This window comes from Halococcus hamelinensis 100A6 (genome assembly GCF_000336675.1).
In the GTDB taxonomy this organism is placed as follows: domain Archaea; phylum Halobacteriota; class Halobacteria; order Halobacteriales; family Halococcaceae; genus Halococcus; species Halococcus hamelinensis.
On the sequence record NZ_AOMB01000040.1, the window covers coordinates 1 to 57,671 of the forward strand.

Annotated in this window: 52 protein-coding genes (1 of these 52 running past the window's edge); 21 read left to right on the forward strand and 31 right to left on the reverse strand. The window is 65.5% G+C overall.

Translation table 11 applies throughout. The features are described from left to right. Both C447_RS13555 and C447_RS13560 read right to left on the reverse strand, forming a co-directional pair. Nucleotides 1-830, reverse strand: an 830-nt coding sequence (locus C447_RS13555; RefSeq protein WP_449404676.1) for an ABC transporter substrate-binding protein, incomplete at its 3' end; no start/stop codon positions are given. A gap of 369 nt (nucleotides 831-1,199) precedes the next feature. Beyond that, entirely contained in the window at nucleotides 1,200-2,165 is a 966-nt protein-coding gene (locus C447_RS13560) for a succinylglutamate desuccinylase/aspartoacylase family protein (protein ID WP_007694874.1), read from the reverse strand. A gap of 1,805 nt (nucleotides 2,166-3,970) precedes the next feature. Between C447_RS13560 and C447_RS13570 the strand changes: the two genes are divergently transcribed. After that, complete coding sequence (locus tag C447_RS13570) at nucleotides 3,971-4,441, forward strand: hypothetical protein (protein WP_237713484.1); 471 nt, start codon at nucleotides 3,971-3,973, stop codon at nucleotides 4,439-4,441. Nucleotides 4,442-4,710: 269 nt separating this feature from the next. Further along, nucleotides 4,711-6,831, forward strand: a complete 2,121-nt coding sequence (locus tag C447_RS13575) for a hypothetical protein (protein WP_007694878.1) — start codon at nucleotides 4,711-4,713, stop codon at nucleotides 6,829-6,831. Between the two features lie 2 nt (nucleotides 6,832-6,833). Here C447_RS13575 and C447_RS18255 read toward each other — a convergent pair whose 3' ends face one another. Continuing rightward, nucleotides 6,834-6,971, reverse strand: a complete 138-nt coding sequence (locus tag C447_RS18255) for a DUF7503 family protein (RefSeq protein ID WP_007694880.1) — start codon at nucleotides 6,969-6,971, stop codon at nucleotides 6,834-6,836. A 210-nt stretch (nucleotides 6,972-7,181) separates the two neighbouring features. Here C447_RS18255 and C447_RS13580 point away from each other — a divergent pair, with 210 nt between their 5' ends. Beyond that, nucleotides 7,182-8,276 (forward strand): alkaline phosphatase family protein, encoded by a 1,095-nt coding sequence (locus tag C447_RS13580; RefSeq protein WP_239639187.1) that lies wholly within the window; start codon nucleotides 7,182-7,184, stop codon nucleotides 8,274-8,276. A gap of 186 nt (nucleotides 8,277-8,462) precedes the next feature. Here C447_RS13580 and C447_RS13585 read toward each other — a convergent pair whose 3' ends face one another. The 7 genes from C447_RS13585 to C447_RS13615 form a co-directional block, all read right to left on the reverse strand. Beyond that, on the reverse strand, nucleotides 8,463-8,723 hold the full coding sequence (locus C447_RS13585; protein ID WP_007694884.1) for a hypothetical protein: 261 nt from the start codon (nucleotides 8,721-8,723) through the stop codon (nucleotides 8,463-8,465). Nucleotides 8,724-9,038: 315 nt separating this feature from the next. Continuing rightward, the gene (locus C447_RS13590; protein ID WP_007694886.1) at nucleotides 9,039-9,380 is read right to left on the reverse strand and encodes a 2Fe-2S iron-sulfur cluster binding domain-containing protein; all 342 of its coding nucleotides are present in this window, start codon (nucleotides 9,378-9,380) and stop codon (nucleotides 9,039-9,041) included. 205 nt (nucleotides 9,381-9,585) lie between these two features. Continuing rightward, nucleotides 9,586-10,176 (reverse strand): hypothetical protein, encoded by a 591-nt coding sequence (locus tag C447_RS13595; RefSeq protein WP_007694888.1) that lies wholly within the window; start codon nucleotides 10,174-10,176, stop codon nucleotides 9,586-9,588. Between the two features lie 67 nt (nucleotides 10,177-10,243). Continuing rightward, nucleotides 10,244-10,504, reverse strand: a complete 261-nt coding sequence (locus C447_RS13600; protein ID WP_007694890.1) for a hypothetical protein — start codon at nucleotides 10,502-10,504, stop codon at nucleotides 10,244-10,246. 112 nt (nucleotides 10,505-10,616) lie between these two features. After that, nucleotides 10,617-11,588 (reverse strand): aldo/keto reductase, encoded by a 972-nt coding sequence (locus tag C447_RS13605; RefSeq protein WP_007694893.1) that lies wholly within the window; start codon nucleotides 11,586-11,588, stop codon nucleotides 10,617-10,619. A 533-nt stretch (nucleotides 11,589-12,121) separates the two neighbouring features. Next, a complete protein-coding gene (locus C447_RS13610; protein ID WP_007694895.1) occupies nucleotides 12,122-12,640 on the reverse strand; it encodes a hypothetical protein in 519 nt (172 codons plus the stop codon). 156 nt (nucleotides 12,641-12,796) lie between these two features. Continuing rightward, the gene (locus C447_RS13615) at nucleotides 12,797-13,465 is read right to left on the reverse strand and encodes a helix-turn-helix domain-containing protein (RefSeq protein ID WP_007694896.1); all 669 of its coding nucleotides are present in this window, start codon (nucleotides 13,463-13,465) and stop codon (nucleotides 12,797-12,799) included. A gap of 301 nt (nucleotides 13,466-13,766) precedes the next feature. Here C447_RS13615 and C447_RS13620 point away from each other — a divergent pair, with 301 nt between their 5' ends. The 6 genes from C447_RS13620 to C447_RS13645 all read left to right on the forward strand — a co-directional run bounded on the left by C447_RS13620 (nucleotide 13,767) and on the right by C447_RS13645 (nucleotide 21,641). After that, nucleotides 13,767-14,378, forward strand: a complete 612-nt coding sequence (locus C447_RS13620) for a cyclodeaminase/cyclohydrolase family protein (protein ID WP_007694898.1) — start codon at nucleotides 13,767-13,769, stop codon at nucleotides 14,376-14,378. A gap of 134 nt (nucleotides 14,379-14,512) precedes the next feature. Beyond that, nucleotides 14,513-15,802, forward strand: coding sequence for a glutamate dehydrogenase GdhB (gene gdhB, locus C447_RS13625; RefSeq protein WP_007694900.1), 1,290 nt, complete (start codon nucleotides 14,513-14,515; stop codon nucleotides 15,800-15,802). 850 nt (nucleotides 15,803-16,652) lie between these two features. After that, nucleotides 16,653-17,129 carry a DUF7344 domain-containing protein gene (locus tag C447_RS13630; RefSeq protein ID WP_239639188.1) on the forward strand — a complete coding sequence of 159 codons (477 nt, stop codon included), beginning with the start codon at nucleotides 16,653-16,655 and terminating at the stop codon, nucleotides 17,127-17,129. A gap of 253 nt (nucleotides 17,130-17,382) precedes the next feature. Then, complete coding sequence (locus C447_RS13635) at nucleotides 17,383-19,071, forward strand: radical SAM protein (RefSeq protein ID WP_007694904.1); 1,689 nt, start codon at nucleotides 17,383-17,385, stop codon at nucleotides 19,069-19,071. Between the two features lie 45 nt (nucleotides 19,072-19,116). Next, entirely contained in the window at nucleotides 19,117-20,919 is a 1,803-nt protein-coding gene (locus tag C447_RS13640) for a flippase-like domain-containing protein (RefSeq protein WP_007694906.1), read from the forward strand. Nucleotides 20,920-21,350: 431 nt separating this feature from the next. Next, nucleotides 21,351-21,641, forward strand: coding sequence for a transcriptional regulator (locus C447_RS13645; RefSeq protein WP_007694908.1), 291 nt, complete (start codon nucleotides 21,351-21,353; stop codon nucleotides 21,639-21,641). 5 nt (nucleotides 21,642-21,646) lie between these two features. On the opposite strand, the gene C447_RS13650 is transcribed toward C447_RS13645, so the two are convergent. The 4 genes from C447_RS13650 to C447_RS13665 all read right to left on the reverse strand — a co-directional run bounded on the left by C447_RS13650 (nucleotide 21,647) and on the right by C447_RS13665 (nucleotide 27,052). Then, nucleotides 21,647-22,435 (reverse strand): helix-turn-helix transcriptional regulator, encoded by a 789-nt coding sequence (locus C447_RS13650; protein WP_007694910.1) that lies wholly within the window; start codon nucleotides 22,433-22,435, stop codon nucleotides 21,647-21,649. Between the two features lie 59 nt (nucleotides 22,436-22,494). After that, on the reverse strand, nucleotides 22,495-23,385 hold the full coding sequence (locus C447_RS13655; protein WP_007694912.1) for an SDR family oxidoreductase: 891 nt from the start codon (nucleotides 23,383-23,385) through the stop codon (nucleotides 22,495-22,497). Then, nucleotides 23,382-24,266 carry a DUF5791 family protein gene (locus C447_RS18365; protein ID WP_239639189.1) on the reverse strand — a complete coding sequence of 295 codons (885 nt, stop codon included), beginning with the start codon at nucleotides 24,264-24,266 and terminating at the stop codon, nucleotides 23,382-23,384. Before C447_RS18365 ends, C447_RS13655 begins: the two co-directional genes overlap by 4 nt. A 62-nt stretch (nucleotides 24,267-24,328) precedes the next feature. Beyond that, a complete protein-coding gene (locus C447_RS13665; protein WP_007694925.1) occupies nucleotides 24,329-27,052 on the reverse strand; it encodes a DNA-directed DNA polymerase in 2,724 nt (907 codons plus the stop codon). Between the two features lie 96 nt (nucleotides 27,053-27,148). On the opposite strand from C447_RS13665, the gene C447_RS13670 reads away from it, so the two are divergent. The 7 genes from C447_RS13670 (at nucleotide 27,149) to pan1 (ending at nucleotide 37,032) form a co-directional block, all read left to right on the forward strand. Next, on the forward strand, nucleotides 27,149-27,466 hold the full coding sequence (locus tag C447_RS13670) for a DUF7322 domain-containing protein (RefSeq protein ID WP_007694927.1): 318 nt from the start codon (nucleotides 27,149-27,151) through the stop codon (nucleotides 27,464-27,466). A 7-nt stretch (nucleotides 27,467-27,473) separates the two neighbouring features. Continuing rightward, on the forward strand, nucleotides 27,474-27,824 hold the full coding sequence (locus C447_RS13675; RefSeq protein ID WP_007694928.1) for a DUF7346 family protein: 351 nt from the start codon (nucleotides 27,474-27,476) through the stop codon (nucleotides 27,822-27,824). Nucleotides 27,825-27,920: 96 nt separating this feature from the next. Beyond that, nucleotides 27,921-29,195, forward strand: a complete 1,275-nt coding sequence (locus C447_RS13680) for a DNA repair exonuclease (RefSeq protein WP_007694930.1) — start codon at nucleotides 27,921-27,923, stop codon at nucleotides 29,193-29,195. Further along, complete coding sequence (locus tag C447_RS13685) at nucleotides 29,192-32,524, forward strand: AAA family ATPase (protein ID WP_007694931.1); 3,333 nt, start codon at nucleotides 29,192-29,194, stop codon at nucleotides 32,522-32,524. The genes C447_RS13680 and C447_RS13685 overlap by 4 nt, the downstream gene beginning before the upstream one ends. Beyond that, nucleotides 32,525-33,814 carry a DNA double-strand break repair nuclease NurA gene (locus tag C447_RS13690; protein WP_007694938.1) on the forward strand — a complete coding sequence of 430 codons (1,290 nt, stop codon included), beginning with the start codon at nucleotides 32,525-32,527 and terminating at the stop codon, nucleotides 33,812-33,814. Further along, nucleotides 33,811-35,715 carry an ATP-binding protein gene (locus C447_RS13695; RefSeq protein WP_007694947.1) on the forward strand — a complete coding sequence of 635 codons (1,905 nt, stop codon included), beginning with the start codon at nucleotides 33,811-33,813 and terminating at the stop codon, nucleotides 35,713-35,715. The genes C447_RS13690 and C447_RS13695 overlap by 4 nt, the downstream gene beginning before the upstream one ends. 96 nt (nucleotides 35,716-35,811) lie before the next feature. Further along, nucleotides 35,812-37,032, forward strand: coding sequence for a proteasome-activating nucleotidase Pan1 (pan1, locus tag C447_RS13700; RefSeq protein WP_007694949.1), 1,221 nt, complete (start codon nucleotides 35,812-35,814; stop codon nucleotides 37,030-37,032). A 324-nt stretch (nucleotides 37,033-37,356) separates the two neighbouring features. Here the strand turns inward: pan1 and C447_RS13705 are convergent, their stop codons facing one another. Further along, entirely contained in the window at nucleotides 37,357-37,842 is a 486-nt protein-coding gene (locus tag C447_RS13705; RefSeq protein WP_007694956.1) for an acyltransferase, read from the reverse strand. A gap of 1 nt (nucleotide 37,843) precedes the next feature. Continuing rightward, entirely contained in the window at nucleotides 37,844-39,205 is a 1,362-nt protein-coding gene (purD, locus tag C447_RS13710; RefSeq protein ID WP_007694965.1) for a phosphoribosylamine--glycine ligase, read from the reverse strand. A 210-nt stretch (nucleotides 39,206-39,415) separates the two neighbouring features. On the opposite strand from purD, the gene C447_RS13715 reads away from it, so the two are divergent. Then, entirely contained in the window at nucleotides 39,416-40,225 is an 810-nt protein-coding gene (locus tag C447_RS13715) for a manganese catalase family protein (RefSeq protein ID WP_007694968.1), read from the forward strand. 188 nt (nucleotides 40,226-40,413) lie between these two features. After that, a complete protein-coding gene (locus C447_RS13720; RefSeq protein ID WP_237713416.1) occupies nucleotides 40,414-42,024 on the forward strand; it encodes a DUF7096 domain-containing protein in 1,611 nt (536 codons plus the stop codon). A 75-nt stretch (nucleotides 42,025-42,099) separates the two neighbouring features. On the opposite strand, the gene C447_RS13725 is transcribed toward C447_RS13720, so the two are convergent. Beyond that, complete coding sequence (locus C447_RS13725) at nucleotides 42,100-42,768, reverse strand: plastocyanin/azurin family copper-binding protein (RefSeq protein ID WP_007694972.1); 669 nt, start codon at nucleotides 42,766-42,768, stop codon at nucleotides 42,100-42,102. 103 nt (nucleotides 42,769-42,871) lie between these two features. Further along, nucleotides 42,872-43,162: a glutaredoxin family protein gene (locus tag C447_RS13730; RefSeq protein WP_007694974.1), complete on the reverse strand. Its 291-nt coding sequence runs from the start codon at nucleotides 43,160-43,162 to the stop codon at nucleotides 42,872-42,874. Between the two features lie 125 nt (nucleotides 43,163-43,287). Here C447_RS13730 and C447_RS13735 point away from each other — a divergent pair, with 125 nt between their 5' ends. Continuing rightward, nucleotides 43,288-43,548 (forward strand): hypothetical protein, encoded by a 261-nt coding sequence (locus tag C447_RS13735; RefSeq protein WP_007694977.1) that lies wholly within the window; start codon nucleotides 43,288-43,290, stop codon nucleotides 43,546-43,548. Between the two features lie 12 nt (nucleotides 43,549-43,560). On the opposite strand, the gene C447_RS13740 is transcribed toward C447_RS13735, so the two are convergent. The 5 genes from C447_RS13740 to C447_RS13760 all read right to left on the reverse strand — a co-directional run bounded on the left by C447_RS13740 (nucleotide 43,561) and on the right by C447_RS13760 (nucleotide 47,090). Further along, nucleotides 43,561-43,755, reverse strand: a complete 195-nt coding sequence (locus C447_RS13740) for a hypothetical protein (protein WP_007694979.1) — start codon at nucleotides 43,753-43,755, stop codon at nucleotides 43,561-43,563. A gap of 3 nt (nucleotides 43,756-43,758) precedes the next feature. Then, nucleotides 43,759-45,168 carry a cytochrome b gene (locus C447_RS13745; protein WP_007694981.1) on the reverse strand — a complete coding sequence of 470 codons (1,410 nt, stop codon included), beginning with the start codon at nucleotides 45,166-45,168 and terminating at the stop codon, nucleotides 43,759-43,761. Between the two features lie 3 nt (nucleotides 45,169-45,171). Beyond that, the gene (locus C447_RS13750; RefSeq protein WP_007694983.1) at nucleotides 45,172-45,843 is read right to left on the reverse strand and encodes a QcrA and Rieske domain-containing protein; all 672 of its coding nucleotides are present in this window, start codon (nucleotides 45,841-45,843) and stop codon (nucleotides 45,172-45,174) included. Beyond that, entirely contained in the window at nucleotides 45,840-46,490 is a 651-nt protein-coding gene (locus C447_RS13755) for a hypothetical protein (protein WP_007694987.1), read from the reverse strand. Before C447_RS13755 ends, C447_RS13750 begins: the two co-directional genes overlap by 4 nt. Before the next feature lie 186 nt (nucleotides 46,491-46,676). Then, entirely contained in the window at nucleotides 46,677-47,090 is a 414-nt protein-coding gene (locus tag C447_RS13760; RefSeq protein ID WP_007694991.1) for an Lrp/AsnC family transcriptional regulator, read from the reverse strand. A gap of 97 nt (nucleotides 47,091-47,187) precedes the next feature. On the opposite strand from C447_RS13760, the gene carA reads away from it, so the two are divergent. Then, on the forward strand, nucleotides 47,188-48,252 hold the full coding sequence (gene carA, locus C447_RS13765) for a glutamine-hydrolyzing carbamoyl-phosphate synthase small subunit (protein WP_007694992.1): 1,065 nt from the start codon (nucleotides 47,188-47,190) through the stop codon (nucleotides 48,250-48,252). A 5-nt stretch (nucleotides 48,253-48,257) separates the two neighbouring features. Here carA and C447_RS13770 read toward each other — a convergent pair whose 3' ends face one another. The 8 genes from C447_RS13770 to C447_RS13805 all read right to left on the reverse strand — a co-directional run bounded on the left by C447_RS13770 (nucleotide 48,258) and on the right by C447_RS13805 (nucleotide 57,214). After that, the gene (locus C447_RS13770; RefSeq protein ID WP_007694993.1) at nucleotides 48,258-49,649 is read right to left on the reverse strand and encodes an RDD family protein; all 1,392 of its coding nucleotides are present in this window, start codon (nucleotides 49,647-49,649) and stop codon (nucleotides 48,258-48,260) included. A 63-nt stretch (nucleotides 49,650-49,712) separates the two neighbouring features. Further along, nucleotides 49,713-50,264 carry an HD domain-containing protein gene (locus C447_RS13775; RefSeq protein ID WP_007694994.1) on the reverse strand — a complete coding sequence of 184 codons (552 nt, stop codon included), beginning with the start codon at nucleotides 50,262-50,264 and terminating at the stop codon, nucleotides 49,713-49,715. Nucleotides 50,265-50,309: 45 nt separating this feature from the next. Next, nucleotides 50,310-53,495, reverse strand: coding sequence for a carbamoyl-phosphate synthase large subunit (carB, locus tag C447_RS13780; protein ID WP_007694995.1), 3,186 nt, complete (start codon nucleotides 53,493-53,495; stop codon nucleotides 50,310-50,312). Between the two features lie 225 nt (nucleotides 53,496-53,720). Further along, on the reverse strand, nucleotides 53,721-53,951 hold the full coding sequence (locus tag C447_RS13785) for a hypothetical protein (protein ID WP_007694996.1): 231 nt from the start codon (nucleotides 53,949-53,951) through the stop codon (nucleotides 53,721-53,723). Between the two features lie 104 nt (nucleotides 53,952-54,055). Further along, a complete protein-coding gene (locus tag C447_RS13790) occupies nucleotides 54,056-54,586 on the reverse strand; it encodes a DUF5815 family protein (RefSeq protein WP_007694997.1) in 531 nt (176 codons plus the stop codon). A gap of 37 nt (nucleotides 54,587-54,623) precedes the next feature. Beyond that, nucleotides 54,624-55,457 carry a hypothetical protein gene (locus tag C447_RS13795; RefSeq protein WP_007694998.1) on the reverse strand — a complete coding sequence of 278 codons (834 nt, stop codon included), beginning with the start codon at nucleotides 55,455-55,457 and terminating at the stop codon, nucleotides 54,624-54,626. Between the two features lie 55 nt (nucleotides 55,458-55,512). Then, nucleotides 55,513-55,923, reverse strand: coding sequence for a DUF7124 domain-containing protein (locus tag C447_RS13800; protein WP_007694999.1), 411 nt, complete (start codon nucleotides 55,921-55,923; stop codon nucleotides 55,513-55,515). 49 nt (nucleotides 55,924-55,972) lie between these two features. Beyond that, the gene (locus C447_RS13805) at nucleotides 55,973-57,214 is read right to left on the reverse strand and encodes an NAD(P)/FAD-dependent oxidoreductase (protein WP_007695002.1); all 1,242 of its coding nucleotides are present in this window, start codon (nucleotides 57,212-57,214) and stop codon (nucleotides 55,973-55,975) included. Between the two features lie 95 nt (nucleotides 57,215-57,309). On the opposite strand from C447_RS13805, the gene C447_RS13810 reads away from it, so the two are divergent. Continuing rightward, nucleotides 57,310-57,671: the 5' portion of a DUF6149 family protein gene (locus C447_RS13810; RefSeq protein WP_007695003.1), read on the forward strand. Its footprint extends 232 nt past the window's final position; only the first 362 of its 594 coding nucleotides appear in the window; it begins with the start codon at nucleotides 57,310-57,312; its stop codon lies off the right edge, out of view.

Here is a 57,671-nt window from a genome sequence, read left to right on the forward strand (position 1 = left end):
TCCTGGAAGACCGACTTCGCGACCGAGGGCTCCCAGCCCAGCCCCGCCGCGATCCGTCCCTCCCGGAGGTTCGCGAGGATCGTGGAGATATCTGTATCCTCAATTGTCACATTGATCCCCTCGGCGTCGAGCACCTGGAGGAGATACCGGTGGGTACACGACCCGGTCGTGACGCCGACGGACTTGCCCGCGATGTCGGCCGTCTGCTCGATCGGCGAGTCCCGCGGGACGATCAGAAGGTTACACTGCTGGCCGTGCGACCAGTTGGCGAGCCCGACGAGGCTCGCAGGGGTCTCGGTCTGGGCGATCGTCACCAGTGCGGGCATNAGGTTACACTGCTGGCCGTGCGACCAGTTGGCGAGCCCGACGAGGCTCGCAGGGGTCTCGGTCTGGGCGATCGTCACCAGTGCGGGCATATCGCCCATCCACCCGACCTGGTTCTTCCCGACGCTGATCCGGTTCGCGATCACCGACCCCTGGAGTGCCGACTGCCACTCCAGCGAGTAGTCGTCGGGGAGGTGGCGGTCCACGAGGTCGTCGTCGTGCTTCATCACCAACGCCTCCCACGCGTGGGCCGAGAAGGGCTGATAACCCATCGTTAGCGTCGTTCCGGTTCCGCTCGCGACACCCAGACAGCCGGTCGCGAGACCCGTTCCCGCGACGGTCGCTGNGGGCTGATAACCCATCGTTAGCGTCGTTCCGGTTCCGCTCGCGACACCCAGACAGCCGGTCGCGAGACCCGTTCCCGCGACGGTCGCTGCCTGGAGGAATCGCCGCCGAGTACTTCTCGAAATCCCCTCTTTCAGGGGACTGTGATCATTTCGGTACATGTTTTGTTCCTAGTTCCCTATGTGGTGCATCTGTCCCGGAGCGAGAGATGATTAGGCCAAAGATTGGTGAGCGAAAAGAACACTCCTCACCTTTGGTGAACTATCCTGGCAGAGCGATTATCGGCTATACGAATAACCATCTAGCTTGGAAGTACAGGCATATCGCTGCGTTCGGTTAATAATACTCCATCAATCCGCACTCCTGCCAGTAGCCTCAAGCCTGTTGATGAGGCTCGGATCAGGATGCACTCTCTTTGAGGGGTTTTCATGGATTTGAACTATATGTGGTCACTGACAGCCTGCCAGCAATCATGTGGCTACTAACAGGCTAGACTTGTTTCGAACTACTGAAACCCACACCTCGCTGCCTCACCTACGTTTGACGGCCACACTCGCTAGTGTGTCGCCTTCGATGACAGTCGCCTCCTGGGTAAGAGAGTAGAGTACTCCATTTCGATCTGCTTCGACAGTCTGCAGTTTCTCATAGGTGGTTGGGGCATAGAGTGTCCCCAATCGGTTGCCGGTTGAAATTTCCTGTCCGAGTTCGATGGCAGGGTCCGTTTGAAACAACCCTGAGTCAGCAGCGACGATACGACTGAGGTGGTTTCGGGCAAGAATGGGATTGCCATTCGACTCCGGCTCACCCTTGAGCATAGTGAGGTAGCGAAGGACGTTCAGTATCCCAGCTACCCCCGTTTTGATGGCAGGCTCAATGAGCTGTTTGCTCTGAGCGAGTTCGGGTGTAATGGAGGGTGTTTCGCTTTTGGCGGCAGTAACTCGAAACTTGCCGCTGAAGCCACGAACAGCCCATTCCTCGCCAGTGTCGTTCTCAACCGGCTCGCCCAAGAGGAGATCGGTACCGAACACGGTCGCGAGGTCACGAGAGGCATGGTCGCCCTCTTCGAAGACGACGTGCGTTAGCGTGCTTGGACTGCCTGTATGAAGGTCGATGACAACATCCGCTCCGCTCGCGAATTCCCAAAGACGGGCGACCATACGTTCATGGAGCGAGCCATTGGAATTGCCCGGCCAGACCCGGTTCATGTTCGCGTTCACCGAGTCGAGCGATTCGGACGTCGTGTAGGAGACCCGGTCAAACGTAAGTGGGTTTGCGACTGGAATCGCGATGAGGGTTCCGGAAAGCGTGGCGGGCTTGAGACGGTCATGCAGGCGACGGAGGACCTCCGTGCCATTGACCTCACGACCATGCTGGGCAGCCTGAACGTACAGAGTCGGCCCCGAGTTACTCCCAGTATAGGTGTGAACGGTCGTCGCCACTTCAATGCCTGAAGGGAGGCGGGCGAGAACGATCCGTTCGCTAGTGTGTTCAGACATGAGTATACTCTCTTCGCAGGGTCATATGTTGAAAGCCTGAATTAACTGCTAATTGAGCTAGCAGATTCTCATCGTGGGAATCAACTCTCGGCATACTTACCATAGCCCTAACCGCTCAGTTGCTGCTTGTAGGCCGTTTGTCAGGATGCTTGATGGGGATTGTTGTCGTGTTTCGGTACCCATCGATAATGTTGCGACATCACGTTCGAGTCGGTCGGCGTATTTGAGTCGAATACGTCGTGCCTCGGTAACGGAAATGGGAGACTGACAGTCGATTTCGTCGGCAATCGGTTGGTAGTCGCGTGGATTGATGGACATCGCTTCGAGATAGTCCCATACTGCTGGAGAGTCAAGACCCTCTTCCATCGCGGCTGCTGTGAGCTGCAGAAGCTCCTCGAAAGTAGGAATCCGAATTCGGTCTGCGTCGATACCCGGCTCGCCGACTTCGACGGTCTTTGAGGCCGTTTGCTCGACGATTCGGGACATATCCATGGCCAGCCTCACTATCTGGGAGGGCAGAGCTGTATCGGGTGCCCGCCACTCAATGGTTGGGAATCGTTGTCGAACGCGGACCGGCATCGGCATCGTGTTCTCGGGCTGGAAATGGGCCCTGAATTCTGTCTCTGAAACACCTCGGTCGGCCGCGAGCGTACGGAACGCCTCGTATTCACTGGCAAGTTGCTCATCCCAGGCAGCGGTATCGGTCGTATATTCCCAGAGGTCGCGGAATCGAATGAACTCATCACCACACAGCGAGCGATATGCGTACGGACGTGCGCTGTACATCACGTGTTCGCTTGCGTAACACGGAGAGGAACTCACGAGTGCAAGCGCCGGATCGAGTGCGGTGAGGAGGTTCACCTGCCGCGGGATGTCCACGGCGTCGAAGTGGATATGGGTTCCAGCACACTGTGTCGCGGGTTTGATCCCATCGCCATAAATTCGTTCGAGGAGTCGGCCTCGCTCGCTCACGATCGGTGANATATGGGTTCCAGCACACTGTGTCGCGGGTTTGATCCCATCGCCATAAATTCGTTCGAGGAGTCGGCCTCGCTCGCTCACGATCGGTGAGGAGCTATCCGAGAGGGGTGTTCCGAGCGGAACGAGATGCTTCCCATTTGCAGTCGCCGCCGTCAGTACTGCTTGGAGCGTCGATTGCAAGGCCTCTCGTAGCTCGAACTCACTCTCGACCGGTGGCGTCTTGACCTCGATGAGTGACGAGACGAACTCCGGATCGACGTACTCGTGCGCGTCGAGGAGTTCTCGCCCATCGCAGAGCGCGCCCGTTTCGTCGATGACCCAGTATTCGGCCTCTAGTCCTATCTTCATNTACTCGTGCGCGTCGAGGAGTTCTCGCCCATCGCAGAGCGCGCCCGTTTCGTCGATGACCCAGTATTCGGCCTCTAGTCCTATCTTCATGCATTTCCTCCAACCCCCACAAAACTGAGTTGTATACGTCTTATGTCCGTTAGTAATATATACGTATCGCCCCCCTCCGTATCTCGATCGTCCAGAAAGAGAACCGATTAATGCCCAACTAACGTACTAGAGGGGGCTGAATGAAATGAGCAGTCGTTTCGTAGACGATCACGGTAACTACTCGGATCCGTTCCGGGCGATCGATGATGTGCAACTGCCAACATGCTCATACTGCTACGGGTGCAATACTCGTTGAAAGTGGTAGCAAACGTGACCTTTGTCGGTCGTGAGGTGTCCGTGAACTGATGCGGAGACGACGCTATCTGCGGATGCTCGGGGGCCTTCCGGTCGTCGCTGCCGGTGTTTCGGGATGTCTCTCCGGGAGCATGAGCGGACCAGCGGACCGAGCGCTCACGGCCGAAGCGATCGGTGAAACGTGGACGTACTCGGAGGGGGGTTCCCCGGTCGTCACCGAGAGCGGGACGGTAACCGCGAGCTATCGCGCCGACGAACCGTACCCGCAGACCGTTAGACTCCGGCTGTGGCCCTGTGAGGGTGAGACGCTCGAAGCACTCGGCGGGACCTGCTCACTGGGAAACCTCCCGGACCAGATGCGGGCGAACGAGAGCGTCTCGACCGCGAATCGCTCGGTCGGCGAGACCGCCTTTCTCTGGTGGACCGACGTCGTCACCGATATCGAGGTAGTCACCGCGAACCACGTGTTCCGACTCACGCATACCCTTCTCAGTGAGACGGATTCGGATACTGGTCGGGAGACACCGTCCCGCGACGACCGAATCGAGACGGTGACCAGGATCGCACGGTTACAGACGGACAAGATCGATCGTGTGACGTGAGCGCAAGGCGAGAGGTACGGTCTCCTTGAACGCGGATCAACAAATGAGGGGTGCGCTTCTTTCGCCTGTGAACGGATGAGGGAGCTATCTATCCGTCTCACCTGAGAAACCGACTGATGAGGTTCCGTGGTTATCGATAGCGGTACTCGTACGTATACTTACAGATATTCTGCGTGCCAGGGAATAGGACGGACGGTACTCCAAGAGCCGAATGTCGGTCTGACCACCGCTACGCTTTTACTTCAGCGAGCGCACCGGACGGATAGAGGATGAGCGAGTTGGATGGACGACCCAGGGGAGCTGACAAGGAGCCGTTCTTCGAGGCTCCGGAGGGCGGTGGGCTGGTCGCGGTCGACCCTATCGAGCGCCATCGCTACATGCTGTCGACACCGAAACCGGTGCAGCCCGAGCCCGCTCCGACGGACGACTTCCGGTTTCCGGTCGATACCGCCGTTTCGATCCGTACCGAAGCCATCTCGCTGCCGAGTGTCGTCTCCGTGCACGTTCGCGACGGGGACGGAACACCGCTGTGTGAAGCCGAGCATTTCGCCTTCGAGGAGCTACCCGCGGGCCGGTATACGATCGAGCTGAGCGCGCCGATCAAGCTCTATCTCCTGGTCGAGAGCCCTATCACGCTGCGCGCCACCGCCGAAACCATGCGCATCGAGTTCGGCGGTTCGACGGCGGTGGTGGTGGGAGCGCGCTCACACCACGACCAGCCGGCGGCGACGGTGACGACGACGTCGGACCCCGAGGACCTGATGCGGGCGGTCTCGACGTTCGGTTCGGCCCTCAAGACGACGAGTCCGGAGCGCTCGTTTCCGACCCTCAGGGGTCATCCACCACTGGTCGAACTCGGCGAGGAACTCGACCTCGCAGGGCTCGAACCGCCCGATTCGGGTGTCGTTATCGAACTTCCGACCGACCGCCGCATGATATTCGTCGCTGCGCCGCTGGCGTACTACCTCGGCGCGCGGCTGGTGCCCGGCGATGAACCGCTCCTGCAAGCCGACACTGGGTTCGAATACGATCTGGATGGACCGCTGGGGTTCGAACGGACCGTCGAACGCACCCTGAAACAGGTGTTCTTCCTCGACTGTCTCACACGTACCGAAGGGCTCACTCCTGTGAGGGTTCACGAGCGGGAGGCGCTCGAAGGCGACCTCGAACTCGACTTCGCCGGTCTGTATGATGATTCGTTGGCCGATCAACTCGAAGCCTATCTCGCGATTCCGTTCGAGACGCTCGAAGCCCACGTCCCGAAATGGAAGCTCACCACTCACGTGGAGCCCACGGCGTCCAGCGTCGAGATGCTCCCGTTCGCCGTCAACGACCTCGCCATCGTCCGGTGTAGCGATCCGACGAGCGCACCGAATCCCGCCACGTCGGGAGCCGTAGAGACCGGTGGAGCTGCAGTGGCTGAATCGGCTCGACGCGATGGTTTCACGCGGAGTGCGAGTTCGGGGAGCGTCGCCCGGTCCGGGGATACGTTCGTGGAGCCGGAGCTGGACGGGTCGCTGGAACAGATGTGGGTGGGCGAGGGGACCCCCGTGAACGCGAGCAAGGCGTCGATCGAAGCCTACCGGCATCGGCTCGATCGGACGCCCACTGCCGGTGACATCGAGATCACGGTCGTCTGTAACGACGCGACGATGGACGAGGAGCGTGATTTCATCAACGAGGTCTACGGCGAGCGCGACGAGTTGCCCTTCGAGGTCTCCGTCGAGCGCGAACTCACGACCACGGAGCTGAAGGAGGTGCTCTCGTCCCGGACCGATTTCCTCCACTACATCGGCCACGTCGACCCGGAGGGCTTCGAGTGCGCGGACGGCAAACTCGACGCGACGACGTTGGAATCCGTCGGTGTGGACGCGTTCCTGCTCAACGCGTGTCGATCCTACCGCCAGGGCATGGCCCTCATCGAGCACGGGGCCATCGGTGGTATCGTTACACTCAGCGACGTCCTGAACTGTGAAGCGGTCAGGATCGGACGGACGCTTGCACGCCTGCTCAACTGCGGGTTTCCGCTCCGTCCAGCGCTCGATATCGCGCGTGACGAGAGCATCATGGGCGAGGAGTACCTCGTCGTGGGCGACGGAACCCTCTCGATCGCACAGGCCGAAAGTCTGACCGCGAATCTACTGCACGTGGAACGCAACGACGGACTGTTCGATTTGACGTTCAGTGCGTATCACACGTCGAGAACCGGAATGGGAACGTTGGTGGTGCCCCATCTCGACGACAGCGAGTACCACATCTCTACCGAGAACATTCGAGAGAACGGTCTCACGCAGAACGAGCTTATGGATTTTCTCCCACTATCGGACGCACCGACTAAGATCGATGGGAAATTGCGGTGGAGTTCTGAGATCGACGCTAACGAGCTATAGAATTACGGGCCAGCGTAGGCACTAGAGTGAGCCGCTGCTGCGCTGCCCACCTGTGACAGGAGGGTCATCAGGCCGAACAGCGCGGCGAGGGTTTTCGGGTGGTTCTGTAGGTACGTCCGGAGTTCGTTGGTATCGGACATTGCGTTTTACCGGAGACGCGCCCTCGATATGAATATTTTCGAATAGTTATGATATGAACTGAATTGGTTTTTCTCGTAACATCATAGAGAATTCCGAATGAGACCTGTGACTCGCCCGGCACATCACGATAGTGTCCGTTGTAGCCGTGCGCCTCCGGACTATCGACCGAATTGAAGCGTGAAGCAGCCTACAGTTGGCAACCGCTATACGTGGGGAGAGGGAGTAGGGGCGGCGTCTGCAAGCCCCTATTTCATACGAAATACGACACTACTCGTCTCATGAGTGGAATGACAGTTGTACTGGGGTGGGACGCTCTCGATCACGAACTGGTGAGGGAGTATCACCTGGAGGGTTCGTTCGGGCCCGCTCACACCGGTTTGGAGACCTTCGACAATCCGTACCTGGGTGAACCCCACACCTACGAAGTCTGGCCGTCGATAATCACCGGTCGTCCACCGGAAGCACACGGCATTCGAGTGGAGTCCGAGGCGGGGGTCGACTGGAGGAATCCAGTGCTCTCTACGATCAGTCAGTATGCGTCGAGGTGGGTGCCACGCGACGTCCGGACCGGCTTCGGTCTGCGACTCCAGAACCGAGGCGTCGAGCTCGACTTCAAGTCCGCGGGGTACTTCCACGACCAAGGGATCGAGACGGTGTTCGACGGCCGGACGGCGCGTCCCGTCGCCGTCCCGAATTATCGAGTCCCTGCCGACGACGAGCTCGATATCCTCTTCGACCGGGGGGCACAGCTCAAGGAATTCCTTCGGTCTGAGAAGACGAGTGACGGGAACAAACGGTCCACCCCGACCGCGTCCCTCTCACGACTCGAGGAGCGACTCGCCGCCGAAGCCGCGGGGAAGTTGGGCGTCGTTCGTTCCGCCGTCCAACGCGAGTACGACCTCGTGTTCGTTTGGCTGGGCTTCCTCGATACGATCGGCCACGTAGCGCCCGTCGCAGCCGAGACGGATCCTGGCTGGCAGGAGCGTGCCTATCGGATGGCCGCGCGATGGACCGAGGACGTCAAACGAATGCTACAGCCCGAAGACCGGGTGTTCTGCGTCTCCGACCACGGGCTTCAGGACGGCGACCATACACACAATGCGTTCCTCGGTGCCCCCAGCGAAGAACTCCTCGATGGTGCCGAATCGGTGCTCGATGTTCGTGACGTGCTCGAGAACGCGACGGAGTCGCACCGTATCATCGCTGAACCGCCGGTCAGAGCAGCCTACTCGGGGAGATCGAGTACGCACGCTCGGACGCCTGAAGACGTAGAGAACCGGCTCTCGAACCTGGGCTACCTGTGAGAAGGGTCGATCAGGCGAGTTCCCGCTCGTTTTGCACCGCGATCGGTGGTTCCCGCCTGCGTAGTCGGGTGGTAATGACTGAGCAATCGAATCCCCCCTCCAGCTGCAGTTTTCAGGATGATCTTGTCGTCGCCAACCGCGTCGATCCGGTCCTCGTCGATCGGGTTCGTGTTCTCTCCCGACGTGTCACCGCCCGTCCGCACCGGAGATGTCCGTGACCCGGAGTTCGTCGTCGGTACTCGCACTCACATCGCCCGGGTTGAGGGGGAACGTCTGATCGGAGACGTCGTTCAACCCGAGTTTGGCCTTCACCGTATCGGTGATGTTCGGGTCGACGTCGACGTGAGCGACCCCGTCCTCGACGCTCACGACGATACCGACCGTCGCGCCGTTCGTGTTCACGACGTCCTTTCCGACGTCGTCCTCCGTGAGTTTCTCTGTGCTCATGGAGCACCTCGTAGGTACCGAGGAGGCATGCCGTTTACGGCCCCTTCAGAAGCGGTCTATAGTTCGCTCGTCGCCCCCTCCTCTCACCCACCGTACCTTGCGTGCGCAGGCAAGGACTGTTTACTCGTGTATAGCATAATCGATCGGTATGGAAGTCGTCGTCTGTCCGGAGTGTGGTGCCGAGACGGATTACGGGGAGCCGGAGCGCCCGAGGTCGGACCAAAACACAATTCCGTGTGCGAACTGCGGGGAAGTGCTGGTTTTGGGATGAATCAGTGACCGGCTCGTCGGGACCCAGCGGACGATCGGTAGTCCCTACGGAACGTCCAGGCGACGAGGAAGCACCTGTCCCCAGACGTACTTATCGAGAAGCCGGACCGTGAGCGGGTGCTCGACCTCGATACAGCACGAGAGGCGGGGATAGCCGAACCGAACGGCTGCAACATCGTGCCAGTGGGTCGGCTCCGGACCCGGATCAACCTCGACGGTACAGGTCGCGCACAGACCTCGTCCGCCACAGTTGGCGTGGGTCGAGATCGTTCCGTAGACGGGGAATCCATGTTCCAACAACGCATCCCGAAGGTTGTCGCCACGTCCGACCTCGATGGTCGTCTCGTCGTCCTGGGTGACGACCGTTACGGGGATTCGCTCGTCCATGACCTCGATACGAGTTCGAGCAACGTCAACACCACCGTAGACGGAGAGCCCTCGATCAGAACGACCTGTCCTGTCGCCGCTCTTTATCGGCACCTCGGATCCCGGGCGGTGTGAAGAACGCCGCACCCCGCTTTTCGAGCTGAAAAGTGATGTAATCGCCCCATAACAGATCAGAAAAAGAACATTCCCTGGAAGCCCCGACCGGTCACTTGTCGAGCGTCGGGTCCTGAACCTCGTCGGCGTCCTCCGCGAGCCGAACGCGTGCGTCCGGATGCTGGTCGGGGCCTTCGACGATCGCACCGCCGTCCCTGAGGTCCTCGATACGCGCTTTGACCGCGTCGGGGTCGGTCCGACCGACGACGGCGACGATGTCGATGAGGTCGCTTTCCGGTATCCCGTACCCGGTTCCCTGGGAGCTGAAGGATTCGAACTCGTCCGCCTCGTCGCGGAGGTATCGGATGTACTCGCGGACGTCGGTCGACCGACCGATATCGTCGTGCCAAGAGCCGGGGTAGATGCTTATTCGGTCCGTCCCCAGTGCGTAGAAGCTATCGGCATCGGCCCACGTTTCGGCATCGGTAAGCCGTGCGTTCACCGTCTCGTCGAACGTGCCACGGTCGAAGCTTCCCTGCGCACCGCCGGTCAGCGCCTCCGAGTACGCCGCGACCGTCTCCCTGCTCACGCCCGGCTCCTCGTGCGGGTGATATATTTCGATCAGCTTGAGGAGTTCGTCGGCGAGCAGGTTCCGATTGCGTTCTTCGGCCTCCGAGATGATGTTCTCGTTGATACTCGTCATCGTACAGGAACACGGGTACAAGAGGAAATAAGGGGCCGGATAGCGGTCCACACGACCGATAGTGACGTCAGGTTTCGTTTCCCGACTTCGTCGGCGAAAACATGGTGATGCAAGCGTACAGAACGAAGAAACTGCACAGCGCGAAGACGACACCGAACCCGGCCATGCTGTATGGCGTTTGAGGAAAGGTGAAACCCAGGAGCGTCGCCGTTTTCGACGGATCCAGGGTTCCGAGAAAGTAGCCGACACCTGCCACTACGAGGACCGTGAGTGCGGCGATCGCACCGAGGATACGCCGTCCGGAGACGGTCCCCGCCGTCTCGACCATGGACGTCCCGTCGGGCCGGACGGCAATACCCTTTACTCTCGTCTCCCGAGCCGAACACCCGCTCATCGAGGCGGGGTACGGAGTGAGAGGCGAAATCGGCCCCGGGGTCGGCTCAGTCGTGCCCGTAGATCGCCACTGGATGATACGGCTCTTCGAGGTACTCGACGTCCGAATCCGAGAGACCGATGTCGAGGGCGGCCACCGCGGCGTCGAGGTGTTCGATGCTCGACGTGCCGACGATCGGCGCATCGACGTTCTCGTTCTGGAACTGCCACGCGAGGGCGATCTGTGCCATCGTCGCGTCGTACTCGTCGGCCAACTCCTTCACACGGTCGTTGATCGCCTCGCTTCCCGGTCCCTCGTGATACGGCACCCCCTCGTCGAGTTCGTGTTCGCTCCGGGTTGTCGTCGCGAACGCCGCGTGCGGGCGCGTGAGATAGCCCGCACCGAGTGGGCTCCACGGCATGACCCCGACGTTCTCGCGCCGACAGACGGGAAGCATCTCGCGTTCCTCCTCGCGGTAGGCCAGGTGATAGAGGTCCTGCATCGTCTCGAACCGTGCGAGGCCATGGTCGTCCGCGACGTCCAGTGCGTGTTCGAACTGGTGGGCCCACATCGAGGACGCGCCGAGATGACGGACCTTGCCACGATGGACCGCGTCGTCGAGGGCGTGAAGCGTCGTCTCGATCGGCGTCGAGTAATCCCACCGATGGATCTGATAGAGGTCGACCGTGTCCATCCCCAGTCGGTCTAAGGAGTGTTCCAGCTCCTGTTCGATGGTCTTTCGGGAGAGCCCGGCGGCGTTTCGGTGGTCGGTCGCTCCGCTGAACCGGACCTTGGTGGCGACGACCTGCTGGTCGCGGTCGTACTCGGAGAGCACGTTCCCGAGGATCTGCTCGCTCTCGCCCGCGGAGTAGGTGTTCGCCGTATCGAAGAAGTTGATGCCGTGGTCGATGGCGCGTTCGACGAGTTCGCGTCCCTCGTCCTCGTCGAGCATCCAGTCGTGACCGCTCCCGAAGCTCATGCAACCGAGGCAGATCTTCGAGACCTCCATCCCCGTGGAGCCGAGTGTCGTGTATTCCACGCCTATCCGACCACGTGAACCAGCATAGTGCTGTCGGACGTCCCGGTGAGCCGTCGTTGCTTTCGGGAAGGGGTGATGGCCCGCGACCTCATTTTGCGCGCCATCCGTCGACCCCGAACACCATGTCGACCATCGAAACGCCCGTGCCGAGCAGCCTGCTGGCGAAGACGATCCCGATCACCGACGAGTGCGGTCGACCCGAGATCCCTCCGGAGACGTCGTATTCGAGGACAAGAACGTGGGCAAGTCCGGAGAGCGGATGCCAATGGGGAAGAGCCCTCCGAGCTTCCCCGTCGGTAGCCAGTTCCCTCGGTCGGTAAACACCTGAGCTTTCACCTGCCACCCGCACCGTCGACCGGCGGCGCGACCGGCTGATGGGCTTTCCCAACGGCTAGGTCGGGATCGGAATTCGGTGGCACGAGGATCGAGGATTCTCGAACGGTGTCATGGCTGCCGACCCCATGCACTGCCGACCGGTTGCTGCTCGCCAAAGCTAGTCCCTCACACGAGGGAGTCGGTATCGTCGCGTTCGTTCACGTGAGGTCCCCGCTGACGTACGTTCCGTTCTTGAACTGTGAGTTGTACTCCTGCTGGACGAACCGACCGTTGTGGAGCAATAGCACCGAGTAGGGATCGGTCCCAGCATAGGGGACGGTGAACTCCAAGCGGTAAAACGCGGCGCAACTCGTGTTCTGGGGGTTGTACGCAGCCTGAGGACTCGTGATATTGACGAGGAACTGCGTCGGCCCGTTCTTCACCCGTGGCTCGTCGAGTACCGCGGTCGGGCCGCGAACCGGGAGCGCTCCCGCGATCGTGTAGTTCGAGCGATGCTGTGTCGGCGCGTTCATCCGCAGCATTCGGATCCCGGGCTGGACACCAGGACCGCAGTGTACTTCACTAGGGGTGAAATCCGTGACGACGACCGTCTCGGACGACCGGTCGGAGGAAGGAGTTCCCGATTCGTCGACGAAGGGGAATCCAGCGATACTGCCGCCGAGCATAAAAACGGTGATCCCGACAGCGACGAGCCAGACCACACCTCTCGACTTCATATCACTACCCTTATTGATTCGTTTATATACCTACCGAACCGAAGCTGTGTATAGTAAGGTCCATCGTCATCATATCGTGTGGGTCGATTCACGGTTCCGGAGTGATTCCCGATAGAGTCGTGGTCGACACGCGATCCTTCCCCTGTCCCCGCAGTCTCAACCCCCCTCGTCTTCGCGCTCCTCGTCGACGAGGAGTGCGTTTGTGACGAGGTTCTTGGTCGCCCGTCGGAACCGCTCGGAGAGGGCCTGGTGGGAGATGCCGAGTTCGTCGGCGAGTTCCTGGGCGTTGATCTCGCGTGGGATGTCGTAGTAGCCTCGTTCGACGCCAGCGGTGAGGGCTTCGTACTGGCCCTCGGAGAGGTTGTGTCGAGCCTCTTCGAGTTCGTCGACCCCGTAGATACGGGTCACGTCCAGGGTGAATTCGTTTTCGCGGGCGTACTCGTTGGCTGCCGACAGCCCGCGTCGCTCGGGGAAGAACACGCGGAGATGCCATTCGTCGTCGCTTGCGGTGGCCTCCTGGATGGTCGCTCCCAGTTCGGCGACCATGTAGCCGATGATCTGTGCGTGGTCGCTCCACACCATCCGGTAGAACCGCTCGCCCTCGACGTCGGCGAGCAGTTCGACCTCCGCGACGCTCGTATCGTCTTCGAGTATCCCGGTCAACCCCTCGAACTCCCCGTACGTCGCCCGCACGAACGGCACCACCCGGGTGGTCTCGTGGGCCACCACACGGTCGACCTCGAACACCATATCCGGACGGCGTTCGAGCGTATCGTGGAGCGCGAACTCCGCCACCGGGATGCTGAACTCCGCTATCGTCGACACAGATATGAGACCGCACGCTTGCATATGAAGGTTTTGTGCGACAGATCGGTGTCGTGTCCATGCAGAAGTGGAGTTCGGGTGCCCGGTGCGCGTCACTGGTGAAACCCCGCTATCGAGAGGAACGGCGACCACCGTCTGTACCCCGCGGCCCGTTCGATGCTCCGTTCCCACATCCGTCGGTTGACGGTGAGAGCCGCGTCGAGACGACTAGCAGAACACGACCCGAGATCGATTCGTCACTACGTGAATAGTGCCAGTACGCTCTTGACGACGCTGGTCGTCTCTCACCGAGAGAACAGCGATGACCTTCGCAAACCAACCACTCGATGAGTTCCTCGCGAGCGTCGCAGCACCCACCGTCACACCGAGCGGCGGTGCGGTCGCCGCCGTCGGTGGTGCGTTCGGGGCCGCGCTCTGTGAGATGGCCTGCATCCACACCGTCGAGAAGGAGGGCTACGCCAACGTCCACGCCGAGTTCGGGGACCGTCGCGACGAACTCGCGGAACACCGGGCCCGGCTGCTGGAACTCGCCGACGAGGACGCACGAGCGGTCGAGGAGCTGCAGGCGGCTTTCGAGACGTCGGACGACGACGGTCGCGCCGAGCTGGTTCACGAGAAGGCGCTCCGTGCCGTCGACGTTCCCGTTGCGGTTGCCGAGTCCTGTCTCGATATCCTCGAACACGCGACGGCAGCGACGGCGAACGGCAACACGAACGCCATCGCCGATGCCGGGACTGGGGCATTGCTCACCCGTTCAGTCCTTCGGTCGTCGGTCCTCACGGCACGAACGAACCTGGAACTACTGGAGGACACGGCCACGGTTTCGGAGATCGACGACCGGTTGGACACCATCAGCAACGAAAGCGACGAAGCCCTCTCGCGAATAACGTCGAATCTCGAACGAACGGGGTGACCCGATCTCGGTCGGTTCCCGCGTGTTCGTCGTGCCTCCCACACGAACGCGACGATGATCATCGATAGAAGGAGAAGGTTGCAAGCCACACTTCTTTCCGGGAGGGTCACCGATTGCCGTTCTACTTTCAGAAAATGAGCGAAGACACATCCACACCGTCGGACGAGTCATCGGGCCCCGAGACGGAACACTCGATCGGTGAAACGGCGCAACAGCAACTCACGCAGGCCGCCGCCTACGTCGACGTCAGTCCGGACATCATCGAGCAGCTACACCACCCCAGTAAGATACAGGAGGTCACCATCCCGGTCAGGCGGGACGACGGGACCGTCGACGTCTTCACCGGCTATCGGGCCCAGCACGACAGCGTTCGCGGGCCCTACAAGGGTGGGCTACGCTACAGTCCGGAGGTCGACAGGGACGAGTGTGTCGGCCTGGCGATGCTGATGACGTGGAAGTGTGCGGTGATGGACCTCCCGTTCGGCGGCGCGAAAGGCGGTGTACGAGTGAATCCGAAGGAGCTGAGCGAGCTCGAAACGGAACGACTCACACGTCGGTTGACCCACGAGTTCAGTTCGTTCATCGGTCCGACGAAGGACATCCCCGCCCCGGATATCGGGACCGACGCCCAGGTCATGGGATGGATAATGGACGCGTACAGTATGCGAAACGGCGAAACGACGTCGGGGGTCGTGACCGGGAAGCGTCCGGCCATCGGCGGCAGTTACGGGCGCTCCGAGGCACCGGGACGGAGCGTCGCGATCGTCACCCGGGAAGCCTGTGGGCAGTACGACCGGCCGCTCGACGAGACGACGGTCGCAGTACAGGGGTTCGGGAGCGTCGGGGCGACCGCAGCACGGATACTGGACGACTGGGGGGCGACGGTCACGGCGGTCAGCGACGTCGACGGAGGGATCCGCGACCCGACGGGGCTCGACGTCGCGAACATCGACGCCGAGGGGCCACTGACGGATGCCGCGACCGGTGGAGGCATCGAGACGATCTCGAACGAGACGCTGCTCGAACTCGACGTCGACGTTCTCATCCCGGCCGCGATAGGGAACGTGATTACGGACGAGAACGTCGACGAGATCGAAGCCGGCCTCGTCGTCGAGGGCGCGAACGGACCGACGACGCCTGCGGCCGACGAGGCCCTCGAAGACCGCGACGTCCCGGTCATTCCCGACATCCTCGCGAACGCCGGCGGCGTGACGGTAAGCTACTTCGAGTGGCTGCAGGATATCAACCGACGGGCCTGGTCGAAAGAGCGAGTGAACGAGGAGCTCGAGGACGAAATGCTGACGGCCTGGGAGGGCGTTCGGGACGAGTTCGAGGCGCGCTCGGTCTCGTGGCGCGATGCCGCGTACATCGTTGCGCTCTCACGGATCGCCGAGGCCTACGACGAGCGTGGGCTCTGGCCGTAGCGCCGTTCAGGCGGTCCTCGGCCGTTCCGTACGGAACGGCGAGACGTCGACCCGAACCGTCGATCGGAAATACAAGGTGAATCGGGGGTGAATTTATGTAGCAGCGGCGTTATCTTGGTGGAAATGGATACGTGCCCGATCTGCGAAGGGTCCCTCTCCTCGGAGCGGCCACGGCACCGAGTGATCCTCGAAGTAGCGGACAGAACGCGCTCGGTGACCCAGACCACGACCGACGGAACCCCCATTAGACGGTTGTGCGTCAACCGACGGATCTGCATCGAGTGTTGGACGGACATCCAAGAGCGCCTCTCGTAGCATCGCTGGGGAAGCTCGGGGCCAGTGTACGGACTCTGTCAGTCCGCAAGTCGGGCGGCGGACGCACTCTCGGACATCGACCCGAGACCGGAAGTCGTCCGCCCAAACCGGTTCAGGCTGGGGTATCTCCGGTGTCGACAGCGTGTATCGATGGCGCTCTCCGAGGTCGACCGCCGCCAGCTCACCGCCGTCTATCCCCTCGAAGGGGAGCGCCACTCGGACCGCGTTCGCCGGTTCGTTCGACGGACGATTGGCGAATTCGTTCCCTGTTCATCGAAAGCACTCCCCGGGCCAGGAGCGCACTGGCGATTGCACCGGCCTGCGAACCCGTTCGCTCACCGACTCATCACGCTGGAGCGCCCCACGAAAGTACGACCGTGTATTATCGTGTATATCGATTGGATTTTTCCAACCTACGAATAACTGATCGAGGTTATGTAATTTAAATAACTAGACGTCCGCCTTACTGCCGAAGGGCGACGAGTAAGACGTGGACATGACACCGAAACAACTGAGCGAACACGAGATACACGACGTGCTCCGGAACGAACGACGTACTCGGCTGCTGGAACACCTTCACCGGGAGCGCGACACCGTCTCGCTACGGGAGTTGTCCGAGCACATCGCGATGCTCGAAACCGGGGAAACGCCGCCACCACGTCGGGTGAGGGAGAGCGTCTACAACTCCTGTCACCAGTCACACCTCCCGAAGCTCCACCGGATGGGTATCGTCGATTACGAACCTAACCGCAAACTCGTCAGACTAGGTGATACCTGGACCCAGGTAAGCCCGTACATGAACCCCAGCACCGAAAGCGCCATCATGTGGCCGGTCTACAGTTTGCTGATCGGGTCGGTCGGGATGGTAGTCATCGCACTTTCCAGTCTCGGTGTGGCGTTCTTCGCCACAGTCCCGATACTGGGCTGGGTCGGGCTCTTCCTCGTGGTCAGCATCGCGTCCGCCCTCTATCAGGAATACGCCCCGAAATGGGGGGAGACGGTCGGGTCGTGATTCGGGGGCCGAGGGGGACCTTAGCCGCAACGACGAATCGACGCCATTGCTCCGCGAAGCCGTGACCTCCGGGATCGAAGTCGGATAGACGTGCGGTACGAACACCGTGGTTTCGAGAACGGATGTCGGCGGTCGTCGCCGGGGACCGCGACCAGAACGATGGAGGCGTTCGCTCGGGCCGAATCTGGTGCCGGTCCCGTGAATCGCTCGGCCGGTAATCGGGTTTTTACGCCCGGAGACCGCACCAGCGGACATGACCGACCCCACAACCCTCGACGTGACCCTCGTGGACGGCTACGTCGACGAGCCCGCCCACTTCGGGGTCCCACCGTACGTCTCGACCTACCCGCGGTTCACCGCCGGCGCGTTGGTGGACGCCGGCGTTCCCGAAGAGCGGATCACCTACCACACCATCGACGAACTCCGCGACGAGAAGAAGAACTGGCGCGACGTGGCCGATGCCGACCTCACGGTCTACCTCGGGGGAATGACGGTCCCCGGGAAGTACGTCGGCGGGACGCCCGCCGAGCCCGACGAGGTGAAGGAGGTCGCGTGGGTCGCCGAAGGAACCACACTCCTCGGCGGCCCCGTCAGGTTCGGCGTCGGCGAGGAGAACGCGGGCGGGCAGGAGATGGAGCGCAAGGACCTCGACTTCGAGTTCGTGGCGAAGGGCGACGTCGAGGCGGCGGCCCACGACCTCGTCGAGAGTGGCTTGGAGGGGTTCGGCGACCGGATGCGCGACGTCGAGGAGGTCACGCGGTGGGCGCGCGAGGGCGCGTTCGTGGTCGAGAGCCACCCGAACCACCCCGACTACCTGATCTGTGAGATCGAGACCTCGCGCGGCTGTGCCTACCGGTGTTCGTTCTGTACCGAACCGCTCTACGGCAACCCGTCCTTCCGCCCGCCGGAGTCGATCGTCGCCGAGGTCGAAGCGCTCTACGAGGCGGGGGTTCGACACTTCCGGCTCGGCCGGCAGGCCGACCTGCTGGCCTACGGCGGCGACGGCGAGGCTCCGAACCCCGAGGCGCTCCGCGACCTCTACGGCGGTATCCGCGAGGTAGCCCCCGACCTGGACACCCTCCACCTCGACAACATCAACCCGATCACCATCGTGGGCTGGCCAGAAGCCTCACGCGAGGGTCTGGAAATCATCGCCGAGCACAATACTCCAGGAGATACCGCCGCGTTCGGCCTCGAAAGCGCCGACCCCGTGGTGCAGGAGCAGAACGACCTCAACGTCACCGCCGACGAGTGCTTTCGTGCGGTCGAGATCGTCAACGAGTCCGCGGGTTGGCGACCCGACGAGGACCGTCTGCCGAAGCTCCTCCCCGGGATCAACCTCCTGCACGGCCTCGCTGGCGAGCGCGAGGAGACCTACGAACTCAACAAGCAGTTCCTCCACCGCGTCTACGACGCCGGCCTCTCGCTCCGACGGGTCAACATCCGCCAGGTGATGGCCTTCGCGGGCACGAAGATGAACGAGACCGGCACGGCGATCGCCGACGACCACAAGAAACTGTTCAAGCGCTACAAACGGGAAGTCCGCGAGGAGATCGACAACCCGATGCTCCAACGTGTCGCGCCCGTCGGGACGCTACTCCCCGACGTCCACCTCGAATACCACCAGGACGGCACGACCTTCGGCCGACAGCTCGGCACCTACCCGCTGCTCGTGGGGATCCCGGGCGAACAGCCGCTCGGGGAGACGGTTGACATCGCGGTCACGGACCACGGCTACCGGTCGGTATCGGGCGTCCCCGCCCCGCTCGACCTCAACGCCGCCTCGATGAACGAGCTCGCGGCGCTGCCCGGGCTCGGCAAACGACGCGCCGGTACCCTCGTGGTGAACCGGCCCTACGGCTCGCCCGACGAGGCCAGCGACACGCTCGGGGTCGACCTCCCGAGCTTCGCCACCGCACGAACGCCCGAGGGCGCGGACTGACCCCGACCCAGAAGGGCTTTGTCGATGGCTTTCCCAGACCGGGCAATGAATCAGGAGGTCGCCGTGAGCGTCGTCCTTCCCGCCTACAACGAGGCGGCCACGCTCGCGGGGACCGTCGAGACCACCCTCTCGACCCTCGATGCGTTTCTCCCCGCTGGCTCCTTCGAGGTCCTGGTCGCCGAGGACGGCTGCGACGACGATACTCCCGAGATCGCCACCCGCCTCGCAGGCGATGACGACCGGGTCCGTCACATCCACAGCGACGAGCGGCTCGGCCGTGGCGGGGCGCTCGTTCGGGCCTTCGAGGCCGCCGACGGGGAGACGCTCGCGTATCTCGACACCGACCTCGCGACGGACATGACCCACCTCGAAACGCTAATCGAGAGCGTGCGTACGGGCGAGTACGACGTCGCCACCGGGTCGCGACTTCTCGGGGCGAGCGACGCCGACCGCCCCGCAAATCGCGACGTCCCGAGCAAGGTCTTCAACCGGCTCGTCAGGCTGTTCCTGCGCTCGTCGGTTCACGACCACCAGTGCGGGTTCAAGGCCTTCTCCCGCGAGGTGTTCGAGGACGTCGTCCCGACGATCGACGACGACCACTGGTTCTGGGACACCGAACTCCTCGTTCGCGCCCAGCGGGCGGGCTACCGGGTCAACGAGTTCCCGGTCGCCTGGACGCCGAAGGGCGACACGAAGGTCGACTTCGTTCGGGACGTGCTCGGGATGGGGGGCGGCATCCTCCGAACGTGGTGGCAGGTCATCGTCGCGCCGCGGATCACCCGGCGGGTCACGCTCGCCGCCGGCACGCTCCTCACGGTCCTCGCGGTCGTCCTGATGACCCAGTACCTCGAGGTGTCGAGCGTGCTCGACGCCATCGAGGGTGCCGACCTCGCTCTGGTGGCCGTCTCGGCGCTGGTCTACGCCCTCTCGTGGCCGGTCCGGGGCGTGCGCTACCGCGACATCCTCGCCGAACTCGGCTTCGAGGAGGGCGTGGGCTTCCTCACGGGTGCGGTGTTCGTCTCCCAGACGGGGAACCTCGTCTTTCCGGCGCGGGCGGGCGACGCGGTCCGGGCCTACGTCGTGAAAACCCGACGACGGGTGCCCTACCCGGCGGGATTCGCCTCGCTCGCGGTCGAGCGCGTCTTCGACCTCCTCACCATCACCCTGCTCGCGGGCGTGGTCTTCCTCGGCCTCGCCGCGACCGGCGCGACCAGCCTCACCGGTCTCGCCTCGACCGTCGCGGGCGGCCATCAGAGCGGCCAGCTCGCCGTGACGGTCGCGGGCGGGATCGGCGTCATCGCCATCGCCGCCGTGGGACTCATCGTCGCCAGCGCGAGTTCGGACTCGAACCTCGTCCGCCGTGGCGTACGGTCTATCAGTACCGACGCCTACGCCGACACGGTCGCCGGCGTCATCGAGCGCTTCGTCGGCGACGTCCAGGCCGTCGCCAGCGACCGCCGCGCGTTCGTCCGCGTCGGCGCGTCGAGCCTCCTCATCTGGACGCTCGACGTCGTGACCGCGCTCGTCGTCTTCGCCGCCTTCGACGTCTCGGCGGCCCCGGCGACCCTCCTCGCGGTCGGCTTCTTCGCGGTGAGCGTCGGCAACCTCGCGAAGGTCCTCCCGCTCTCGCCCGGCGGCATCGGTCTCTACGAGGGCGCGTTCGCGCTCCTCGTGACTGGCCTCTCGCCGGTCGGGTTCTCGGTCGCGCTCGCGGTCGCCATCGTCGACCACGCCGTGAAGAACGTCGTCACCGTCATCGGGGGCCTCGTCTCGATGGCGGTGCTCAACGTCTCGCTCACGACCGCTGTCGAGGAGGGCCAGGAAGTCGAGGCGACCCCGACGGAATAAGCCCCCACCTTTTGCTGCGGTCGCTCGCTTCGCTCACGGGTCACTCCATTCCCCGTTCGCATCCAAGGTTCTCCCTTCGGTCGAACCTCGCGCCGCTCGCTCCCTGGCAAAATGTGGATCAAAAGCGCGTCGGGTTCCCGATGGTCACCCTCGCGCCCGCTCGCTCACTTCGTTCGCTCGCGGTACGATCACTAACTAACCCGCGCCCACAGACCGCTTCCGTACCGCCCACCGCAACCGCACAGCTCCGCCGCCGCAGAAGCCCTCGGCCACTCGCTCCGCTCGTGGCACTCGCCCTTCATCCACCAGGAACAGCACCGCGACCGCACGGCCGCGCCGCAACCGCCGTACTGCGACCGCGGGCCGCCCCGCGGCCGCACCGCGCTCGCCGCTGCGGAAATCGTTTTCACCCGGCGCGCCGGAAGCGGAACATGGAGAACGCGAACGCGACGACGCGCGAGCGGATCGCCGACTACCTTCGCGGACGGACCGCGGCCGCGGGCACCATCGCCAACGAGTTCGACATCCCGACGACCAGCGCGCTCTCACACGTCGAGCACATCGCCCAGTCGCTCGACGGCACCGACGAACAGCTCCTCGCCGCCCCGCCCGAGTGTCGAGACTGTGGCTTCTCGGGCTTCGACGACCGTGCGAACCGTCCCTCGCGGTGTCCGGAGTGCCGAAGCGAGTCGATCGAGGAACCGCTGTTCAGAGTCGAATAAGCGGCTTACTCCGACGCCAGCGGGTCGATGCGCCGGGCCGCCGACCGCCGCTCGTCGTAGACCTCGGTCGCCCACTCGAAGAGCGCGTCGTCGGTGCCGTCGAGACACTCCCGGAGCACGCCACGGTCGTCGTAAGCACCCACCAACACCCGGTCGTCGAGGATCGTGAGCCCGAACTCCAGCGCGCCGGGATACTCGAACAGCTCGATGTTCTCGAACGCGTGGGCGTCGTCGAGCGCGTCGGGGAAGGACGCCTTCGAGGTCGAGAACACCGAGTCGTCGATGACGAGCTCCATCGGGACGCCGGCGCTCACGAGCTCGAACGCCGCCTCGTTGATGACGGTGCTCACGACCGGCGAGATCCCCCGAAAACGCTCGGCGTCGGTCGCGTTCGTGAACACGTCGGCGAGGTGAGTGAGCGCCGCGTGGGGGTTCTCGGGACAGCCGGCGATCAGGGTGGCGTCGTCGAGCGCGGCGATCGAGAGCGCCCCGGCGCTCTCGCCCAGCCGGTTCAGGAACGGCCCCCACTCGCCGACGCGCTCGACCGCGTTCTCGAGCCCCTCGTAGCGTTCGAGGATCAGCCGTCCGCCCGGCGTGAGATGGAACGTCCCCTCGTCGCGGACGACCCACTCGCGGGTCGTGAGCCCATCGAGCGTGCGGTGGACCGTCGACCGCGAGAGGTCGCCCTCGCGAACGAGTTCGGACTGGCGATGCGGCCGGTCACGGAGGGCTTCGAGTATTCGTACCCGATTTTCAGACCCCGCAAGAAACGAAATATCTTCGCGAGTGGTCATTGATAATTCCTCAGTTCGCACGCGTGAATATCTTGTGGGGTCCGGTCGACCGGACGGACCTACTCGTCCCGAAACGCCGCGACCGCGGCCCGATACCCCTCGCGGTAGGTCGGGAACGCGAACTCGTAGCCGAGCTCCCGGAGCTTGTCGTTCGAACACCGCTTCGAGGTCTCGACCCGCCGCCGGGCGGCCGCCGAGAGGTCGTCCTCCGCGAGCCGTTCTTCGGTCGTCCGCTTTCCGGGGCGTTCGACCCCACACTCGTCGGCGAGCCAGTCCGCGAACGCCCACCGGTCGGCGGGTTCGTCGTCGGCCATGAGCACCGTCTCCCCGCGAGCGGCGTCGGCGGCGAGCAGGAATCGCACCGCACCGGCGGCGTCGTCGCGGTGGACCATGTTGAGATACCCTTCCGTCACCGGTCCGTCGAGGTAGCGTTCGAGCCGGTAGCGGTCCGGACCGTAGAGCCCCGCGAACCGGGCGACGGTGCCGTCGATCCCCCGCGATCCCGCCTCCTCGATGGCGACTCGTTCGGCCTCGGCTAGCACCTCCGTCTTCTCGGTGGTGGGTTCGATCGGCGTCTCCTCGTCGACCCGCTCCCCGTCGTGGTCGCCGTAGACGCCCGTCGAAGAGGTGTAGACCAGCCGGTCTGGCGGGTCGTCGCGCTCGGCGAACGCCTCGATGGCCGTCCGAAGCCCCTCGACGTAGACCTCGCGGGCCGCCTCTGCACCACGACCGCCCGAGCTCGCCGCGAACACTACCGCGTCGACGTCGGGCACGGAATCGAGATCGTCCCGGCTAGTGACGTCGGCCTGCACCGCCTCGAACCCCGCGCGTTCGATCGTCTCGCATCCGTCGGCGGAACGACGCACCCCGACGACCTCGTGGTCGGGGGCGAGCTGCCGTCCGAGTTCGAGTCCAACGTAGCCACAGCCGAGGATCGCGACCCGGCTCATGGTTTCCGCTCCTCGATGTAGCCGTGGATCATGGCCAGTTCGTCGAGGGTCATCGGGAGTCGTCCCTCGATCTTCTGTTGGATCTCGCGGGCGTCGAACGAGCCGTCTATCCCGGACTCGACCGCCTCGACGTCGAGCACCGCGGTGGTCATCCCGAGGAGGAGCGCGTCGCGGGTCTCCGCGACAATGGCCTCGGCTTCGGGTTCGTCCTCGCTCGTCGCGAGCACCGCCGCGGCCTCGTCGAGCGTGATCTCGGGCGAGTCACCCGCCGCGAGCGCGCGAACCGCCTCGACGCCCGACTCGTCGGCGACGGTCTCGACCCCGCGCTCGTCGATCACCGCCCGAAGGCGCTCGTCGTAGCGCGCCCGGAGCTCCGTCGAATCCAGTTCGCCGGCATCGTCGATATCGTGGAGCATGGGACGGCTACCGCCCGCCGACGTAAGTGGGTTGAGTTCGGCCGCCGCGTCGAACCCGTTCCGACTGCTCGCGACCCCACGAACCCCCTCGATGAGTCCGGTCTCGGCGGCGAGGTCGGCGACGCGGCCCCGGCGACCGACCGCCGCGCGGGCCGCTCCCCGGAGATCGCGGCGCGCTCGTCTCGCCAGATCCGCGTCGTCGGCCTCGACCAGTGCCGCGAAGCGTGCAGCCGCAACGAGGAGGCCGACGATCCCATCCGGATAGACGACCGTGCCCGCCTCGATCCGAACGCGGATCGAGGTGACGCGGGGCGTGACCGCGCCGACGACGCGTGCGCGACACGCCGGGTTCGTCAGCCGACCGCCGGCCGGGCAGTCGGTCGCGTCGACGACGAGCCGATGGTGGTCGACCCGCGTCTCACAGCCACACCGGTCGGCATCCATCGGGGTCGTCGTGCCCGCCACGACCGCGAGTGGTCGCGTGCTCGCATATCAACCTTCGTCGGCGGGGCGGCCGTAGGGGGCGGTCACATGAAGCTGCCGAGGCCGGTCTGGGTCTGGCCCGACCGGACCTCCTCCCAGGAGATCCCGAGGGCTTCGAGCACGCGCGCGATCGGTCCCTTGAGGGTCTTATCGAGCATCTTGTCCCGGTCGATGGCGAACTCATCGGGGATCTGGTCGGCGAACTCGAAGCAGATCACGCCCTTGCCGTCGCTGACGTCGCGCTTGAACTCGCGATAGCGGTCGTCCTCGCCGATGTCGGGCCGCTCGGATTCGATCCGCTGGAAGAAGCGGTCGTCGACCCGGTCGAGGTAGAGCCGCTTCGGTTTGCTGCCGCGCTGGAAGTTGGTTCCGAGGAGGAGGTTCGCGTACTTCGCGCCCCGGACCTGCGCGGTGTCGGTGTCGTAGTCGTCGAGGCGTTTGCCGATACCCCCCGGAATCCCGATCGCCTCGACGTCCACCTCGTCGGCCTCGAACTGCTCGATGACGTCCCGGACGTAGTTCTTGACTTCGTCGAGGTCCTCCCCGTGGACGATCCGGTCGATCACCTCGTGCTGGACGCGCTTGGTGATCGGCGCGATGTCCGAGCGTTTGTACTCGAAGCCCGTGATGTCGACGTCGTCGACGTCCTTGCCCTCCTTCCAGATGATGTGGCCGGCGTAGCGTTTCTTCTTCCCGGCCTGGAAGAACCGCCGGTAGAGCTTCTCGAACTCGATCTGAAAGCGGTGTTCGTCGGCGTTCAGGGCCTCCTCCGCGAACGCGTCGTAGGCCTCGTTGATGTGGTCCTCGATGGTGAACGCCTGCTCGATGGCTTCTTCCTTCGAGACGTCGGTTCCGAGTTCGAGCATCACCGAGTCGGTGTCGCCGTAGGCCACCTGGTAGTCGAGTTCGTTGGCGGCCTGCTCGGTGAAGCTGATGACCTCCCGGTTCGTGGAGGTCACGCCCGCGCTCATCGCGCGGTCGTAGAGCCGGAAGCGGTCCCAGCCGAACACCCCGTACAGACTGTTCATGATAACCTTCACGGCCTGCTGCTGGCGGTCGAGACGACCGTACTCGCCCGTTCCGGGGGTGTGCTCGTCGCGGCGCTGTTTCTTCTCCTCGCGCTCGGTGAGGAGTTCGTCGACCATCTCGCGGATCATCCCGTCGGGCTCCTTCCGGAAGTGGATCCCCGTCGGGGTGCGGTAGGTCTCGCCGTCGTAGGTCTCGGGGTCGACCTGGGTCTCGGGCGAGGCGTTGATCGTCACCATCGACATCGGGTAGAGGGACTTGAGGTCGAGCACCGAGACCATCTCCTTCACCCCGGTGATCGGGTCGAACACCGCACCGCCCTCGAAGTCCTCCGTCTGCTGTTGGCCCTTCGAGGGGAGCGCGAATCTCCCATGTGCCTCGTGGAGGACGTACATGTCGACCGCGTCGCCCGGCGTGGTCGCGTCCTCGAGTTTGCAGCCGACGAAGGAGGCCACCTCCTTCCAGAACGGGATCACGCCCTGTTGACGGTCGATCTCGACGCAGATCTCCACGTCGCGAAGGTTGTATTCGAGCAGGCGTTCGGGGTTCTCCTCCCAGAGGTCCCCGATGGAGCCCGCGTATCGCTCCTTGCCGACGCCGAGTTCGACCTCGCCGACCGCGTCCAGTCGATACGAATCGAGTTCGGAGAACTGAGTCCGTTGATAGGCGTAGAGCAGGTCGAAGACCACTCGTCCTTTGATGTTCGGCCCCTGCCAGTCCGAGCGCCAGACCTCGTTCACCCGCGAGAGCCGGTCGGGGTCGAGGTCGTAGCCCTCACACTTCGCACCGCCGAGCACTTCGAGGCGGTCGATGAGGTACGGCGCGTCGAAGTCCGCGAAGTTCCAGCCCGTGAGGACGTCCGGATCCGTGTTCTCGACGTACGCGAGGAAGGCGTCGAGCATCTCCTCCTCGGAGTCGTAGTTCTTGACCGTCGCCTCGATCTCCTCTTCGATCCCCGCGTAGCCAGCGAGGTCGTCGGGACCATCCGCGCCCTCGGGGGCCTCGTAGAGCCAGGTGATGTACTCGTCGTCCCTCGAGTCGTGGCTCGACAGACAGATGATGGGCTCCTCGCCCTCCTCGGGGAAGCCCGAGCGGTCGTCGACCTCGATATCGAAGGTACAGACCCGCACGTCGGCCGTCATGGGGACGGCTTCGACCTCGTCGTGAGGGACCACGAGCGCGTCGTCGGAGCCGCGGCGCTCGGGCACGCGAACGCCGCTCTTGACGTCCTTGTCGATCAGAAATCGGTTCGGGAACAGGATGTCGGCCTCGTAGTGGTCGTAGCGGTCCCGGAGCTGACCCACGTCGCGCGGGGTCTGGCCGAAGACCTTGGTGAGGCGCTCGCCCCGGATGCTCTCGTAGGGCTCGCCGTCCTCGTCTTCGTCCTCCGAGCCGGTGAGTCGCTCGTCGAGGTCGCCCGAGAGCGTGTCGGTGGGGGCGTAGAAGTAGGGTCGAAACTCGTGGACGCGAACGTGTTCGACCTCGCCGTCCGCCGTGCGCCCGAAGACGTGGATGATCGGTGTCTCGCGCTCGCCCGACCCCTCGACGGTGTAGTCGACCTGGGTGATCGCCATCTCCACGGTCCCGGTCGCGTCGGGATACCGGCGCTCGGTCGGGTCGACGATCTCGGCGTCGCTCCCCCCGTCGCCGGCGACCGTCCGCGCCGCCGCCTCCGCCGCCGACCGCTCGCCGCCCGACCCGGCACTCCCGCCGAGCGTCGTCTGCGTCCCCGGAGTAGTCATACCACCCCCTTCGCCGCCGCCGCTAAAAATCCCCGCGGTCGGCCGTCCCGGGATCCAAACCGTCATTGTCCGGCGGGTGGTAGCTCGGCCGAAACCGTGTTCGACGGCCTGCTGGGTGGTTCGACGACCGACCCCGACGACGACGCCGAGACGTCGGTCATCCCCGGCGCTCCCTCGGTCGACGTCCCCGACACCTCCGACGTCGAGGTCCCACCCGAGGTCTCACACCTGTTCTGGAGCCTCGTCGTCTCGGTCGACATCGCCGTGCTCCTCGTCGCCCTCGGCGGGATGTTCATCTACTTCGAGGGCCGGTGGCAGCTCGGCGGGGTCGGGATCGTCCTCGGGCTCTTCACGCTCGGCTACGCCTACCTCAAGTACCGCGTTGCGGAACCGCTAACCGACCGGGCCGAGTAGTCGAGCCATGCACCCGGCTTCCGACGGCGCGAACGAGCGGGCATCGGCGGACGACGGCTGTTCGGCGGACGGGTCGGGGTTCGCCGACGCCGCGAAAGCGGTCCCCGAACCGCTCAGGCGGCTGATCCGTGGGGTCCACACCGACCGCGGCCTCGGGCTGCTCCGGACGATCGACGACCGGGGTGGAATCCCGGTTCGAGAACTCCTCCGCGACGACCTCTGTGAGAGCGACCTCCACGGGCTGTGTGGTGAGTTGCGTGCGGCGGGGTTGCTCGAAGAGTGTGAGGTGGCCGGCGAGCGTGGCTACAGAGCCACCGAGACGGCCCACGAGGCGCTCGAACGGCTGCACGCGACGTGAGACGCCCCACCGCGACCGCCCGGCGACCACTTTCACTCCATGCTGCGGTGTTTAATACGCGGCCGCTGGCTAGTTGTGGCGAATGACGGTGAGACGATGACCACGATCCTCCACGTGAGCGATACTCACCTCGGAAAACGCCAGTACGGTAGCGACGTTCGGCGGGCGGACTTCGCGAACGCGTTCGAGCAAACGGTCGATATCGCCCGCGGGGATCACCCCGACCACGACAACGAGCCGGTCGACGCGGTGATCCACACGGGGGACCTCTTCGATCAGCGCACGCCCCCGCTCCCGGAAGTGCGCAACTGCATTCGGATCCTACGGGGACTGGTCGATGCCGACATCCCGTTCTACGGTATCGTCGGCAACCACGAGCGCAAGATGGACGACCAGTGGCTCGACCTCATCGCCGAGACGGGAACCGCCGAACGGCTCGACCGGTCGCCGACGATGATCGAGGACGTCGCGCTCTACGGGATCGATTCGGTGACGAAACCCGCCTGGGAGACGACGGCGTTCGAACTCGAAGACGCCGAAGGCTCGTACCGATTGCTCTGTATGCACCAGCTCCTCTCTCCCCCGGTGCCCGAAATCATGGCCGACCACCCGAGCACGGAGGCCATCGAGAAGACCACGAACGAGGTTGACGCGCTCGCGCTCGGCGATTACCACGAGGCCGAGGAAGCGGTCGTCGATGGGGTCGATATCTGGTATCCGGGTTCGACCGAACGCTGCAGTGCGGGTGAGGAGGCTGCCCGGAGCGTGTGTCTCCTCGAAATCGAGGATGGCGAACTGACGCGACGCGCGCTCGAACTCGATACCCGCGAGTTCCGCCGGATCACCATCGAGTTCGGCGAGGGCGATGGCTACGGCCACGCCGCCGACGTCGTCGAGCGCCACGACCTCGACGGCGCGGTGGCGGTCGTTCGACTGATCGGCGAACGGACCTCGCTGACGGCGAGTGCAGTCTACGACCTCGCGACCGAGCACGGTGCGGCGGTCTGTACGGTCGACGACGACCGCGGCCGCGAGGCGCTCGATCCCGACCAGGGTCCCTCGGGGGTCGTCAAGCGCCCCGACCAGCGGATCGAGGAACGACTCGCCGAGGAATCGTTGAGCGACGTGACGATGGCGGTCGAGGCACGCGTGCGCGGCGACACCGACCTCGCGACGAACCGGGTGGCCGAGTGGGCCGAGGACCGAATCCGGGAGGCACAGACCGACGCGTTCACCGAGGCAGGAACGGAAACCGAAACCGAGAACGACGAATCGACTTTCGAGACCAACGAGGGAGCCACGGACGTCGAGAACTCACGGCTCGATTCGTGGGCGGTGCCGCCCGCGGAGGACGGGGAGGACGGCCGATGAGGATCAAACGCCTCCGGCTCGAAAACGTCCGGAGCTACAACGACCAGGAAATCGAGTTCCCCGACGGTGTCACGCTGGTCCACGGCGAGAACGGCGCGGGGAAGACCTCCCTGCTGATGGGGATCTTCGGTGGCCTCTTCCTCTCGAAGATCACCACTGTGGGGTCGAACAGCTTCACCCTCGACGACCTCGTTCGACGTGGCGAGGACACCGCGCGGGTCGAGCTCGCCTTCGAGGTCGACGGGGCGGAGTACACCACCGAATGGACGGTCCACAACACCAGCACGGCGTCGAGCGCCGAACTCACGTCACCGGCGCTCTCCTCGCCCGTGACGGGCGTCCGCGACGTTCGTGCGACGGTGGCGCGACTCGTCGGGATGGACGCCGAAGACTTCGCGAGTTCGGTCTACGTCAAACAGGGCGAGGTCGACCGGCTCATCGACGACGACGACCGGACGACGACCATCGATAGCCTGCTCGGGCTCGACGCGATCGACCGCCACACCGAACGGATGAAACAGGCCCGTCGGGCGGCAGGTCGCGTCCGCGACGCCAACGCCGAGCGCCGCCGTGGCCATGAGGAGGACCGCGCCGAGTACGACCGCGACGAAGCCGATTTCGGGCGGGCGATCGCCGAGCTCACCGACGATATCGACGACGCGGAGGGGAAAGCCGAGATGGCCGAGGAGTACCTCGACGACCTCAAGGAGTTCCGTCGGGAGAAAGTGGCGGCGCTCGAACGCTACGAGGAACTCATCGAGGAACGGCAGGCGAAGGCGACGCAGATCGAGCGTGTCGAGGCGAAACGCGCCGACCAACGCTCGACGATCGAGGCGGCCGAAGACGACATCGCGACGGCGGAGGACGAGGTCGAACGGATCGAAGCCGAGATCGCCGACCTGTCGGACGAGGTCGACCACGACCTCTCGACCGAAGCGAAGGCGGAAGCGGCGCGCGCAGCGGTCGCCGACACCCTTACCGAGGCGAGCGCCGAGCGTGCCACAGCGAAGAGCGAGCTCGATGCCGCACGCGACGAACGCGACCGGCTCGACACCGAGCACGACGAGACCGCCGAGACCCTCGACGACCTCGTCGACGAACGCGACGCGCTCCGTGAACGACTGGCCACCATCGACGAGCGCATCGACGAGGCCGAGACGACGACCGAGACGGCGCTCGAAAAGCGCCGCCGTCGTGTCGGGTCGTTCCTCCCGGATACCGAACCAGTAGACGTGGACGACGACCACCGCGAGGCGGTCGAGGAACGCGTCGAAACCCTCAACGAGAAACGCGAGGACGCCACGAACGACCTCACCGCGGCGCGGACGAAACGCGAGGCGAAGACGTCCGCTCTGGACGAGGCACGGGCGGAACGTTCGGATCTCGAAGATCGGCTCGATGACCTGACCGAACGGCGCACGTCGCTCCACGAGGAGATCGAGACCGAAAAGGCGGCGCTCGACGGGGCGGTCGAGGAACTCGACGACCGGATCGCGGAGCTCGACCCGGTCGACGGGCTCGATGCCGACATCACGGCCGAGACCCTTGACGAGGTTCGCACCGAACGCCTCCCCGCGCTCCGCGACGAACGCACCGACGCCCTCAGCGACGCCAAAAGCACCGTCGCCGCCCTCCGTACCGAAGCACAGCGCTACGAGGACGACCTCGACGAGTTTCGAGAGCTCGGTCCGGGGTCGACGTGCCCGACCTGCGGGCAGACGGTTTCGGAGGCGCACGTCGTCGAGGAGATAGACGAGTTGGAGGACTCGCTCGCCGACGTTCGCCAGCGCCTCGCGTCCGCGGAGCGCGAGCGGGATTCGCTCGCGGCGGACGTGACCGGCATCGATTCGCTCCGCGAGGACGTCGTGGCGGCCATCGACTATCGCGACGACGTTCTCGAAGAGCACCGAGCGGCGCTCGAGACCCTCCGCGAGGAAGAGAGTGACATCGATGCGGAGGTCGCCGAGACCAGCGACGCAGTCGAGGAGACGGAGGCGGAGATCGAGCGCATCGAGGGCGAGATCGAGACGCTCGACGAGCGCATCGAGGAACTCGAAACCGAGGAGCGAAAGGCACGTGGAGCCGTCTCCGCCGGCGAAAACGTACTGGAGACGTTCGAGACCGTCGCCGAACGCCGCGAGATGCTCGCCGACATCGAGGACGAACGTGCGGATACCGAAGACGACATCACCGATGTCGACGACGAGATCGAGGCGGCAGAGGAGCGGCTCGAATCACTCGACGAGACACTCGAAACGGCGCACGAGACGATCGAGGAGCGCGGAACGGTGCTCGACGAGGCCCGCGAGCGAGTCGAGCACATCGAGGACGAGCGATCCACGGTCGAAGCCATCATCGAGCGCTACGACGAGATCGACGACCACGAGACGACGATCGCCGAGGAAACCCAGCGCATCGCGGGGGCCGAACGCGCCATCGAGGACTTCAACGAACAGCTGGCGACGCTCGAACACGAACACGACGCCATCGAGAACGAACTCGGCGAGCACGACGGTCGGGAGGCCATCGAGGCCGAGATCGAGGAGACCGATTCGCGTATCGAACAGCGCGAGGCGACACGTGAGGAGTACACTACCCGAGCACGGCGTCTCCGGGACGAGCGCAACCGACTCGAGCTCGAACGAGATGCTTTGGTTCGCCTGAACGAACGAATCGACGAGTGCGAACGCAAGGAGCGATGGGCCGACGGGATCTACGACGAGACCGAAACGGTTCTCTCGACCTATCAGGCAGTGAAATCCGAGCTCCGCGAGGAGTACCTCGCCTACATCAACGAGTACACCAACGAGGTCTTCGGGAAGATCTACAAGAACGCGGGCTATCAGCAGGTGCTGATCGAGGAGGTCCACAACGAGCGCCGCGAGACCTACGACTACGCGATCCGACTCCTGCGTGGCGACGGCACGCGCGAGAACCCAAAGAACGCGAGCGGTGGCGAGCGCGCCATCGTCAACCTCGCGCTCCGGGCGGGTATCTATCGTCTCATCGCGGGCATGGGCGGCGGCGACCGAAGCGGTCTCCCGCCGTTCATCCTCGACGAACCAACGACGTTCCTCGACGAGGGTCATGTGGGCCAGCTCGAACGGATGCTTCGCACGCTCGACGAGTGGGACGTGCCACAGGTGATCGTGGTGAGCCACGACGAACGCCTGATCCACGGTGCGGACCACGAGTGCCTCGTGCGCAAGGACCCTGGGACGAAGACCTCGCACGCCGAGATGCGGGTCGCCGGCGACCCCGACTCCACCGGCGGTGGTCCCGACGACCCAGAGGAGTTGAGTGTCGTCGGGTCCGGAGGTGACGATTGAATGGACCAGACCGCCTTCGGGGTCGTGAAGGAACTGTTCGGGCATATCGACAACAGCGTCCCCGACGAACCCACCTCACAGACCGAACACGCACGTCGGCTGTTCTCGCTGCTCGCGCGCGAGGGTGGCCAGGTCGAAGCGCTCGGCGAAGTGAGGTGTATGAAAACGCCGATGGCGGACCTCGGAACGTGGAACGAGGACCCGTGGCCCGAGCACACCTACGGGATCGACGCCAGCACCACCCGACCGATCGAGTACAACAACGGTCTCGTCGTCGATACCGCGAGCGCGAAGCTCGGGGTTGCGGGGACGGATGGCAACCGGGACCTCGAACGCGACGGCACGATCCGCTCGGTGTTGTACTTCGACGACGACGATAGCCGGTTCTTCTCCGAGACCTTCGAGGGCGACGAGGGCCGTGTCGACGGCGAGGTGCTCGCCTTCCCCGGAACCGCCGACCGGACCTCCGACGTCACGCGGTGGGTCTCGACGGCGGCCCAGCGCCTTGCGGAGGGACGGCACGCGCTCGCCTCCGCCGATGCGATCGACGGGGCACTGTTCTTCGATGGCTCCGTTTACCCGTTGGGGGTCCTCTACTGGCTCATGCTGGACACCGTCGACCGAATGCCGGTGCCCTCGACGTGGGACGTGCCGCAGACGATCGCGGAGCACTACGTCGGCGTGATCGACCGGCTCTACGAGCGGGGTCTCCCGGTGATCGGGGTGGTGAAGACGTCGATGACCGGGCAGGTGCTCGACGCGCTCGAAACCAAGATCGAGACCCACGACCTCACCGACGAGAACGGGCTCCGGCTCGACGTGCCGTGGCGGCGCGACCATCAGTTCGTGAGCGAGGTCCTGCGAGACGACAGCCTGAATCACTTGACCTACACGTCGTGGTTCGTCCACGAGCAGGCGATCGACAACCGGCCGTTCGAGATGCTCTCGACGGTGGCCGACGCGCTCGACCACGGTGAACCCGCCGACTACCGGCGGGCGTTCTTCTACGTCCGGCTGCCAAGGACGGGTGGGGTGTTCCGGGTCGAAGCCCCGTTGCTCTTCCTCGGAGACGACGCCCAGCGCGAGGCGGTACAGCGAAAGGCGCTGAAGGAGATCGCTCGGAACGGCGACGTCCCCCGAGCGGTCACCCGTGCCGACAAGATCGCCCGGATCAGCCCCGACAACCGAAAGACCATCGAGAAGTTCATCACCTCGGCCGAGAGCCAGTTCGACTACAACCAGGACGGCCGGTGGAAGGATATCGAGGACCCAAGCGAGGTAGACCAATGAGCAACAATCCACTCGACGACGACCCGTTCGCGACGGACGACGAACAGTCCACTGCCGACGACACCGCCGCCGCTGTGGATGCGGACGGTGGAACCGACACCACAGTAGAGAGCAGTAGCACGGATGGCAGCGGCGGCGGGACGGCGCTCTCGGAACAACAGGTCCCGAGTTCGGCGACCGACCTCGGCCCCCGCGAAGTGGGCCACGTGCTCGCGAGCGAGACGATCCACGTCAGTCGAAGCGAGTACACGGTGAACGCTTACATCGCCACCGAGCGCCGTGACCAGGTGCGAGTGGGCGATTACGTCGGGGTCTCGTATCCCGCGAGCGACGACAGGCTGTTCGCCGCCGTCGACGGGTTGCGCTACGAACCCTACACCGACCTCGACGACCGCTCGGACGTCCACAACCGGATCAATCGGGGGTCCGCACTCGACGAGTCGGAGTACGTGCTGGTGGCCGAACTCGAACCCATCACCATCCTCTCGGTCGAAGCGGATGGGGCGGAAGACCCCGAAGGAGCGCTGTCGCGTGGCATCGTGAACAAGGTACCGAAGCCGAACACCGAGGTCGAGCGCGTCGAGGACGAGCCGACCTTGCGCGAGGGGCTCAACATCCCACACTCGGGGATATTCTGTGGCTACCTCTCCGTGGGTGGCGACGCAATGGAGGTCGGTGGCGAACCGTTCCCGTACTACCTCTCGAACCCCGGTATCGGTCCCACTGGCGAGGTCGAGTCGGGCGAGCCAGCGGTCTTCCGTCACGCGCTCGTCGCCGGCTCGACGGGGAAGGGGAAGACCCACTTCGCGAAGAACCTCCTCCGACAGTTCATGGGCGAGAAGCGCTACCCGATCGAGAATCACAGTACGGGAGACCTCGAACGGAGTCGGCTCAATACGGTCGTCTTCGACCCCGAAAACGAGTACTGGCAGATGCGCGAGGACGGTGCGATCCCGCCGGAGGACCGGCGACGGCTCGAACGCGCGGGAGTCGAGGTGGGCGGCGTCGATAGTCTGGAGGTGTTCGTCCCCGACGTGGCGAACACCACCCCGCCGTCGACTGGCGAGAGCCGATCCTTCTCGATCCCGTTCTCGCTGGTGCGCTCGCGACCCGAACTCCTGATGCCGTACGACCCGACACCAGTGACCCGCGGGGCGCTCGAAGGCTGTCTCTCGTCGTACTTCGACCAGGAGGACGCACGGCCGACCTACGAGGCGTTCATCCACTATCTCGACAGGAACTCACACGAGGACAGCGTGCTTCGAGCGCGACACGAGATCGCCGACGGGACGTGGAGCGCGGTGATGCGCCGCGTGAAAGACGACGTGTTCACCGACGTGTTCGACGGCGGCGGTGACGGGGGAACCGGCGCGAACCCGCTCGACGACATCTCCGGGGAACTGTTCCGCGAGGGGCAAGTGACGGTGATTCCGACGGGCCATCTCCGCGGCGGGAAGGAAGAGCTCACCGTCCTCACGGTGCTGTCCTACGTGATCGAGAACAAGATCTCGGACCACGACGTCGATACGCACATCAAGGACACCCCGATGCTGATGAGCATCGACGAGGCGCACAACTACCTCTCGGGCGCGGACACGCTTCGTGGCCAGTACATCATCCGTCGAGCACGCGAGGCCGCGAAACAGGGCCGGAAGGACAAACTCGGGCTCCTGATGATCACCCAGAACCCGGAGGACATCGACGACGAGGTGTTGAAACAGACCAACACCAACGTCTTCCTCGGTCTCCGGGACGAAGTGGTCGAGCGGGTCCCATCGGTTCCCTCGGAGTTCAAACGCGATATCCCGAAGTTCGGCAAGGGGCAGGCGGTCGTCAAAGCCCCCGATGTCGAGGCGGTCGAGGTCGTCGGCCTCCCGTTCTGTGTCACGAAACACTCGTAGCTCTCGGCGGTTCGAAAGCTCCGTCCGGGCCCGGCGAGTGCCGCGCTATTCCGTCGACCCGAACCCTCTTATGAAACACAGCCCTATCCGGTCCCAATGACCGACACGGTGGACGAGGGGTCACAGCCCTACGATACGGACGCCTCGAATCAGGAGAAACTCGACGCGCTCGAAGAGCGGATCGAGATCCTCGACACCCAGAACGAGGAGATGCGCGACAAGCTGCTCGACGCGAACGCCGAGAACAACAAGTTCCAGCAGAAGCTCGAACGCCTGAACCACGAGAACAAGAAGCTCAAACAGTCGCCGCTGTTCGTCGCCACGGTCCAGGAGATCACCGACGACGGCAGCGTGATCATCAAACAGCACGGCAACAACCAGGAGGCGCTGACCCAGGTCACCGACGAGACCCGCGAGTCGCTCGAACCGGGCTCGCGCGTCGCGGTCAACAACTCGCTGTCGGTGGTTACGGACCTCTCGAACGAGACCGACGTCCGGGCGCGCGTGATGGAGGTCGAGGAGAGCCCCGGCGTGGAGTACACCGACATCGGCGGGCTGACCGAACAGATGAACGAGGTGCGCGAGACCGTCGAAATGCCGCTCGAAAGCCCGGAGATGTTCACCGACGTCGGGATCGACCCACCCTCCGGCATCCTGCTTCACGGCCCGCCCGGCACGGGGAAGACGATGCTCGCCAAGGCCGTCGCGAACCAGACCGACGCGACGTTCATCAAGATGGCGGGCTCCGAGCTCGTCCACAAGTTCATCGGCGAGGGCGCGAAGCTCGTTCGCGACCTCTTCGAGGTCGCCCGCGAGCACGAACCGGCGGTCATCTTCATCGACGAGATCGACGCCATCGCCTCGAAACGAACGGACTCGAAGACCTCCGGCGACGCCGAGGTCCAGCGGACGATGATGCAGCTCCTCAGCGAGATGGACGGCTTCGAGGAGCGCGGCGAGGTCCGGATCATCGCCGCCACCAACCGCTTCGACATGCTCGACCGAGCGATCCTCCGCCCCGGTCGGTTCGACCGCCTCATCGAGGTCCCCAAACCCGACGCCGAGGGCCGCGAGAAGATCTTCGAGATCCACACCCGCGGGATGAACCTCGCCGACGACGTCACCTTCGAGGCGCTCGCCGAGGAGATCTCCGGTGCGAGCGGCGCACAGATCAAGGCGATCTGCACCGAGGCCGGGATGTTCGCGATCCGCGAGGACCGCACCGAGGTCCGGATGACGGACTTCCACGAGGCGTGGGCGAAGATCGACGCCGACGAGGACGCCGACGAGGACGAGGTCTCGAAGACGTTCGCCTAGCCACCTTTTGCTGCGGTCGCTCACTTCGTTCGCTCCCTGGCAAAATGTGGATCAAAAGCGCGTCGGGTTCCTTTCAGTCACCCTCGCGCCCGCTCGCTCGGCTCCGCCTCGCTCGCGGTACGACACCTAACTTCCCCGCAACCGCCCTGCACAGCACCGCCAAAGCCCTCGCCGCGCGCTCCTTTCGGTCGCTTCTCACTCGGCCTACGGCCTCGTTCGCGCGGCTCGCCCTTCATCCGCCAGGTTCCACGACCGCATCCGCAGACCGCCATCCGGCCGCCACCGCACCGCCGCAGCGGCCGCACCGCATCCGCACTGCCCCGCTCAGTGCTCCGTCGCCGGGACACCCGCGACCGTCGTCCCGGGTTCGACGTCCTCAACGACGAGGGAGTTCGCGGCCACCCGCGCGTCGGCTCCGATCTCGACACCCGGCAACACGATGGCCCCCGCACCGATCATCGCGCGCTCGCCGACGACGATCTCACCGGTCCGGTACTCGTCCTGCAGGAACTCGTGGCACAGCAGCGTCGCATCGTAACCGATGATCGCGTCGTCGCGAACGGTGATGAGCTCGGGCCAGAAGACGTCCGGCGTGGATTCGAGCCCCCACGAGACGCCACGACCGATCGTGACGCCGAGCCGCCGGAGCAGCCAGTTCTTGAGCCGGAGACTCGGGTTGAGTCGCACCAGCCAGATCACGGCGTAGTTGCGCGCCACGACCAGCGGGGACTTCGCGTCGGTCCAGGACCACAGCGAGTTCCGCGATCCGGGGGTGGCGTGGTGTTCGATCCGGTCGTGACGCGAGACCATCTCAGTGCCCGCTCGCGTCCCGGAGCTCGTCCATGTGCTCGATCCGTGACTCGACGAGGTCCGCCGTGCCGATGTCGTGGCGCACCCTGAGCCCCTCGGTCCCGGCGTAGGCGAGCGTCTCCTCGACGACCTCCTCGGCCGTCGCGATGTCGTCGGCGATCCCCACCACCGCGAACGCCCGCGAGGTCGTGGTGTAGACCCCGTCGTCGCGCTCGTCGACGCTGGCGTAGCACAGCATCGCCTCCGGCGACCGCCCGCCCTCGACGGCCGTCGAACTCCCTTCATCCGCGAACCGCTCGTTGACCTCGTCGATGGCCGATTCGTCCACGTTGACTTTCGCGCCCGCGGTCGGGTCGTCGGGGTAGCCTTCGGGGACCGCGTACTTGCACACCGTCGCGCGGTCGGCGAAGTCGAGCGCCGGGAGCGACTTCCCGTCGCGCCCCGCGGCGAGCACCGAGACGAAGTCGGTGTCGAGCACGGGGAGGACGTTCATCGCCTCGGGGTCGCCGAAGCGCGCGTTGAACTCCACCACCTTCGGGCCGTCGGCGGTCAGCATGAACTGGCCGTAGAGCACCCCTGTATACTCGTCGAGCGCCGCGACGGTCTCCTCGACGATACCGACCGCCGCGTCGTAGTCCTCCTGGTCCATGAAGGGCAGCGTCGCTTCGCTGTCGCTGTAGCTCCCCATTCCACCCGTGTTCGGTCCCTCGTCGCCCTCGTAGGCGCGCTTGTGGTCTTGGACCGCGGGCGTCACCCGAACGTCGCCGTCCGCCACCAGCGCCTGGAGCGTGAACTCCTCGCCGACGAGGCGTTCCTCGACCACGACACGGTCGTAGTCGGCCTCCCGGAGGTACTCGACGGCCTCCTCGGGCGTGACCTGGTCCCCGACGACGCGAACACCCTTCCCGCCCGTCAGCCCGGCCGGCTTGACGACCCAGCCCTCGCCGTGCTCGTCGACGAACTCGCACGCGCGCTCGGTGTCGTCGAACGTCTCGAACGCGGGACAGCCGGGGATACCGTGTTCGCGCATGAAGCGGCGCTGGTAGGCCTTGTCCGTCTCGATCCGCGCCGTGTCCGCGGTCGGCCCGAACGCGTAGACCCCGCTATCCACGAGTGCGTCAGCCACGCCGGCTTCGAGCGGCGTCTCGGGACCGACGACCGCGAGGGTCGCGCCGACCTCCTCGGCGTACGCCACGACGGCCTGCGGAGTCGTGGTATCGAGGGTCTCGAACCCGTCGGCCAGCGCGGCGATTCCGGGATTCCGGTTCCCGGCACAGGCATAGAGCGTCGCGTCGCCCGCGACCGCGCGCGCGATGGCGTGTTCGCGACCCCCGCCCCCCACCAGCAGGACTGTCTCCGTCATGCTGGGTAGGCGTCGCCGGGCGGTCTAAAGTGTACCCCTCCCGGTCGAATACGGGTCGACGACGCGTCTGAATCGGACGGTTTGGCTCGTCTCCGAGCGGACCGACGCCCGTCGCCCCAGCCCGACCGACCGCCGTCCGGACCCACCGCAGTTGCAAGCCTCCTGACTAATCGTCTCCGGCCCGACTTCACTGACGAGGCAACAACAACAATGTTCTACCACGACGACGAACTCCAGTACGAGGTCGAGGTCGAAGATCCGGACCCGCGGTTCGCGAAGATGCTCCAGCAGGCCATCGGCGGGGCCGAGGGCGAGATGCGGGTCGCGCTCCAGTACATGTTCCAGGCGTTCGCGGTGCCCGCCGACAAATCGGAGTACCGCCAACTACTGATGGAGACCGCGACCGAGGAGCTAGGCCACATCGAGATGCTCGCGACGGCGGTCGCGAAGAACCTCCAGGGTGCTTCCGAGGAACAGCGCGAAGCCGCACGCGAGGACGCCGTGATCGCCGAGATGATGGACAGCGGCCAGCCCCGCCAGGCGCTCTCGGCTGGCCTCCACGCGATGCCCGTCGACTCGAACGGCGCGCCGTTCACCGGCGGCTACGTCGTCGCGAGCGGCAACCTCGCGGCCGACATGTACGCGAACGTGATGGCCGAGTCGACGGGGCGATTGCTCGCCACCCGACTCTACGAGATCACCGACGACCCCGGCATGGAGGACATGCTCTCGTACATGATCGCCCGCGACACCATGCACCAGAACCAGTGGCACGCCGCGCTCGACACCATGGACGACCACCTCCCGGTTCCCAACAGCTTCCCCCAGGAGAAGGAGAACCAGGAGTACAACTACGAGTTCATGTCGACCTACAAGGACTCCCGACCCGACCCCGAACAGCGCTGGACGGGGGGCGAGTCCATCGACGGCGAGGGCGAGTTCTCCTACGGCGACCAGCCCGGCGGCGGGGAACCCGACCTCGACGAGGTCATCGAGGCCATGCACAACGAGATCAACTGACCGGGACGGTTCGACGTCCCCGATTCCGGTTTCGTGAAGAGGTCGACCGGTTGTAACTGCCACCAACGATCCACGGGGACCCAGCCGTAGTCTTCTTGTCCTCCTGTCCTGTCCATCCGAGTATCATGGGGTCTCGGGCAACGCGGATCGCTGCCGTCGTTTTCTGCCTACTCCTCTGTGCGGCCAGCGTGAGCGCTCCCATCGGTGCGTCCACGAGTCCATCGCTGTCGTCACAGGCCCCGAACGGGCAGGGGTCGGCAGCGACCGAGCCCACAGACTACGGCAGCCACCGATACCAGCTCGGGGCGGAGAACCGCTCCTTCCAGTTGCAGGCGGAAGAGCCCCCGAACACGCTCACGATCGTCGGCACGGGCGACGAACGCGTCTACTACAACGCGACGACGAACGGTCGGTTCGAGGCGGGGAGCGCGGCCGACTTGGTCGACGCCGAGCAACCCGATACGGTCTCGAACACGAGCGCGGCGGGCTCGACGGCGGAGAGCGGCGTCGACGACTTCAACTTCACCGGACAGCTCACGGACCTCCGGGTCCGCGGCGGACCGGTTCGCGTCTACGTCAACGGGAACCGGATCGATCCCGCCGCGGTCCCGGATACCACCGTTTCACCCCTCAACACGACCGCGGTCCTCACCATACCCGCCGGCGAACGTCAGCAGGAAGCACACCCGCAGGCGGGGCTGGACGTCTCGGCATCGCTCGCGCTCGAAAACGACCGGCTCGGCGGACGGTACCAACGACTCCTGCTGGACGAGCGGTTCAACGACATCGAGTCCCCGGCGCTCCGACAGACGACGGTCGGCGCGGCCGCGGGGGTGATCGAACGGGGCATCGAACGGCTCTCGACCCGCCAGCAGTCGTCGATAGCGGCCTACAACAACGGTTCGCTGACGGCACACGAGTTCCTCCGCGACCTCGCCGTCATCGACGAACGGGCCGGACAGCTCTCGCTCGCGACCGATCGCGTGGTCGCTCGCTCCCAATCGACGCCCGGTGCGACGGTCGGAGGACAGAGCGTCAGTAGCTGGGCGCAGGACCGCGACCTCAAACTCGCGACGCTGCAGGGCCCGGTCAGAGACCAGATCCAGGAGGCGCTCAACGGGAACCACACCGACCCGGTGGCGAGCGCCACCCCGAGCGGTGCGTCGAGGGCCGTCGCCGAATCGGGAGAGCAACGTCAGTACCCCACGCCGCTCCCGGTCTACGTCGAGACGTCGAACCGTGGCGTGATGCTGGCGACGGTCGTCGACGGCGAGTACTACCGCGAGCTCTCCCTCTCGCGCCAGCGCAACGCGACCGGGGACGGGTTGTCGGACGTCGACGCGATCTTCAACCGCGTGGCGGAGCTGTATCCCTGGGCGTCGGCTCACTCGCGAACGACCGGGCTGACGGGGAGTCGCCAGAGTGAGCTCTCGGGGATCACGATCGGTCACTCTCACGGCGAGCTGACGACGTTCGTCAACCTGAGCACGGGCCGTGTCGTCGCCGAACACCAGCGGAAGACGCTGGGGAGCGTGCCGACGGCCGAGCCGGTGAACACGACGAAGGCCGGGGTCCGACTCAGCGTCGAGCGGACACAGCCGACCGGCCCGCTCCACCTCTCGCTGGCGACACCCGACGGGGAGCCGATCGACGGCACGGTCCACGTCGACGGCGGCCCGGCCATCCGGACGGGGACCGACGGCGAACGCTGGACCGTCGCCCCCGACGGTCGGGCGACGGTCGTGGCACGCGCGAACAACGAAACGGTCCGGGTCCGGCTGCCGCCACAGCCGTCGTGATCGTACTCGCACACTCCGTTCTCGGCGATGAGTCAGCGGCTTTGGATTACAAAAACGGGTTCGAGTCGTCGGCCGTCAGTACTCGCCTTCGCCGGCCTCGTTGTCGTCGTACCGGCCGGTTGCCCGGTCGTAGACCGAATAGAGGTAGAGGGTGGTCGCCGCGAACACGCCGGTCCCGCCCCAGAACAGTGCCGGCGGGCCGCCGTGGCTCACGCCCGGCACGTAGGGGTATTCGAGGGACTTGTCCTCCACGATGGTCTCCGACTCCGGGACGATCCCGCTCCCGACCTCGTCGGGGATCTCCGTTCCTTCGGCGGGTCCGCCGGGGCTCCCACAGACGATCCGGGCGACCATCCCGAGCGACTTGTGGGGGGTACAGTAGTAGTCGTAGGTGCCCTCGGTCCGGAAGGTGTAGGAGAACGACCCCGAGCTGATCACCCCGCTGTCCCAGCTCTTCGCCCCCTCGGGGATGAGGGTGTTCGACGCCTGCGGGTTACCCTGGGAGTACGAGGCCGTGGAGTGCTGGCCGCTCTCGATCGTCCACTCCACGGTGTCGCCGGGTTCGACGTAGAGCCCCACCGGGTCGAAGTAGTAGTCCGAGCCCTCGGTGTACATCCCGACGGTGTGGGTCGTGCCGCCGCCCTGCTGGTCCTGTCGGAGCGTGGTCACGGCCCCGGCCTGGCCCATCGAACCGACCGCCGCCCCCGTCCCCGCGACGCCCGTCAGAAACGTCCGTCGCTGCATCAGCCCTCTCCCTCCGGTCGCCGTCGGATCGCGTGCATACGACCCCCTTGATCCCCGGTTGGTGTATGTGTTCCGAACTCGGAATCGGCCGACGGGGGCGCAATCACGATCGAAGATCGTGTGAGTTCGGGTCGTCCGGTCCCCCGTCGGTGGCGAGCCGCCGCCGGAGGTCGGCCTCGTCGACGCGGAACTTGTACCGGGGCCGGTCGTCGACGAGGACGTACGGCACCCGCTCGCCGTAGGCGTCCCGAAGCTCCGGGTCCGTGTCGACGTCGACCTCGCGCACCTCGACGGCGGCCGCCACCTCCTCGACGACGCGGTCGATCGCCGCGAGCGCGTCCTCGCAGAGGTGACAGTCCTCGCGCGAGTAGACGGTTATCGTCCTCTCGGTCACGACCGGTGTACGCGACCCGGACCCAAAGCGACTCCGGTCGCGATCAGAAGGGTGTTGGTCGGGGGTGGCGTATCGCGACCACATCCACCAGCGCCGGGACCCGGCGACTGGACTCGACACCGACCATGACGATCCGCTCGTACCTCGACCGATTCGTCCATCCCTGGATCGCGGCGATCGCCACCGTCGGCGCGTTGCTCTGGCTCGCGTCCTTCATCGTCGCAGCCATCGGGCTCGGGATCCGCACGTCCCATCCGCTCTGGAACATCCGGCTCTTCGCCGCCTCGGGCTATCTCGGCCTCCTCGGGATGGGAATCATCGCGGCGTGCGCGCTCTGGCTCGGTGGCCTTCGAATCGTCCAGGTCACACGTCGTTTCGTCGGCTGAAGCTCCGACCCATTAGTCCTCGACCGGCTCCTCCTCGTCGACCTCGATGTAGACCGTCGCGATACCGATCACGACACCGAGCACGCCGAGCAGTGGGCCGAGCGAGCCCGCCGCGCCTTCGAGGAACACCACGACGAGCACCAGTGCGACGAGCTTCGAGAGCCGGTCGACCAGAAAGTAGGTTCGCGGGTCGAGCGAGACGGCCATCGCTCAGTCGTCGTCGGGCATCCGACCGGCGCTGTCCATCTTCGAGCGGCTGGCCGAGCGTTTCGAGTCCTTCCGGCGGACCCGCCGGCGGAGCATGACGTAGACGATCAGGCCGTAGACGACGGGGACGGCCACCGAGAGGACCTGGAGCGGGAGCTTTAGCTCCGTGGCCGGGATCCCGATCGATTCGGCGACGATCTCGTTCATCCCGGCGATCGAGAGCATCAGGACGAACGCGATCGAGGCGATGCCGACGGCGGTCGGCAGCGGCCGGTCGAGCGGGTTCGCCGTGAAGTGTCGCGGTTCCTCGCTGCGGTCGACGAACGGCCAGAGGAACATCGCCCCGACGACGAGCCCGGGGATGAGGACGCCGAAGACGAAGGTCCCGTAGCTCCCGAGCGCCGATATCGCGAGCTTCAACGCGCCGTAGGTCCACATGAAGAACCACGCCGGCGCGGGCTGGAGCGGCGTCTCGAACGGCGACGCCGGCCCGGCGATGGCGATCCGCTGGATCGGGAACAGCCCCGCGAGGAACGAGACGATCCCGACGGTGAACAGCCCGACGATGATCGTGACCGCCATCTGGTTCGGGGCGAACGGGATCCCGACGACCACCGACTCGTCGTCGTAGTCGGGGGCGTTCTTGGTGTCGGGCAGGTCCTTTCGCGTCCCCTGCTGTTCGGTGTGTTTCTGGCGGACCAGGATTCCGAGGTGGGCCGCGATGAGACCGGCGATCACCGCCGGCAGGAGGAAGACGTGATAGAAGAACATCCGCGGGATGATGGTCGAGGCGTTCGCCGGCCAGTTACCCCCGAAGACCAGGTTCGTCACCCAGGTCCCGATGAACGGGATCGACTGGGTGAGCTGGAAGCCGATACCGGTCGCGGTCTGGCTGAAGTTGTCGTAGGGCAGCGCGTAGCCGAGGAAGCCCTCGATCATCGCGATCGCGAGCAGGCTCGTGCCGATCACCCAGTTGATCTCGCGGGGGTTGCGGTAGGCACCGCTGAAGAAGATCCGCATCGCGTGGATACCGATGGCGGCGACGAAGACGTAGGAGGCCCAGTGATGGAGCATCCGGACGTACATCCCGAGCCGGACGTCGTAGGTGATGTGGAGGACGCTAGAGAAGGCCTGTGGGACGCTGGTCCCGGCGTAGTCCGAGACCTGCCCGACGTACTGGACGTTCTGTGCGGCCGGCACGTAGAGCAGCCCGAGCACGGTGCCGGTCACCGCGAGGATGACGAAACAGAACAGCGAGACCTCCCCGAGCAGGAAGGAGCCGTATCGGTCCTCCGGGAACGCCTTGCCAAGGAGTTCGTCGTCGAGGTCGAGGCGCGAGTCGAACCACTGGTAGATGCGGCTGTGTGAGTACCGCTCGTCCGTCTCGGCCTCCTGGGGGTCTGGATGCGCCATCGGTCAGGCGGTCCCGACCGGCCCTTCGAAGTTGCCGGTCGCGACGAGGACGTTCCCCTGCTGCGAGACCGCGATCGGGAGCTGTGGGATCGGTCTCGATGCGGGCCCGGCGACCACCTGCGCACCCTTCGTCGCGTCGTACTCGCTGCCGTGACACGGACACTGGGGGTAGCCGTTGAGGTGGTTCTCGACCAGACAGCCCGCGTGGGTACAGACCATCGAGTAGGCGACGTAGCCCTGGGCGGTGCCGTCGATGTTGGTCGGCTCCTCGAAGTCGCCCTGGTTGTACCGGAGCAACAGCGTCGTCGCTTCCTTCTCCTTCACCGGCTTGCCGTTCTCCTGTGGGAGCGCGAGGATGTGCTCTTCGGGGGCGCTCCCCTTCTGGAGCGAGTTCAGGTTGATCGGGTCGCCGTTCTGCTTGACGAGCTGGGTGCCCTGTGTGTATATCTCCGAACTCGCCCCCGAGGCGTTGCCCGCGCCGGCCAGTCCCTGGAGGGCCGGCAGGGCGAACGTCGCGACGGAGACCGTCCCCGCGATCCCGCCGAGCCACTTGGCGACGTCGCGCCGTCGCGCGTCGGGTGGTTCGTACCACATTCCGTCGGCGTCCTCACGCTCGACGAGCCGTCCCTCGGTCGATCCGTCCGCGGATGTATCGGTTGTGTTGTCGTCGGTCATTGGTTATCGGAATCCGAACGTTTCGTGAGCTTTCCCTCGTGGCCCCGGTCCTCGGCGACGTGGATCCGCGGCATGAACGACGCGGTGTAGATCGTGGCGAAGACCCCGAGCGAGATGAACGCCATGCCGGCGTAGACCCCGAGATACTGGGTCCGGGCCCACGTGAACGCCTCCACCCCGAACAGGAGCGAAAAGGACGTCGCCGTCCACGACATGACCACGATCCCGATCATCCCGGGCGTGGCGTAGTCCGCCGGCCAGTACTCCGCGAGTCGGCGCGACCCGGAGAGGAGGTACGGCGGGAGCGAGGGGGCTTCGCGGGTCTGGCCGCCGTCCGGCGCGACCGTCCCGTCGCGGTGTTCGGCGCGTGACCGTCGCAGGTGGCTGATGACCCGGATGTACCTGAGCGTGTAGTAGAGCATCCCCATCAGGGTGAAGAGGGCGACGAACGTCACCACGCCGGCGACGAACTCGTTGACCTCGACGGGCATGGGGAGGAACGTCTCGGTCGGGTTGATGACGCCGCGGTCCTCGGAGAGGACGACGGCGGATTCGGACTCGTAGGACGCCATCGCGAAGAACCACATCGGGACGAGCAACACCCCGATCAGCACCCCGATGACACCGGTCTCTTTTTCGATCTTCATGGTTCGGTTCGGTACGAAACGGTCAGGGATGGAGCATCACAAACCCATCGTCTCCGGCCCGGACCGTGGGTGTTCTGCGAACTGGTCACGATGTGGCGGGCTACACCCCGGCGTTATTTCCGCATTGCGATCAGGTTCAACCGCGTATCGTTCGTCAGACGGCCGGAGACCAACGAGATCGGCGGTTTATCCTCGTCGTTCATCGAGGATAAGTCGGGTCTTCGTGCTCACGACGTCGTCGAGTTCGCGCGCCTGCGTGATCAGTTCGTTGACCACCCCGGTGTCCGCCGCGTCGACGATGAGCACCACGTCCTCCTCGCCCGAGACCTGCCAGACGAAATCCACCTCGGGCCACTCGGCCATCCGGGCCGAGACCGCGGAGGTGTCGACGTCGACCGCGACGCCCACCTCGACCATCGCCTTGATGTTGCCGGTCCTGGTCGTGACGGTGAACCGTTCGATGGTCCCCTCGTCGATCAGGCGTTCGACCCGATTCCGTACCGTTCCCTCCGACGTGCCGACGCGTTCGGCGATCTCGGTGTAGGGCGTCCGCGAGTCGCGCCGGAGCACGTCGAGGATCGCCCGGTCGAGGTCGTCCATCCCCCACCTTCCCCCGGACCGTACTTCACGATTTCGAATATCGTAACTTCGCTTCGAACACAACCATTATTAGGGCCGCGTCTATACGGATATCGTAATGACCGACGCCTACGTGGCAATCGAGGGCGGGCACGTCCTGACCGGGCGGGCGCGCGCGCCGGGCACCGCGCGCGGCGAACTGGTGTTCACCACCGCGTACACGGGGTACGAGGAGAGCCTCACGGACCCCTCCTACGCCGAGCAGGTCCTGACCTTCTCCTACCCCCTGATCGGGAACTACGGCGTCCGGGACGAGCGCTTTGAGTCCGCCGACGTGCAGCCCACGGCGGTCGTCGCGCGCGAACTCACCGACGACGTGGCGGAGTGGCTCACGGAGGAGGGGGTGCCCGCGATCGACCACCTCGACACCCGCGACGTCGTGACCGAAGTCAGGGAGGAGGGTGCGATGCAGTGCGGCATCGCCGCGGGTCCCGACGCGACCCCCGAGGACGCCCGCGCGGAACTCGACCGGTGTAAAGCGATGAGCGACCACGTCGACATCGGGGCCGCGGTCAGCGTGACCGAGCCCACCGTCCACGAGGGTGACGGGAGATACGACGTCGCGCTGGTCGACTGCGGCGCGAAGGGCTCGATCGTCTCCTCGCTGGTCGAGCGCGGCGCGGACGTGACAGTCCTCCCCTACGACACGACGGCGACGACGGTGGCCGAACTCGACCCCGACGTCCTGTTCGTCTCGAACGGCCCTGGCGACCCCGAGAACTTCGGTGCGGCCCAGGAACTCGTCGGGGAGTTCGCCGGCGAGGTCCCCATCGCGGGGATCTGTCTCGGCCAGCAGATCGTCGCGAGCGCGCTCGGCGGTCGGACCGAGAAGATGACCTTCGGCCACCGCGGGGTCAACCAACCGGTCAGGGACCTCGAGACCGGCCAGGTCGTGATGACCACCCAGAACCACGGCTACACGGTCGCCGAACCCGGCGACGACCTCGACGTCACCCAGGTCAACGTCAACGACGACACCCCCGAAGGGCTCGAAAGCGACGCCCTCGACGTGCTCACCCGGCAGTACCACCCCGAGGCCAACCCCGGCCCGCACGATTCCCTGGGATTCTTCGACGACGTGCTCGGGATGGCCGAGGCGCGCGTCGCGCCGACCGCGGACTGAACCGACTAATCGACCTTTCTGACTTCCGTTCCAGCGAGTAGGTCGCCGAGCCGCTGGCGTCGCTTCGTCAGCGCCATCGTCACGAACCCGACGAAGTAGAGGGCCACGAAGTCGACCGGGCGAACGAGGTTCCTGATGAGGTAGGCCCGGCGGGAAGGTTCGTCGCCGTCCTCGTCCGTGACGACGAGCCTCGTGAGTCGCTTGCCGAGCGTGCGCCCGAAGGTGGCTTCGAGGCCGAGGTGGTAGCCGAACGCTATCAGCACGAACCCGGCCGCCACGAACCCCGTCTCGTTTCGAAGCCCGGGGATGATGTCGAGGCCGCGAGACAGCGCCCACGTCAGCACCGCGACCGCCGCGAGGTCGAGGAGGCTCGCGGTCGCTCGTCGGCCCGTCGAGCCCGGCTGGATCGGGTGGTCCCTCGAAACCCGTTCCCGGCCCTCGTCCGGCTCGAACGACGGCTCCTCGTCGATCGTCCCGGTGCGGAGCCATCTCGGGGTGTAGGTTCGTGAGACGCGGAGGTCGCGCCCGGTCGCGCGCTCGCCGAGTCCCGAAACGTGCGCGAGTCCGGTGACGAGGACCACGGTATCGTACCCTTCCTCGTCGGCGATCGTCGTCACCCGGTCAAGCATGTGTTCATTGCGAACGTCGACCGTCCGGAGTGCGAACTGCCCGACCGCCGTGTAGGCGGCGAGCGCGAACCACCCGACGACGAGGTCCGTCGAGAGTACCAGCCAGCCGAGGACGGGGACCAACGCGAGTCTGGCGCTCCCCCGGAGGATCTTTCCCGGATCGAGGGAGATCACGATCCCTCCGGCGAGCGGGATCGCGATGAGCAGGAGCAACCCGGCCGTTGCCTCGATATCGAACCAAGCCGTGGCGAGGATCCCGGTGACAGCCACGAGTGTTCCCACGACCGCTGCGAGGCGGCGGTCGCGTCGAAACACCAGCCGGAAGCCCACGCCGACCGCGAGCAACACCCCGACCGTGACCGCGGTCTGGATCGGGGCGACCACGAGGAACGCGATCAGGACGAACCAACTGAGCGCGATCGCGAGGGGTCCCGACTCCGCCATCACCGAGACCAGGGACCGATCGACTCGATGGACGGGCGTCTCCGGCGACAGTCGTTCGGTCGCGACGTGCTCGGTCGAATCGAACCGACGATTGAACAGGAGGTAGTACGGCGACCGTATCACGTTCAGTACGACACCACCCAGAAGGACGAGCGGAACCCGTATCGCCGCACGGACGGCCATTCGACGGGTGATGCTGTCCGTGGGCCACTCGACGAAGACGGCGTCGGCATCCGCCTCCTGCACGTAGTCCCTCAGTTCGTCCTCGACCTTCGAGAGCCGGTCGAAGTGGATGGTCCCGAACAGGTCGAGGCGGCGACGCATTTGCCGTTCGTTCACCGGACGGTGATAAATGCCTGCTGTCTTCGCGTGATGAGAATACCCGAATCAGACCTCGCGGAGGTCGTCGGTCGCCGCCCACCGGATCGCGGCGGCCGCGGCCTCGTCGGCCCGCCGGAGGACGACGGCTTCGAGCGTCGCGGGTTCGACGTTCGTCCTGGAGGTGTGCGAGAGCACCATGTGGGTGACCTCGACCGGAAGACCCGCCGCGGCGGTGACGTGAACCCCGTAGTAGGGATGGCCGAGTAGCGCCTCGATTCGGGTGCTCTCCATCCCGTCGAACTCGTAGCATTTGCTGACGTCGTGGACCAGCGCGCCCGCGAGCAGGAGGTCGAGATCGAGGTCGGCGTCGCGGTGCTCGATGAGCATCTCCCCGAGCGCCAGCGCGCCCGCCACGACGTCCCGGACGTGCGCGACGAAGGTCTCGTCGGGGAGGTCGAGTTTCCGCTGGGCGGGCGGATACCACGGTACCCCGTCGAGCGAGTCGAGTCCGTTCTCGGCCATCGCCGTGGTCCAGGCCTCGCGTACGCCCGCCCGGAGGTCGTCGTCCTCGATGCGCTCGATGCTCGGAAACGCGTCAGTGAGTGGGTCCGCAGTCATACCGAGAGAAGGACGGCGGGCGTGTTGTAGCCCTCGGGTTCGTCGTTACGCGCCCCAGTGGCCCTGCACCGTCGGCCGGTCGCCGACCGCCTCGACCGCCGAATCCTCGTCCTGGGCGTCGAGCGCCGACAGCGCGGCCCGCGCGCTCGCCGCCGTCGAGAAGTAGGTGACCTCCTCCTCGACACAGACCTCGAGCGCGTCCCGGTTCCGCGAGACGACGAGGTCCACCTCGCCCTCCATGATCGCTGTTTCGAGGTCGTCGAACTCGCGGAGCTCGAAGTGCTCGGCGAATCCATCGTGGAGTTCACGCCCGGCCTCGCTCTCGGGGTCGGGGAACTCGGGGTCCGAGAGGTCGATGACGGCGGTGCCGCCCGTCGGGACGGGTTTGTTCGTCGCGGACTGGGCCTTCCCGTAGGCCTTGCCGAAACTGTCGGCGGTGCCCATCACCTCACCCGTGCTCTTCATCTCGGGGCCCAGCCGCGGGTCGCTGCCCGGCAGGCGGTCGAACGGCAGCACGACCTCCTTGACGCTGGTCTGTTCGGGGACCTGCTCGGTGACCTCCAGTTCGGCGAGCGAGGCACCGGCCATCACCTGGGCGGCGAGTTTGGCGATCGGCACCCCGGTGGCCTTCGAGACGAACGGCACCGTCCGCGAGGAGCGGGGATTCGCCTCCAGGACGTAGACCTCGTCGCCCTTCACCGCGAGCTGGACGTTGAGCAGCCCCACCGTATCGAGCGCGTCCGCGATGTCCTCGACCACTTCACGAACCCGACCGAGCACTTCGCTGTCGAGCGATTCCGGGGGTATCATGCAGGCCGAATCGCCCGAGTGAACCCCCGCCGACTCGACGTGTTCCATGATCCCGCCGATCAGGACCTCATCACCGTCGGCCACGGCGTCGACGTCGAGTTCGACCGCCCCTTCGAGGAACTGGTCGACCAGGATCGGCTGGTCGGGGCTCACTCTGACGGCCTCTTCGACGTAGCTCTTCAGGTCCTCGTCGTCGTAGACGACGTCCATCGCGCGTCCGCCGAGAACGTAGCTCGGACGCACCAGGACGGGATAGCCGATCTCGTGGGCGAGGTCGAGGGCTTCGGCCTCGCTCTCGGCCGCCCCGCCCGCGGGCTGGGCGATCCCGAGGTCGTCCATCAACCGGTTGAACCTGTCCCGGTTCTCCGCGAGGTCCATCGCCTCGACGGTGGTTCCCAGAACGTCGCAATCGAGTCCACGGCGGTCGAGTTCGGCCTCCAGCCCGCGGCCGATGTCGACCGAGGTCTGGCCGCCGAACTGGACCATCACACCGTCGGCCCCGGTAGTCTCGACCACGTCGGCGACCTCCTCGGGGGTGATCGGCTCGAAGAACAGGCCATCGGAGGTGTCGTAGTCCGTCGAGACGGTCTCGGGGTTGTTGTTGACGACGTGGGCTTCGATCCCCATCTCGCGGAGCGCGCGCACGGCGTGCACGGTACAGTAGTCGAACTCGACGCCCTGGCCGATCCTGATGGGGCCGCCGCCGACGATCACCACGCTCTCGACGTCGCGGTTCACCTGCACCTCGTCGTGGTCGATGCCCGAGACGCGTTCGCGCGCGGAGTAGTAGTACGGCGTCGAGGCGGCGAACTCGCCGGCACAGGTGTCGACCTGTTTGAAATCACGCGGCGAGACGCTATTCTCGACCTCGTCGATCGGGGCCTCATCCGTCGTAATACCCCCAGCACCGTCGGCCCGCGTCAGCGCACCCTCGTCGCCCGCGGCGAGCGCCGCGACCTCCTGGTTGGTGAAGCCCACGTCGGCCGCGGGCTCGAAGTCGCCCTCGGCGGCCGCGCCCGCGGCCTCGGCGATCCGGGCGTAGCGCTCGACGTACCACGGCTTGATCCCCGTGAACTCGGAGACCTCGTCGACCGAGTATCCCCGCCCGAATGCCTCGAACATCGCGTAGGGTCTGTCGGGGGTCGGCCGTTCGAGGTACTCGGCTTCGAGCGCCGCGTCGTCGAGGTCGGCCCAGTCGACGTCGGGTTCGTACTCGGTCGAACGGAGCGCCTTCAGGAGGGATTCCTCGAACGTCCGCCCGATCGACATCGCTTCCCCGGTGCTCTTCATCGCCGTCCCGAGTTCGAAGTCGACGTCCGCGAACTTCTGGTTCGGCCACCGCGGGATCTTGGTGACGACGTAGTCGATCGCGGGCTCGAAGGCGGCGGTGGTCTCCCCGGTGATCTCGTTTTCGATCTCGTGGAGGCGCTTGCCGAGCGCGACCTTCGCGGTCACGCGCGCGATCGGGTAGCCGGTGGCCTTCGAGGCGAGCGCCGACGAACGCGAGACGCGGGGGTTGACCTCCACCACGCGGTACTCGCCGCCGGGCGAGCCGTCGTCGCGCCAGGCGAACTGGATGTTACAGCCGCCCTGGATACCGAGCTCGCGGATCACGTCGAGCGCGGCGGTCCGCATCGCCTGGTGGCCGTCGTCGGGGATCACCTGCGAGGGCGTGACGACCATCGACTCGCCGGTGTGGATCCCCATCGGGTCGAGGTTCTCCATGTTGCAGATGATGATACACGAGTCGTCGGCGTCGCGCATCACCTCGTACTCCAGCTCGACCCAGCCCGCGATCGACTCGGTGATCAACACCTCGCCGTTGCGCGAGAGCCGCAGCCCCTTCCGGACGCTCTCCTTCAGTTCGTCCATCTCCTCGACGACGCCCGACCCGCTCCCCCCGAGGGTGTAGGTCGTCCGCATGATCACCGGGAGGCCGCCGACCGCCTCGACGGCGTCCTCGACTGCCTCGACGGATTCGATCGTCACCGACTTCGCGACGGGCTGGCCGACCTCCTCCATCCGGTGGCGGAACAGTTCGCGATCCTCGGTGGCGTAGATGGTGTCGAGCGGGGTGCCCATGATCTCGACGTCGTATTCCTCCAACACGCCCTCCTCGGCGAGCTCGGCGGTGACGTTGAGTCCCGTCTGCCCGCCGAGCCCCGCGATCACGCCGTCCGGGCGTTCCTTCTCGATGATCTCCGCGATGGCCTCGGTGGTGATGGGCTCGATGTAGACCGCGTCGGCCATCTCGGGGTCGGTCATGATCGTCGCGGGGTTCGAGTTGACGAGGACGACGCGTGCGCCCTCCTCGGCGAGCGCGCGGCACGCCTGCGCCCCCGAGTAGTCGAACTCCGCGGCCTGCCCGATCTGGATCGGGCCGCTGCCGATGAGCAGGATGGTCCGGTCTGCGTGTGTCATTACCCACGCCAGTTCGCACATCGTAATAAGCCCGGCGAATCGGTACGAGATGCGTAGCCGAGCTTCGATTTTCGAAATCGGGTGTGCGAGGACGGTTCGCTGGCCGTGCGTCCCGCTCCTCGGTGTGGGAGAGCGATGTTGACGAGATCGAACGAGTCCGGGAAAATCACGGTCGCAACCGGGCTCACGAACCGGCAGTTCGGGGCGTCGAACGGTGACCCGTGATCAGTTGGCTTCGTCGCGGATCAGATACCGGTAGGGCCGGTCGTGCAGCACCTCGACGTCGCCGGTTTCGGACCGACGCCCCAGGACGGTCGCGACCTGGTGGGGGCTGTCGAGCTCCTCGCCGTTGGCACGGAGGAGGTCGTGTATCTCGCGGGCGGTGAGGGGTTCGGTGACGCCGGTCTCCGAGAGCACGGTCCGGATCCGCTCGAACTCGCTCCGCCGGAGTTGCATACACACACCATGGTGCGGAGACACATAACACCACGTCAGACAGCCGTATGACGGTCGTTGCGGTGAATCGCTCGATGGCGGCGCGCCGACGGCGACGGCCGGTGTCAGACGGGCGTGTCGGTTCCGCGCTCGAAGTCGCGTTCGCGGCGATAGGCGTCGACGAACGCCTCGACGTCGAACTCGTGAAGCTGGGATTCGAACTCGCGCCGGGCCGCGTCGTCCTCGGCGTGGCTCACGGCGTGGTCCATCAGCTCGACGACGAGCTCGACCACCACCTCGTGGAGGCGGCGCGAGTCGAACTCGGCGACCCAGACCCACGCGTAACCCACGTCGGTGTCCTCGGAGACGTCCTCGCCGACGACTTCCTCGGGGAACTCCTCCAGCACGACGCCCATGAGGTGACGGGTATCGAACGTGCCGCCGTCACTGGGTTCGATCGCGGTTTCGAGCACCGAGACGAGGGACTCGGGCACGAACCGGCTCAGCGGGTGGACGTCCATCACGACGGCGTGGCGCGCGCCACACGAACACTCGAACTCCCGGAGCCCCATGTCGAGGGCCGAGACCGCGACCGACTCCCCGCACGGGAGGTCGATCCCGGTCTCGCGGCTGCCCGGGACGCGCGGCTTGGTCATGCGGGTGATTGGGGCGCATCGGGGTTAAACGCCGGGGTCATCGGTCGATCCGTGGCCGACCGAGCTCGGGCTCGCGCGGTTCGGCCCGGAGCTGCGTGTAGGCGTGGGTGACGGTCGCGGTGCCGAAGACCGCCGCCGGACCGCCGAGGCACACCCACGCGACCCACGCCACGGCCGGTCCGAAGAGCACGCCGAAGAGGGCTCGAACCGCTACGAGGGGGACGAGGGTCAGCGCGACGACCGCGACCCCGAGCCCGAGGAGTTCGAGGCGGTGGCCGCTGGCGACCCGCCAGCTCTCGTTCAGCGCGTCGACGAAGGTCCGGTTCTCGACCGCGATCTCCTGGCGAAGGAAGAAGAACGACGTCGCGAGGAACAGCGCCACGACCGCCCCGCCGACGACGACGGCGAGGATCCCGAGCACCCCGCCGAGCCCGACCAGAAACCAGACCGCGAACCCGCCGGCGACCCCGTTGAGCGTCGGGAGGACGAGCGGGCGCAGCCGGTCGCGGGTGAGGCTCGTCGGGTCGGCGGCGAAGGTCCGGACCCCGACGATCCGAAGCGTCTCTCGAAGGACGCCCGCGAGGACGACGAGCCCGCTCGCGACCGAGGCGGGTACGCCGAGCGCGAGCGGCGTCGTGGCGTCGAGCGCGTCCGCGACCGTCCGAACCTCGCGCGGCGTGAACCCCGTCTCGGCGGTGGGCCGGGTGCGGAGGGTTTCGAGGGCCGGCTCGGCGGCGTCGCGAAGCAGGGTCTGGCCCCCGACCACGCCGACGACCCCGATGGCCGCGAACGCGAGGGCGAGCACCAACCCGTCGCGCGAGGCGGTTCGCCTCGCCCCGGCGCGGACCGCGGTCCGGATCCCTACCGACATGATTTCGGCTCCCGGCTCGGGCTATTAAAACGTTCCATCGTGCGACGCTGGCGGGTCAGGGCCAATCGTCGCGGGTCTCGGGTTCGGGCTCCGGTTCGTCGTCGCCGTCGTCGAGCGTCCAGCCCGCGGCGTCGGCGGCGTCGGTGACCGCGAGGTACTCCCAGTCGACCTCGCTGGCGAGGTCGATGTCGTCCTGCCCCGTGCCGACGAAGACGTGGCGGTCGGTGTCGAACTGGTTCTTGACGTTTTCGAGGCTCTCGCGCCGGCCGCGCGGCCCGGAGAAGAAGTCCTGGCGGATCCGGTTCTTCCGGGTGAAGTTCGTGACGACGTAGGTGGGTTCGTCCGAGACCACCCCGATGTACTCGGTCCATCGTCGCGCGTCGGAGAACACCTCGGTGGGGTTCGCGAGCGCTTCGAGGGCGTCGAGCTCGAACGCCAGCGTCATGTCGCCGCTGCCGCCTTCCATGGCGCGACTGGGTGCGGACGCAGGAAAACGGCTTCGGTGCGGGTCGGGACTACTGGCCGGCGGGCGTCGCGAGCTCGTCGAGGTCGACCTCGGGTTCCATCAGGAGGTCCTTGCAGTCGCTGACGTCGCGCTCCTCGCGGATGAGCTTCTTGTACTTGCTCTGGGGCGCGAGGTTGCCGATGAGGACGCCGCCGACGATCTTGCCGTCCTTGAGCGCGAGCCGTCGCCACTCGTCGTCGCCGAAGGAGGCCTCGACGGAGTCGTCGCCGATGGTGGGATGGCCGAACGAGAGGAAGGGGAAATCGAAGTGGGTGATAGAGTAAGAGGAGACCCAGCGAAACTCGGCCTCGGGCGCGTCGGCGAGCATGTTCTTGCCCGCGACGGTGCCCTGTTCCTTCGCGCTGCCCCACGAGCCGTTCTGGGCGTGCTCTCCGAGGATCACGTCGTAAAAGCGGGTGAGGTCGCCCGCAGCGTAGACGTCCTCGACGGACGTTTGCATGTGTTCGTCGACCACGACGCCCTCGTCGAGTTCGATGTCGGTGCCCTGGAGGACCTCGAGGTTGAAGTCGAGGCCGATGGCGATCCCGACGAAGTCGCAGTCGTAGGTCTCGCCGTCCGGCGCGACGGCGGCGGTGACGTGGCCCGCGTCGTCGACCTCGAAGCTATCGACGCCGCTGTCGAAGACCGGCGTGACGTTCTTTGCTTCGAGCGCCTCGTGGATGATCCGTGCGCCCTCGGGCGAGAGCGCGTAGCGCCACCAGCACTCGCCGCGCATCAGGTAGTTGGCCTCGACCTCCTGGGCACCGCAGATCGCCGCGAAGTCGATCCCGAGGAGTCCGGCACCGACCACGACCCCCTTCTCGGCCTCGTTCACGTCCTCGGCGATGCTGCGTGCGTCCTCGAACGTCCAGAAGTGGTGGATCCCCTCGGCGTCGCTGTTCTCGACGGGGAGTTGGGTCGGGGTGCCGCCGGTCGCGATGAGGAGTTTGTCGTAATCGAAGCTGTCGCCCGCGTGGGTGTGGAGGCTGTGGGCGTCGGTGTCGATGGCGGTGACGAGCGTGTTGAGCCGGAGGTCGATGTCGCGGTCGTCGTACCAGCCGGGCTGGTGGATCGACATCGGGGCCTCGGGGAGTTTGCCCTTCGCGAACTCCTTGATCAGGATACGGTTGTAGAGGGCTTCGCCCTCGTCGGTGATCACCGTGACGTCGGCGTCGGGGTCGCCCTCGCGGATGGTCTCGGCCGCGGAGCTCCCGGCGATCCCATCGCCGATGATTACGTACGAGGTAGGCATAGGGGGAGTTCGACGCCGGGGGTAATGTGAATTGCTATCTCGCGGCCGTTCCCGACGGACGGTGCGTTGATGTGTCTCGCGTCCCGAGAGCGGGTATGAAACTCAATCAGACCGTCCGGCACTTCGCGGCGAAGCAGGCGCTCTCGACGCCCGTCGTCGGCAACCTCGCGACGCAGGGGCTCGTCCGGCTCCACACCGGCGTGTTCATGGGCAAGGCCGACCCCGAGCACGCCGAGGAGCGCAAAGCCCACCTCGACGGGCTGTTCGACGCCACGATGGAGAGCTATCTGGCGGCGCTCCGGGACGGCTTCACCGAGGCCGAAGCCCGCGAGATCACCCACATCCAGGCCAACTTCGACTTCTACGACCACGGCTGGGTCGAGATGATGGAGTTCCCGGTCGACGAACTCGACGACCACCACGACCGCTTCGGCGAGTTCTTCGATCGGTTCGCGAT

Bases quoted from the DNA above. Each gene is read 5' to 3' on its own strand.
- C447_RS13725 (WP_007694972.1), bottom strand. From the start codon at position 42,768: ATGCAGCGACGGACGTTTCTGACGGGCGTCGCGGGGACGGGGGCGGCG.
- C447_RS13790 (WP_007694997.1), bottom strand. From the start codon at position 54,586: ATGACCAAGCCGCGCGTCCCGGGCAGCCGCGAGACCGGGATCGACCTC.
- C447_RS13785 (WP_007694996.1), bottom strand. From the start codon at position 53,951: ATGCAACTCCGGCGGAGCGAGTTCGAGCGGATCCGGACCGTGCTCTCG.
- C447_RS13570 (WP_237713484.1), top strand. From the start codon at position 3,971: ATGAGCGGACCAGCGGACCGAGCGCTCACGGCCGAAGCGATCGGTGAA.
- C447_RS13715 (WP_007694968.1), top strand. From the start codon at position 39,416: ATGTTCTACCACGACGACGAACTCCAGTACGAGGTCGAGGTCGAAGAT.
- C447_RS13735 (WP_007694977.1), top strand. From the start codon at position 43,288: ATGACGATCCGCTCGTACCTCGACCGATTCGTCCATCCCTGGATCGCG.
- C447_RS13770 (WP_007694993.1), bottom strand. From the start codon at position 49,649: ATGCGTCGCCGCCTCGACCTGTTCGGGACCATCCACTTCGACCGGCTC.
- carB (WP_007694995.1), bottom strand. From the start codon at position 53,495: ATGACACACGCAGACCGGACCATCCTGCTCATCGGCAGCGGCCCGATC.
- C447_RS13675 (WP_007694928.1), top strand. From the start codon at position 27,474: ATGCACCCGGCTTCCGACGGCGCGAACGAGCGGGCATCGGCGGACGAC.
- C447_RS13740 (WP_007694979.1), bottom strand. From the start codon at position 43,755: ATGGCCGTCTCGCTCGACCCGCGAACCTACTTTCTGGTCGACCGGCTC.
- C447_RS13620 (WP_007694898.1), top strand. From the start codon at position 13,767: ATGACCTTCGCAAACCAACCACTCGATGAGTTCCTCGCGAGCGTCGCA.
- C447_RS13680 (WP_007694930.1), top strand. From the start codon at position 27,921: ATGACCACGATCCTCCACGTGAGCGATACTCACCTCGGAAAACGCCAG.
- gdhB (WP_007694900.1), top strand. From the start codon at position 14,513: ATGAGCGAAGACACATCCACACCGTCGGACGAGTCATCGGGCCCCGAG.
- C447_RS13645 (WP_007694908.1), top strand. From the start codon at position 21,351: ATGGAGAACGCGAACGCGACGACGCGCGAGCGGATCGCCGACTACCTT.
- C447_RS18255 (WP_007694880.1), bottom strand. From the start codon at position 6,971: ATGTCCGATACCAACGAACTCCGGACGTACCTACAGAACCACCCGAAA.
- purD (WP_007694965.1), bottom strand. From the start codon at position 39,205: ATGACGGAGACAGTCCTGCTGGTGGGGGGCGGGGGTCGCGAACACGCC.
- C447_RS13745 (WP_007694981.1), bottom strand. From the start codon at position 45,168: ATGGCGCATCCAGACCCCCAGGAGGCCGAGACGGACGAGCGGTACTCA.
- C447_RS13705 (WP_007694956.1), bottom strand. From the start codon at position 37,842: ATGGTCTCGCGTCACGACCGGATCGAACACCACGCCACCCCCGGATCG.
- C447_RS13610 (WP_007694895.1), bottom strand. From the start codon at position 12,640: ATGAAGTCGAGAGGTGTGGTCTGGCTCGTCGCTGTCGGGATCACCGTT.
- C447_RS13590 (WP_007694886.1), bottom strand. From the start codon at position 9,380: ATGGACGAGCGAATCCCCGTAACGGTCGTCACCCAGGACGACGAGACG.
- C447_RS13655 (WP_007694912.1), bottom strand. From the start codon at position 23,385: ATGAGCCGGGTCGCGATCCTCGGCTGTGGCTACGTTGGACTCGAACTC.
- C447_RS13585 (WP_007694884.1), bottom strand. From the start codon at position 8,723: ATGAGCACAGAGAAACTCACGGAGGACGACGTCGGAAAGGACGTCGTG.
- C447_RS13800 (WP_007694999.1), bottom strand. From the start codon at position 55,923: ATGGAAGGCGGCAGCGGCGACATGACGCTGGCGTTCGAGCTCGACGCC.
- C447_RS13640 (WP_007694906.1), top strand. From the start codon at position 19,117: ATGAATCAGGAGGTCGCCGTGAGCGTCGTCCTTCCCGCCTACAACGAG.
- carA (WP_007694992.1), top strand. From the start codon at position 47,188: ATGACCGACGCCTACGTGGCAATCGAGGGCGGGCACGTCCTGACCGGG.
- C447_RS13695 (WP_007694947.1), top strand. From the start codon at position 33,811: ATGAGCAACAATCCACTCGACGACGACCCGTTCGCGACGGACGACGAA.
- C447_RS13595 (WP_007694888.1), bottom strand. From the start codon at position 10,176: ATGACGAGTATCAACGAGAACATCATCTCGGAGGCCGAAGAACGCAAT.
- C447_RS13600 (WP_007694890.1), bottom strand. From the start codon at position 10,504: ATGGTCGAGACGGCGGGGACCGTCTCCGGACGGCGTATCCTCGGTGCG.
- C447_RS13575 (WP_007694878.1), top strand. From the start codon at position 4,711: ATGAGCGAGTTGGATGGACGACCCAGGGGAGCTGACAAGGAGCCGTTC.
- C447_RS13690 (WP_007694938.1), top strand. From the start codon at position 32,525: ATGGACCAGACCGCCTTCGGGGTCGTGAAGGAACTGTTCGGGCATATC.
- C447_RS13755 (WP_007694987.1), bottom strand. From the start codon at position 46,490: ATGAAGATCGAAAAAGAGACCGGTGTCATCGGGGTGCTGATCGGGGTG.
- pan1 (WP_007694949.1), top strand. From the start codon at position 35,812: ATGACCGACACGGTGGACGAGGGGTCACAGCCCTACGATACGGACGCC.
- C447_RS13685 (WP_007694931.1), top strand. From the start codon at position 29,192: ATGAGGATCAAACGCCTCCGGCTCGAAAACGTCCGGAGCTACAACGAC.
- C447_RS13805 (WP_007695002.1), bottom strand. From the start codon at position 57,214: ATGCCTACCTCGTACGTAATCATCGGCGATGGGATCGCCGGGAGCTCC.
- C447_RS13775 (WP_007694994.1), bottom strand. From the start codon at position 50,264: ATGACTGCGGACCCACTCACTGACGCGTTTCCGAGCATCGAGCGCATC.
- C447_RS13750 (WP_007694983.1), bottom strand. From the start codon at position 45,843: ATGACCGACGACAACACAACCGATACATCCGCGGACGGATCGACCGAG.
- C447_RS13665 (WP_007694925.1), bottom strand. From the start codon at position 27,052: ATGACTACTCCGGGGACGCAGACGACGCTCGGCGGGAGTGCCGGGTCG.
- C447_RS13560 (WP_007694874.1), bottom strand. From the start codon at position 2,165: ATGTCTGAACACACTAGCGAACGGATCGTTCTCGCCCGCCTCCCTTCA.
- C447_RS13795 (WP_007694998.1), bottom strand. From the start codon at position 55,457: ATGTCGGTAGGGATCCGGACCGCGGTCCGCGCCGGGGCGAGGCGAACC.
- C447_RS13650 (WP_007694910.1), bottom strand. From the start codon at position 22,435: ATGACCACTCGCGAAGATATTTCGTTTCTTGCGGGGTCTGAAAATCGG.
- C447_RS13635 (WP_007694904.1), top strand. From the start codon at position 17,383: ATGACCGACCCCACAACCCTCGACGTGACCCTCGTGGACGGCTACGTC.
- C447_RS13760 (WP_007694991.1), bottom strand. From the start codon at position 47,090: ATGGACGACCTCGACCGGGCGATCCTCGACGTGCTCCGGCGCGACTCG.